Annotated in this window: 54 protein-coding genes and 2 tRNA genes (2 of these 56 only partly in view); 34 read left to right on the plus strand and 22 right to left on the minus strand. The window is 51.7% G+C overall.

The features are described 5' to 3' along the window. From holB to ptsG, 3 genes are all read left to right on the plus strand, one after another. A protein-coding gene (holB, locus tag N7268_RS18315) for a DNA polymerase III subunit delta' (RefSeq protein ID WP_260863979.1) crosses the window boundary here: on the plus strand, positions 1–885 show its 3' portion. 120 nt of this gene lie to the left of the window's left edge; the window shows 885 of its 1005 coding nt (coding positions 121–1005); its start codon lies beyond the left edge, outside the window; its stop codon occupies positions 883–885. Positions 886–895: 10 nt separating this feature from the next. Further along, positions 896–1696, plus strand: coding sequence for a metal-dependent hydrolase (locus N7268_RS18320; RefSeq protein ID WP_260863980.1), 801 nt, complete (start codon positions 896–898; stop codon positions 1694–1696). 289 nt (positions 1697–1985) lie between these two features. Further along, a complete protein-coding gene (ptsG, locus tag N7268_RS18325) occupies positions 1986–3419 on the plus strand; it encodes a PTS glucose transporter subunit IIBC (protein ID WP_260863981.1) in 1434 nt (477 codons plus the stop codon). A gap of 55 nt (positions 3420–3474) precedes the next feature. On the opposite strand, the gene N7268_RS18330 is transcribed toward ptsG, so the two are convergent. The 5 genes from N7268_RS18330 to mtfA form a co-directional block, all read right to left on the minus strand. Further along, the gene (locus tag N7268_RS18330) at positions 3475–5253 is read right to left on the minus strand and encodes an aminopeptidase P family protein (protein WP_260863982.1); all 1779 of its coding nucleotides are present in this window, start codon (positions 5251–5253) and stop codon (positions 3475–3477) included. 15 nt (positions 5254–5268) lie between these two features. Next, positions 5269–6723 carry an AMP nucleosidase gene (locus tag N7268_RS18335; protein WP_198903728.1) on the minus strand — a complete coding sequence of 485 codons (1455 nt, stop codon included), beginning with the start codon at positions 6721–6723 and terminating at the stop codon, positions 5269–5271. Between the two features lie 118 nt (positions 6724–6841). Then, complete coding sequence (shiA, locus tag N7268_RS18340; RefSeq protein WP_260863983.1) at positions 6842–8155, minus strand: shikimate transporter; 1314 nt, start codon at positions 8153–8155, stop codon at positions 6842–6844. Positions 8156–8371: 216 nt separating this feature from the next. After that, positions 8372–8447, minus strand: a tRNA-Asn gene (locus N7268_RS18345). 100 nt (positions 8448–8547) lie between these two features. Next, complete coding sequence (mtfA, locus tag N7268_RS18350) at positions 8548–9345, minus strand: DgsA anti-repressor MtfA (protein WP_198903730.1); 798 nt, start codon at positions 9343–9345, stop codon at positions 8548–8550. A 93-nt stretch (positions 9346–9438) separates the two neighbouring features. On the opposite strand from mtfA, the gene N7268_RS18355 reads away from it, so the two are divergent. The 25 genes from N7268_RS18355 (at position 9439) to N7268_RS18475 (ending at position 39317) form a co-directional block, all read left to right on the plus strand. Then, positions 9439–9528 (plus strand) — tRNA-Ser (locus N7268_RS18355). Positions 9529–10354: 826 nt separating this feature from the next. Continuing rightward, entirely contained in the window at positions 10355–10852 is a 498-nt protein-coding gene (gene tssB / locus N7268_RS18360; protein WP_260864697.1) for a type VI secretion system contractile sheath small subunit, read from the plus strand. Between the two features lie 33 nt (positions 10853–10885). Beyond that, on the plus strand, positions 10886–12433 hold the full coding sequence (gene tssC / locus N7268_RS18365; protein ID WP_198903752.1) for a type VI secretion system contractile sheath large subunit: 1548 nt from the start codon (positions 10886–10888) through the stop codon (positions 12431–12433). An 18-nt stretch (positions 12434–12451) separates the two neighbouring features. Continuing rightward, positions 12452–13789, plus strand: coding sequence for a type VI secretion system baseplate subunit TssK (gene tssK / locus N7268_RS18370; RefSeq protein ID WP_260863984.1), 1338 nt, complete (start codon positions 12452–12454; stop codon positions 13787–13789). Next, on the plus strand, positions 13786–14439 hold the full coding sequence (gene tssL / locus N7268_RS18375; RefSeq protein ID WP_260863985.1) for a type VI secretion system protein TssL, short form: 654 nt from the start codon (positions 13786–13788) through the stop codon (positions 14437–14439). Before tssK ends, tssL begins: the two co-directional genes overlap by 4 nt. A gap of 3 nt (positions 14440–14442) precedes the next feature. Beyond that, entirely contained in the window at positions 14443–16167 is a 1725-nt protein-coding gene (locus N7268_RS18380; RefSeq protein WP_260863986.1) for an OmpA family protein, read from the plus strand. A gap of 4 nt (positions 16168–16171) precedes the next feature. Further along, positions 16172–16663 (plus strand): Hcp family type VI secretion system effector, encoded by a 492-nt coding sequence (gene hcp, locus N7268_RS18385; RefSeq protein ID WP_198903756.1) that lies wholly within the window; start codon positions 16172–16174, stop codon positions 16661–16663. Between the two features lie 170 nt (positions 16664–16833). Beyond that, entirely contained in the window at positions 16834–19479 is a 2646-nt protein-coding gene (gene tssH, locus N7268_RS18390) for a type VI secretion system ATPase TssH (RefSeq protein ID WP_260863987.1), read from the plus strand. Between the two features lie 14 nt (positions 19480–19493). Then, entirely contained in the window at positions 19494–20060 is a 567-nt protein-coding gene (locus N7268_RS18395) for a type IV secretion protein Rhs (RefSeq protein ID WP_260863988.1), read from the plus strand. Next, entirely contained in the window at positions 20054–20518 is a 465-nt protein-coding gene (locus N7268_RS18400; protein WP_260863989.1) for a putative T6SS immunity periplasmic lipoprotein, read from the plus strand. Before N7268_RS18395 ends, N7268_RS18400 begins: the two co-directional genes overlap by 7 nt. A 25-nt stretch (positions 20519–20543) precedes the next feature. Beyond that, positions 20544–20834 (plus strand): hypothetical protein, encoded by a 291-nt coding sequence (locus N7268_RS18405; protein WP_260863990.1) that lies wholly within the window; start codon positions 20544–20546, stop codon positions 20832–20834. Next, positions 20831–23698, plus strand: coding sequence for a type VI secretion system Vgr family protein (locus N7268_RS18410; protein WP_260863991.1), 2868 nt, complete (start codon positions 20831–20833; stop codon positions 23696–23698). The genes N7268_RS18405 and N7268_RS18410 overlap by 4 nt, the downstream gene beginning before the upstream one ends. Continuing rightward, positions 23695–24126, plus strand: a complete 432-nt coding sequence (locus N7268_RS18415) for a hypothetical protein (protein WP_260863992.1) — start codon at positions 23695–23697, stop codon at positions 24124–24126. The genes N7268_RS18410 and N7268_RS18415 overlap by 4 nt, the downstream gene beginning before the upstream one ends. A 31-nt stretch (positions 24127–24157) precedes the next feature. Next, positions 24158–26185: a lipase family protein gene (locus N7268_RS18420; protein ID WP_260863993.1), complete on the plus strand. Its 2028-nt coding sequence runs from the start codon at positions 24158–24160 to the stop codon at positions 26183–26185. Further along, complete coding sequence (locus N7268_RS18425; protein ID WP_260863994.1) at positions 26178–26951, plus strand: hypothetical protein; 774 nt, start codon at positions 26178–26180, stop codon at positions 26949–26951. The genes N7268_RS18420 and N7268_RS18425 overlap by 8 nt, the downstream gene beginning before the upstream one ends. A gap of 2 nt (positions 26952–26953) precedes the next feature. Continuing rightward, entirely contained in the window at positions 26954–27724 is a 771-nt protein-coding gene (locus N7268_RS18430) for a hypothetical protein (RefSeq protein WP_260863995.1), read from the plus strand. A gap of 27 nt (positions 27725–27751) precedes the next feature. Further along, on the plus strand, positions 27752–28018 hold the full coding sequence (locus N7268_RS18435; protein WP_260863996.1) for a PAAR domain-containing protein: 267 nt from the start codon (positions 27752–27754) through the stop codon (positions 28016–28018). 3 nt (positions 28019–28021) lie between these two features. Then, the gene (locus N7268_RS18440; protein WP_260863997.1) at positions 28022–29182 is read left to right on the plus strand and encodes a hypothetical protein; all 1161 of its coding nucleotides are present in this window, start codon (positions 28022–28024) and stop codon (positions 29180–29182) included. After that, positions 29169–32582 (plus strand): ImcF-related family protein, encoded by a 3414-nt coding sequence (locus tag N7268_RS18445; RefSeq protein WP_260863998.1) that lies wholly within the window; start codon positions 29169–29171, stop codon positions 32580–32582. Before N7268_RS18440 ends, N7268_RS18445 begins: the two co-directional genes overlap by 14 nt. Continuing rightward, positions 32582–34177, plus strand: a complete 1596-nt coding sequence (gene tssA / locus N7268_RS18450) for a type VI secretion system protein TssA (RefSeq protein ID WP_260863999.1) — start codon at positions 32582–32584, stop codon at positions 34175–34177. Before N7268_RS18445 ends, tssA begins: the two co-directional genes overlap by 1 nt. A gap of 20 nt (positions 34178–34197) precedes the next feature. Then, positions 34198–35961 (plus strand): type VI secretion system baseplate subunit TssF, encoded by a 1764-nt coding sequence (tssF, locus tag N7268_RS18455; protein ID WP_260864000.1) that lies wholly within the window; start codon positions 34198–34200, stop codon positions 35959–35961. Next, a complete protein-coding gene (gene tssG, locus N7268_RS18460) occupies positions 35916–37019 on the plus strand; it encodes a type VI secretion system baseplate subunit TssG (RefSeq protein ID WP_260864001.1) in 1104 nt (367 codons plus the stop codon). The genes tssF and tssG overlap by 46 nt, the downstream gene beginning before the upstream one ends. Beyond that, entirely contained in the window at positions 37000–37536 is a 537-nt protein-coding gene (gene tssJ / locus N7268_RS18465; protein WP_260864698.1) for a type VI secretion system lipoprotein TssJ, read from the plus strand. Before tssG ends, tssJ begins: the two co-directional genes overlap by 20 nt. 1 nt (position 37537) lies before the next feature. Next, entirely contained in the window at positions 37538–37963 is a 426-nt protein-coding gene (tssE, locus tag N7268_RS18470) for a type VI secretion system baseplate subunit TssE (RefSeq protein WP_260864002.1), read from the plus strand. A 124-nt stretch (positions 37964–38087) separates the two neighbouring features. Then, positions 38088–39317: a VasL domain-containing protein gene (locus N7268_RS18475; RefSeq protein ID WP_260864003.1), complete on the plus strand. Its 1230-nt coding sequence runs from the start codon at positions 38088–38090 to the stop codon at positions 39315–39317. 72 nt (positions 39318–39389) lie between these two features. Here N7268_RS18475 and ompC read toward each other — a convergent pair whose 3' ends face one another. Next, positions 39390–40547: a porin OmpC gene (ompC, locus tag N7268_RS18480; protein ID WP_260864004.1), complete on the minus strand. Its 1158-nt coding sequence runs from the start codon at positions 40545–40547 to the stop codon at positions 39390–39392. Between the two features lie 419 nt (positions 40548–40966). Here ompC and N7268_RS18485 point away from each other — a divergent pair, with 419 nt between their 5' ends. The 3 genes from N7268_RS18485 (at position 40967) to N7268_RS18495 (ending at position 43614) form a co-directional block, all read left to right on the plus strand. Then, positions 40967–41668: a phosphohydrolase gene (locus N7268_RS18485; RefSeq protein WP_260864005.1), complete on the plus strand. Its 702-nt coding sequence runs from the start codon at positions 40967–40969 to the stop codon at positions 41666–41668. Positions 41669–41735: 67 nt separating this feature from the next. Next, positions 41736–43166: a DNA cytosine methyltransferase gene (locus tag N7268_RS18490; RefSeq protein WP_198903773.1), complete on the plus strand. Its 1431-nt coding sequence runs from the start codon at positions 41736–41738 to the stop codon at positions 43164–43166. Next, a complete protein-coding gene (locus N7268_RS18495) occupies positions 43147–43614 on the plus strand; it encodes a very short patch repair endonuclease (RefSeq protein WP_198903774.1) in 468 nt (155 codons plus the stop codon). Before N7268_RS18490 ends, N7268_RS18495 begins: the two co-directional genes overlap by 20 nt. Here the strand turns inward: N7268_RS18495 and yedA are convergent. Then, positions 43606–44526, minus strand: a complete 921-nt coding sequence (yedA, locus tag N7268_RS18500; RefSeq protein WP_260864006.1) for a drug/metabolite exporter YedA — start codon at positions 44524–44526, stop codon at positions 43606–43608. The genes N7268_RS18495 and yedA overlap by 9 nt on opposite strands. Positions 44527–44704: 178 nt before the next feature. Here yedA and N7268_RS18505 point away from each other — a divergent pair, with 178 nt between their 5' ends. Continuing rightward, positions 44705–45616 carry a DUF808 domain-containing protein gene (locus tag N7268_RS18505; protein ID WP_260864007.1) on the plus strand — a complete coding sequence of 304 codons (912 nt, stop codon included), beginning with the start codon at positions 44705–44707 and terminating at the stop codon, positions 45614–45616. A gap of 77 nt (positions 45617–45693) precedes the next feature. After that, positions 45694–45876, plus strand: coding sequence for a YodC family protein (locus tag N7268_RS18510; RefSeq protein ID WP_198903777.1), 183 nt, complete (start codon positions 45694–45696; stop codon positions 45874–45876). Between the two features lie 206 nt (positions 45877–46082). Here the strand turns inward: N7268_RS18510 and yodD are convergent, their stop codons facing one another. Further along, positions 46083–46310 (minus strand): DUF2525 domain-containing protein, encoded by a 228-nt coding sequence (gene yodD / locus N7268_RS18515; protein WP_198903778.1) that lies wholly within the window; start codon positions 46308–46310, stop codon positions 46083–46085. A 163-nt stretch (positions 46311–46473) separates the two neighbouring features. Between yodD and dsrB the strand changes: the two genes are divergently transcribed. Beyond that, on the plus strand, positions 46474–46662 hold the full coding sequence (dsrB, locus tag N7268_RS18520; protein ID WP_198903779.1) for a protein DsrB: 189 nt from the start codon (positions 46474–46476) through the stop codon (positions 46660–46662). Positions 46663–46717: 55 nt separating this feature from the next. Here the strand turns inward: dsrB and rcsA are convergent, their stop codons facing one another. From rcsA to fliF, 14 genes are all read right to left on the minus strand, one after another. Next, entirely contained in the window at positions 46718–47341 is a 624-nt protein-coding gene (gene rcsA / locus N7268_RS18525) for a transcriptional regulator RcsA (RefSeq protein ID WP_198903780.1), read from the minus strand. Positions 47342–47618: 277 nt separating this feature from the next. Further along, positions 47619–48413, minus strand: coding sequence for a flagellar biosynthetic protein FliR (gene fliR / locus N7268_RS18530; RefSeq protein WP_260864008.1), 795 nt, complete (start codon positions 48411–48413; stop codon positions 47619–47621). 8 nt (positions 48414–48421) lie between these two features. After that, complete coding sequence (gene fliQ, locus N7268_RS18535) at positions 48422–48691, minus strand: flagellar biosynthesis protein FliQ (RefSeq protein ID WP_032939600.1); 270 nt, start codon at positions 48689–48691, stop codon at positions 48422–48424. 9 nt (positions 48692–48700) lie between these two features. After that, positions 48701–49438 (minus strand): flagellar type III secretion system pore protein FliP, encoded by a 738-nt coding sequence (fliP, locus tag N7268_RS18540; protein ID WP_260864009.1) that lies wholly within the window; start codon positions 49436–49438, stop codon positions 48701–48703. Beyond that, positions 49438–49812 carry a flagellar biosynthetic protein FliO gene (fliO, locus tag N7268_RS18545; RefSeq protein WP_260864010.1) on the minus strand — a complete coding sequence of 125 codons (375 nt, stop codon included), beginning with the start codon at positions 49810–49812 and terminating at the stop codon, positions 49438–49440. Before fliO ends, fliP begins: the two co-directional genes overlap by 1 nt. A gap of 2 nt (positions 49813–49814) precedes the next feature. Beyond that, the gene (fliN, locus tag N7268_RS18550) at positions 49815–50228 is read right to left on the minus strand and encodes a flagellar motor switch protein FliN (RefSeq protein ID WP_005127761.1); all 414 of its coding nucleotides are present in this window, start codon (positions 50226–50228) and stop codon (positions 49815–49817) included. Beyond that, positions 50225–51229, minus strand: a complete 1005-nt coding sequence (fliM, locus tag N7268_RS18555) for a flagellar motor switch protein FliM (protein ID WP_198903784.1) — start codon at positions 51227–51229, stop codon at positions 50225–50227. The genes fliN and fliM overlap by 4 nt, the downstream gene beginning before the upstream one ends. Before the next feature lie 4 nt (positions 51230–51233). After that, the gene (gene fliL / locus N7268_RS18560) at positions 51234–51701 is read right to left on the minus strand and encodes a flagellar basal body-associated protein FliL (protein ID WP_198903785.1); all 468 of its coding nucleotides are present in this window, start codon (positions 51699–51701) and stop codon (positions 51234–51236) included. A 104-nt stretch (positions 51702–51805) separates the two neighbouring features. Beyond that, positions 51806–53020, minus strand: coding sequence for a flagellar hook length control protein FliK (fliK, locus tag N7268_RS18565; protein WP_260864011.1), 1215 nt, complete (start codon positions 53018–53020; stop codon positions 51806–51808). Beyond that, on the minus strand, positions 53017–53460 hold the full coding sequence (gene fliJ, locus N7268_RS18570) for a flagellar export protein FliJ (protein ID WP_198903787.1): 444 nt from the start codon (positions 53458–53460) through the stop codon (positions 53017–53019). Before fliJ ends, fliK begins: the two co-directional genes overlap by 4 nt. Positions 53461–53481: 21 nt before the next feature. Further along, entirely contained in the window at positions 53482–54852 is a 1371-nt protein-coding gene (gene fliI, locus N7268_RS18575) for a flagellar protein export ATPase FliI (protein WP_260864012.1), read from the minus strand. Next, a complete protein-coding gene (fliH, locus tag N7268_RS18580) occupies positions 54852–55559 on the minus strand; it encodes a flagellar assembly protein FliH (RefSeq protein ID WP_260864013.1) in 708 nt (235 codons plus the stop codon). Before fliH ends, fliI begins: the two co-directional genes overlap by 1 nt. Further along, complete coding sequence (gene fliG / locus N7268_RS18585) at positions 55552–56547, minus strand: flagellar motor switch protein FliG (protein WP_048211311.1); 996 nt, start codon at positions 56545–56547, stop codon at positions 55552–55554. The genes fliH and fliG overlap by 8 nt, the downstream gene beginning before the upstream one ends. Then, positions 56540–57671 carry the 3' portion of a flagellar basal-body MS-ring/collar protein FliF gene (gene fliF / locus N7268_RS18590; RefSeq protein ID WP_260864014.1) on the minus strand. The gene runs 548 nt beyond the window's last position, so 1132 of the gene's 1680 nt are visible here — the last part of the coding sequence; its start codon lies off the right edge, out of view — the gene reads right to left on this strand; its stop codon occupies positions 56540–56542. Before fliF ends, fliG begins: the two co-directional genes overlap by 8 nt.

Consider the following 57671-nt stretch of genomic DNA (forward strand, 5'->3'; position numbering starts at 1 on the left):
ATTTACGCTCTCAGCCGCTATTTGATGTGCCAGCAGCCGGAAGGGCATAAAAGCTGCGGACACTGCCGTGGCTGCCAGCTGATGCAGGCTGGAACGCATCCTGACTATTATTCTCTTCTCCCGGAGAAAGGGAAAAGTACGTTGGGCGTTGATGCCGTACGTGAAGTCAGTGAAAAATTGTACGAACACTCGCGATTGGGCGGTGCAAAGGTGGTGTGGCTGCCTGATGCAGCCCAGTTGACCGATGCCGCTGCCAATGCCTTATTGAAAACGCTGGAAGAACCACCGGCACAGACCTGGTTTTTCCTCGCCTGTACAGAGCCTGCACGTTTATTAGCGACATTACGTAGTCGCTGTCGTTTGCACCATCTGGCACCGCCGGCAGAGTCGTACGCCATTTCCTGGCTTGCCCGTGAAGTGACGGCTTCACAAGATGCCCTGCTTAGCGCATTACGCCTGAGTGCGGGTTCTCCCGGTGCCGCATTAACGTTGCTACAGGCAGAAAGCTGGGCGCACCGTGCCGATTTCTGCACGGCGCTGGCGAACACCGTGCACTCTGGCGACTGGTATAGCATGCTGGCGGCGCTTAACCATGAACAGGCCGCGGTGCGACTACATTGGCTGGCGACACTGTTAACGGATGCGCTTAAACGCCCCTATGGTATTTCCCATTTCACGAATGCTGATGCTCAGGCATTGATATCATCAATCGCTGAACGGTTATCCGTTGCGCAGATTCAGGCAATACTCGGTGATGTTTGTCATTGCCGTCAGCAGTTGCTAAATGTGACGGGTGTAAACCGTGAACTGGTATTAACCGATCTTATCCTCCGTATTGAGCATTACCTGCAACCAGGCATTGCACTGCCTGTTCCCCATCTTTGAGAGAGACATTATGTTTTTAGTCGACTCACACTGCCATCTTGATGGCCTGGATTATCACTCTTTGCATAAGGACGTGGATGACGTGTTGGCGAAAGCCGCCGCCCGTGATGTGAAGTTTTGTCTTGCCGTGGCGACAACCCTGCCCGGGTATCGCAGCATGCGTGAACAGGTCGGTTTGCGCGACAACGTGGTTTTTTCCTGCGGCGTGCATCCATTAAATCAGGATGAACCGTATGAAGTAGAGGATCTGCGTCGCTTTGCCGCAGAAGAGGGCGTTGTGGCGATGGGCGAAACCGGGCTGGACTATTTTTACACGCCGGAAACGAAGGTGCGCCAGCAGGAGTCATTTATCCATCATATTCAGATTGGTCGCGAGTTGCAAAAGCCGGTGATCGTCCATACCCGTGATGCGCGTGCCGATACGCTGTCGATTCTACGCGAAGAAAAAGTGACGGATTGTGGCGGCGTACTACACTGTTTTACAGAGGACAGAGAAACTGCGGGCAAGTTGCTGGATCTTGGTTTTTATATCTCATTTTCTGGCATTGTCACTTTCCGTAACGCTGAACAATTACGTGATGCTGCGCGTTATGTTCCTCTGGATCGCTTACTGGTTGAGACCGATTCTCCCTACCTTGCGCCTGTACCGCATCGTGGTAAAGAGAATCAGCCTGCGATGGTTCGTGATGTCGCAGAGTACATGGCCGTATTGAAAGGTGTTGCCCTTGAAGAACTGGCGCAGGCAACCACTGATAACTTTGCCCGCCTGTTTCACATCGACGCATCTCGCCTGCAATCCGCCGTTAGCTGAGTTTTTTTAAAGCTCGTAATTAATAAATAAAGCGAGTAAAGTTCACCGCCGCAAAATGGGCGGTGAATAACCACTTTGAAACATTCGGATACGCATATTATCGGAATGTGCGAATTTTGCGGCCATTCACAGCTGAACTGTGATAACCGTCAAACAAAAACGAAGTGAATTATTTTACTCTGTGTAATAAATAAAGGGTACTTAGATGCCCTGTCCACGGCGAGGTTCTCCCCCCTCGCCAATGCGTGAGAACGTAGAAAAGCACAAATACTCAGGAGCACTCCTAATTATGTTTAAGAATGCATTTGCTAACCTGCAAAAGGTCGGTAAATCGCTGATGCTGCCGGTATCCGTACTCCCGATTGCAGGTATCCTGCTGGGTGTCGGTTCCGCTAACTTCAGCTGGCTGCCAGCCGTTGTATCGCACGTAATGGCAGAAGCAGGCGGTTCTGTTTTTGCAAACATGCCGCTGATTTTCGCTATTGGTGTTGCGTTAGGCTTCACCAACAACGACGGTGTGTCTGCACTGGCTTCCGTTGTTGCCTACGGCATCATGGTGAAAACCATGTCTGTTGTTGCGCCGCTGGTTCTGCATTTACCTGCTGAAGAGATCGCCGCTAAACACCTGGCAGATACGGGTGTTCTCGGGGGGATTATCTCCGGTGCGATTGCAGCGTACATGTTTAACCGTTTCTACCGCATCAAACTGCCTGAGTATCTGGGCTTCTTTGCGGGTAAGCGCTTCGTTCCTATCATTTCTGGTCTGGCTGCCATATTCACAGGTGTGATCCTGTCCTTCGTTTGGCCGCCGATCGGTACTGCGATTCAGACGTTCTCCCAGTGGGCTGCGTATCAGAACCCGGTAGTGGCATTCGGTATCTACGGCTTTGTTGAACGCTGCCTGGTACCGTTTGGTCTGCACCATATCTGGAACGTTCCATTCCAGATGCAGATCGGTGAATACACCAATGCCGCAGGTCAGGTGTTCCACGGTGATATCCCTCGCTATATGGCGGGTGACCCGACTGCGGGTAAACTGTCTGGTGGCTTCCTGTTCAAAATGTACGGTCTGCCGGCTGCTGCTATCGCAATCTGGCACTCTGCTAAACCGGAAAACCGTGCGAAAGTGGGCGGTATCATGATCTCCGCGGCGCTGACCTCGTTCCTGACGGGGATCACCGAGCCGATCGAGTTCTCCTTCATGTTCGTGGCGCCGATCCTGTACATCATCCACGCGATTCTGGCAGGTCTGGCATTCCCGATCTGTATCCTGCTGGGTATGCGTGACGGTACATCGTTCTCTCACGGCCTGATCGACTTTATCGTTCTGTCCGGTAACAGCAGCAAACTGTGGCTGTTCCCGATTGTCGGTATCGGTTATGCGATCATTTACTACACCATTTTCCGTGTGCTGATCAAAGCGCTGGACCTGAAAACTCCGGGTCGTGAAGACGCTACTGAAGAGAGCAAAGCGGGCGCGACTGGCGAAATGGCTCCGGCTCTGGTTGCAGCGTTCGGTGGTAAAGAGAACATCACTAACCTGGATGCGTGCATTACGCGTCTGCGTGTCAGCGTTGCTGACGTTGCGAAGGTGGATCAGGCTGGCCTGAAGAAACTGGGTGCAGCAGGCGTTGTGGTTGCCGGTTCCGGTGTTCAGGCTATCTTTGGGACGAAGTCCGATAACCTGAAAACTGAAATGGATGAATACATCCGTAACAGTTAAGTCGTAAAGAAGTTGGGGAGAACTAAGGCAGCCTGAGGGCTGCCTTTTTTATTGATTAATGCGTCCGGGTACGAATCGGCGCAGTTGCCGCGAACAGCCACGGACGTGCGTCACTGTCCACACGCGGTGACAATGTCTCTCTGACCTGCTGGTGGTAATCATCAATCCACTGCTTTTCTGTTTCGCTCAGCAGATGTAACTCCACCAGACTTAAATCGATAGGTACCAGCGTTAGCGTTGAGAACCGGCAAAAGCCCGGACGACTGTCGATAATCTCGACCTGATTTTCTATGCGGATCCCATATTGCCCGGCCAGATAATATCCCGGTTCGATGGTAATAATGTTGCCCGCGACCAGCGGCCAGGGATTCACTTTCTTAGCGATTCGATGTGGTTGTTCATGGATAAGCAACTGGTGGCCCACACCATGGCCCGTGCCATGATCGTAATCCAGGCCCAGTTCCCAAAGTGCCCGACGGCTGAAGGCATCCAGTTGATGGCCCTGGCTGCCGCTGGGAAATTGCAGCGTTATCAGGGATAAAAAGCCTTTCAACACGGCGGTGTAGTGCAGGCGGCGCTGTGGATCTTGCGGACCAAAGGCGAGGGTACGCGTCGTATCTGTGGTACCGTTTTGATACTGGCCACCGGAATCATTTAAATACATTGCCTGCGAGGTGATTGGCGTATCGGTCTTTTCGCTGGAATGATAATGACACATCGCTGCATTGCTGGCAGACGCTGAAATCGTACCAAAGCTTTGCTCAATAAAACCGGGCTGCTTCTGGCGAAAAGCCAGTTGCATTGCCTGCGCTTTCAGTTCCGTGACGGGGTTACCTGCGGCCTCACGCAAGGGGACTTCATGCGCCAGCCAGGCCAGAAAATTGACCCAGGCTGCGCCATCCTGCTCATGGCATTCACGATACCCCGCCAGTTCGGTCTCATTTTTACACGCTTTCGTTAGGGTAATGGGATCGGGTGCCCAAACCACTTCACCGCCGTGCTGTTCAATAGCAAAACGCAAAGCGACAGGAGCGTAGTCTTTATCAACCAGAAAACGTTTCCCGTGCGCCAGCTGCTGGCAACGGGGCAGGAAATGCTCTTGCGGTGTCAGGGTTAACGTATTCAGCAGAGATTCAGGTAACTGCTTTGTTTTGTTGGCATCAACAAACCACTCAAGCTCGCCTGTACGATGCAGCAGGGCAAAGGAAAAGGGTACGGGAACCATGTTGAGATCTGAACCGCGGACATTGAGCAGCCAGGCGATGTTGTCCGGGAGCGTGATCGCCAGCGCGTCAGCCTGATGCTGAGCGAGCTTATCGATGATGCGGACACGCTTTTGTGCACTGCTTTCGCCGCTTATCTCAACCGGCATTTCCCGGATGATACCGCAGGGTGCTGCCGGGCGATCCTGCCAGATTGTGTCGAAAGGATCGCGCTCCAGCGCGACCAGTTCACAATGGGTCGCCGACAACGATTCGAACTGGCTGTTGACCATTAACAGCGGTTCAAAACCGATGCGCGCCCCTGATTCGACATGCGCCTGTAAATAATCGGCCAGGGGTTCGTCGTGCAGATGGTGAATTTCAAAATCATCCAGGGAGACTTCATTGCGAACCTGGACCTGATAGCGTCCATCGACAAATATTAACGCGCGGTCGCGAAGGACTAACGCCATACCAGCAGAGCCGCTAAAGCCGGTCAACCAGGCCAGTTTATTGTCGTGTGGGGTACAATCCTCGCTCTGATGAGCATCGGCGCGCGGAACAATCATACCATCCAGCCCCTGGGATATCAGAAGATTGCGCAGAGCGGATAGGGGAGTTGAGTTGTGCATAATTACCTTCAGGCCTTAACGGAACGGCGGTTCGTTGAACGTGCGTAATTTACGGGAGTGTAGCCGGTCGCCTTCAGCGCGAAGACGATCGATAGCCCGGATGCCAATCTGCAGGTGCTCGGAAATAGCACCTTCATAAAATCGGTTAGCCTGCCCAGGCAGTTTAATTTCACCGTGAAGCGGTTTATCAGAAACGCACAGTAGCGTGCCGTAAGGGACACGGAAGCGGTAACCCTGGGCAGCGATAGTGGCGCTTTCCATATCGATAGCCACGGCGCGACTGAGGTTAAAGCGTAGCGCAGAGGCTGAGTAGCGTAATTCCCAGTTGCGATCGTCGGTGGTGACGACCGTACCGGTGCGCAAGCGTTGTTTGACTTCTTCTCCGGGCATACCACTGACGTCTTTAGTGGCGTCATACAGTGCACGCTGCACCTCTGCAATGCTCGGAATAGGGATGTCCGGCGGCAGTACGGCATCCAGCACATGGTCGTCACGCAGATAGGCGTGGGCAAGGACATAATCGCCAATCGCCTGGCTTTCACGCAGGCCGCCGCAATGTCCAATCATCAGCCAGACATCCGGGCGAAGAACGGCCAGGTGATCGCAAATAGTTTTGGCATTAGACGGGCCGACGCCGATGTTGACCAGCGTGATTCCCTGACCGTCAGCGGTGATTAAATGCCAGGCGGGCATCTGGTGCTTTTTCCACGCCAGATCGGAGATAGCTTCTTCCGGGGCTTCGGTTTCAGCGGTGATCCAGATCCCTCCCGCACAGGACAGCGCGATATACGGACTGTCTGGATCGAGGATCTGGCTGCATCCCCAGCGTACGAACTCATCAACATAGCGAGTGTAGTTGGTGAACAGAACAAAAGGCTGGAAATGTTCGACTGGCGTACCCGTATAGTGGCGCAGTCGTGCCAGTGAAAAATCGACCCGTCGGGCGTCGAAGTGCGAGAGTGGTGAGAATTCTGCCGGATGATAAATACCGTCTGCGGTTTCATCGCCAATCTGTGACAGTTCAGTCGTAGGGAAATGGCGCGTTAATCCGGCGCTCATGGAGCGGTCAAGCGTCAGTTCAGAGCCGTCGATGACATAGGGATAGGGGATTTCATGCCGTGATGGTTCAACGGAGATATGCGCATCGTAATCCTGGTATAGCAGGGTGAGCTGTTCTTCAAGATAAGGGCGAAAAAGCGACGGACGGGTAATCGTCGTGGTATAGCATCCTGCATGGGTAAAACGACCGTAGGCGCGCGTTTTCGGGGGATTTGTGGCGCTGCCATCCCAGGTTACCGAAAGTGAAGGGTAAACAAAAAGACCTTTATCTCGGGCGATGACGTCAGGAAGTATCCCGGTTTCAATGTACTTGCCAATGGCGCTACGCAGAGCCTTAACCGACTGCTCATACAATGCGTCCAGTTTATCCAGTGCCTGAGCCGGGGTCAGGCTGGAGCCCTTAGTGTTCATGCTTGTCTCCTTGTTCCACAGATGTGCTGCTCTTCCGATAATATGTCACAGAAATGTGAAACAAAAGTCAGTCGTTGAGGAAGAATAGGCGAAGACCTGACGGTCTTCGCGAAATGACTTAGCCACGCGACTTATCTTTCATGAATATCGCGGTGGCGGCGGAAATGAGACAACCTGCCATCAGGTAAATGGCAACACTGTGCCAGTCGCCGCCGAAGAAGGTGACCAATGCTGCGGCGATAAAAGGGGTAAAGCCGCCGCCAACCACGCTGGCAACCTGATACCCCACACCGGCGCCACTGTATCGATAACTCGCGCCAAACAGTTCTGTAAACATAGGCTGTTGTACGCAGACCACCATGTCGTGTGCGATATTTGCCAACATAATCGCAAAGAACACAATCCAGAAGAGGGATTGCGCTTCGAGTGCCATAAAGAACGGAAACGCGCTGAGGGTCCCAACCAACGCTCCGGTAATATAGACCCGACGGCGACCAAAGCGATCGGCAAGCCAGGCAAAGCATGGGATGGTCAGACAGCTCAATCCGCCGACCAATAGCCCGATATTCAGAAACAGTTCACGGTCCAGGCCCAGATTCTGTGTGGAGTAGTTAAGGGCGAAGGCCGTGACAATATACATCGTCAGTAATTCGCACAGGCGCAGGGCGATAATTTTTAAAAATGCCCCTGGATGGCGGGCTAGCGCCTCAATGACCGGCAGTCGCTTATTCACCTGCGGTTGTTCCTGCTGCTGTTCGAACTCCGCTGACTCCTCCATTCTGTTGCGCATCCATAATGCGCCGAGCACCAATACGATGCTAAACAGGAAGGGGATTCGCCAGCCCCAGCTCAGAAATTGTTCATCGGTTGTTTGCGAACTGATCAGAGAGACTAAGCCCGTCGAGAGCAGCAGTCCGACACCGTAACCGACTTGTACGCCACTGCTGTAGAAGGCTTTTTTATTTTTGGGCGCGCTTTCGACAGAAAGTAACGCTGCGCCTCCCCACTCGCCGCCAACGGCAAATCCCTGAATGGCGCGCAGCGTCACCAGCAGAACGGGAGCCCACCAACCGATAGTGTCAAAAGAGGGGATAATACCAATCAGCGCCGTGGCGATGCCCATCATCCAGACGGTGAGCATCAGCATACGCTTACGACCGAGGCGATCGCCAAAGTGCCCGAAGATTATCCCGCCTAATGGACGAAACAAAAAACCGACGCCAAAGGTAGCAAATGCTGCGAGCGTGCCCATCGCAGGGCTGATTTGTGGGAAAAACTCGCGGTTAAAGACAAGGGCGGCAGTGATGCCATAAAGCAGAAAATCATACCAGTCGACAACGGCACCCGCGAAGCTGCCAAGTGCTGCACGTCGGGCGCGGGTAAGCGAAGATGAGTCCTCCTGAGGACCCGTGGAGATGAGGGTGGAATCCATAACTGTCCTGTCTGTACTGTTTTTTTTAATTATTAGTATCGAAATTAGGTTACGCACATTGCAGTCGATATATTAACGACAGTGATGAGACTACCGCGACAGGCGGAAAGAGAAAACGATTTTATCCCTCACCGGAGGGCAAGATGAAAAATAAGACGATTGGGAAAGCTAAAAAGCAAAAAGCCCGCTCAGTTTCCTGAGCGGGCTTCTTAAATTTGGCTCCTCTGACTGGACTCGAACCAGTGACATACGGATTAACAGTCCGCCGTTCTACCGACTGAACTACAGAGGAATCGTGTGAACGAGGCGCATATTACTGACCTCGCCATATCGTGTCAACAGTAAAATTAGCACGTCATTTCAATTGGTTAATTAATCTGCAAAACTCGATATTAATGCACATTTGATGAGCGATAATCATCATTATCCCGGTTGTCGCGTAATCTCTGCATTGGGTTCTGGCGGTAAAACTGGAAGAAACGTTGCCATAATGCGGGGAAACGTGGGGCAAATAATTCGGGGGCGCTGAAAAAGTACTCGGATAATACCGCGAAACATTCGGCAGGATCGGTTGCTGCGTATGCATCTATACTGCACGCGGTTTCACCGACCAGGTCGATTTCATCCTGAATATTGTTCATTGCGGCATGCAGATCATGCTCCCAGTTAGCAATATCTCGCAGAGGGATCGATGGGATACCGTTGGCGCGATCGCCGTTACGCATATCGAGTTTATGCGCTACTTCGTGAATAATCAGATTGAAACCAGAGGCATCGAAGGAGTCCTGAATATCGAGCCAGTTAAGGATCACCGGACCCTGCTGCCAGCTCTGCCCGGACTGAACCACGCGTTGGTTGTGTACAAGGCCAATATCGTCCTCCCACTCGTCATCCACAACGAACGGGGCAGGGTAAATGAGTACCTCGTGAAAACCATCAAGCCACTCAATACCTAATTCCAGAACAGGTAAACAGAAAAGCAGAGCAATACGCGCGCTTTTAAGTGGATCCAGCTCAAATCCCTGCAGTGCTACCAACCTTTTTTGCTGTAAAAAGCGCTCAGCCAGGGCAATAAGTCTGGCTTGTTCTTGCTCAGTGAGATTCACCAGAAGAGGGATTGCCAGGGCGTCATCCCACGGCCAGTCATCATTTCGGGTCGTTTCTTGCTCTTTCCAGGGCCACTTAATCATCGTTTTGCTCGCAAACTCGTCACTTGAACGAAATTGACGGAACGGGTTCTGTTAAAATGCCAAATTACCTGGCATTATGGCAACCATCAACACGGAGAGATGCCAGAGCGGCTGAATGGACCGGTCTCGAAAACCGGAGTAGGGGCAACTCTACCGGGGGTTCAAATCCCCCTCTCTCCGCCACTACAGCACCTTACCCCACTGAATCACACACCTTTTAGCGTAAATCTCATCTTTCAGTATGCCATTCATCTTGGATTTGCTCAGTATCGTCCTGGGATCTCCTGGACAAACTGACTGCAAAACACGTTATCACTTAGCAGGCATTCAAGGTAGAGCTTTGCCAGCAAGTCATTCATTTTGTGAACTAAGTCGTATTACGTAACCGGTATGCATGCTGCTGCATGAGAACGTGTTCTGGCGACGAAGATAATGCCGAAGAGGTATATGGCTTTGTGCCGTGAGGAAGAGCGGATTCGCTTATTATTGTGATGTGAAATCTGAAAGTCTATTAAGACATTTCTCTATTCTTGACGGATAATTCTTATATATTCCGCTCATCTTTCATCGTTTCATCTGGATTCTATTTAAGATTCTCACCACGCATCTTATCTCTGCCTTGAATCTTTCTTCTGTCTATTTTTCATTTATGAATTTGATAAATTCAGATGGGTTTACTCTTTTCAATTCCTATTTGTGAGATATTTCTTATTTTTTGGTTTTTAAATTATCGGTATTGATTGAAATCAATTTCATATCATTTTCATAACAATATGCCAGTGATTACTGTTCTTGTGAAATATATAACCGATATTTATACGAAAAAGAGTCGCGATGCTCTGGTTTTCAGTATGTTTTCCTGACTTTATCAGAGTAAAATTCTTAGTTTTAGTCCAATAATAGATCTTCGATCTGTCAATTTGATAAATGCATGCATAATGTTCTATCATTGCGTGCCAGTAGTTGTAGTATGAATAATATTCAAAATGACAAACAGAGGGATGAACTGATGGCTGACAGCTTCCAGAGTGAAGTGCCGAAGGCGCGTATAAATTTAAAACTGGATTTGCATACAGGCGGTGCGAGTAAGAAGACAGAGTTGCCACTGAAATTATTGGTTACAGGCGATTTTAGTAACGGTCAGGATGCGTCACCGGTATCAGAAAGAGATAAGATCGATATTAATAAGAATAATTTTAACAGTGTTCTTTCTGAATATTCTCCAAAAATTAATCTCACAGTAGAAAATACTTTAGCGGGAAATGGCAGTGAGGAAAATATCCGTCTGTGCTTTCGGGATATGAATGATTTTACGCCTGAACAGGTGGCCCGTCAGATCCCTCAACTTAAAGCCATGCTGGCTATGCGCAATCTTCTGCGCGATCTGAAAGCGAATCTCCTGGATAACCAGACTTTCCGAAAAGAGCTTGAAAAAATCCTGATTGACCCTGCGTTAAGTGCTGAATTACGCAGTGAATTGTCTGCTCTGGCGCCTGAACAGCCCTGAACACTAGCTATGTATTAACGGATTCATTAAGGAATGCTGATGTCTGTAAAGAATGAAAATGCGAGTGCTGGCGAAAGCATCGTGCTGGAGCACCCGGCTACAGGTGGGGTCTACGCCTCCCTGTTCGAAAAAATCAACTTAAGTCCGGTATCAAAACTGAGTGCCCTTGATATCTGGCAGGATAGTCAGGCGATGTCGGATGCGACAGCAGATGAGCGTCTGACGGCAGGGATGCAAGTTTTTCTGGAATGCCTGAGCAAAGCGGGTTCAACGGTCGATAAACTCGACAAAACACTGATTGATCATCATATCGCCGAACTGGATTACCAGATTAGTCGCCAACTGGATGCTGTTATGCATCACAAAGCGTTTCAGGATGTCGAATCTCTATGGCGTGGCGTGAAATCACTGGTGGATAAAACCGATTTTCGCCAGAACGTGAAAATTGAGCTGCTGGATCTCTCCAAAGAGGATTTACGTCAGGACTTTGAGGATAGCCCGGAGATCGTTCAAAGCGGGCTTTACCTGCAAACGTATGTTGCAGAGTACGACACGCCAGGTGGTGAGCCCATTGGTGCGGTTATCTCTGCATATGAGTTTGACGCATCCGCGCAGGATGTGGCGTTACTGCGTAATATTTCTAAAGTCTCTGCTGCTGCACATATGCCTTTTATTGGTTCCGCGGGACCAAAGTTCTTTCTCAAGGATTCGATGGAAGACGTGGCGGCGATTAAAGACATCGGCAACTACTTTGACCGCGCTGAGTACATCAAATGGAAATCCTTTCGTGAAACAGACGATTCACGCTATATCGGTTTAGTGATGCCGCGGGTGCTTGGGCGTCTGCCTTACGGCCCGGACACCGTGCCAGTACGTAGCTTCAACTATATAGAGGAAGTGAAAGGCCCGGATCACGATAAATATTTGTGGACCAATGCCTCGTTCTCCTTCGCCGCCAATATGGTGCGCAGCTTTATCAATAATGGCTGGTGCGTGCAGATTCGTGGGCCGCAGGCTGGTGGTGCAGTGCAGGATTTACCCATCCATTTGTACGATCTCGGCACAGGTAATCAGGTGAAGATCCCTTCAGAGGTGATGATCCCGGAAACCCGCGAGTTTGAATTTGCCAATCTGGGCTTTATCCCACTGTCATATTACAAAAATCGTGATTATGCCTGCTTCTTCTCTGCAAACTCGACCCAGAAACCTGCGTTGTACGATACGGCGGACGCCACGGCAAACAGTCGTATTAATGCGCGCCTGCCTTATATTTTCCTGCTGTCACGTATTGCGCATTACCTGAAGCTGATTCAGCGTGAAAACATTGGCACCACCAAGGACCGCCGACTGCTAGAACTGGAGCTCAATACCTGGGTACGCAGCCTGGTCACTGAAATGACCGATCCGGGTGATGAGTTGCAGGCATCACATCCGCTGCGTGATGCAAAAGTTACGGTGGAAGACATTGAAGACAACCCCGGTTTCTTCCGCGTGAAGCTGTATGCAATCCCGCATTTCCAGGTCGAGGGTATGGATGTCAATCTGTCACTGGTTTCCCAGATGCCGAAGGCCAAGTCTTAAGGCGAGGGGAAATCAGGGATGAAAATTTTTCGCCCACTTTGGGAGGATGGGGCTGCTCTGGCCCCGCAACAGTTCCAGCAGCAAGCTCGTTGGAACGCACATATTGCCGATACGGTCGCAGGGATGGGGATTTCCCATCCCTGGGGCGTGGTGAATGTTGAATTTGATGATGCCGCACTGGCGTTGTCGCGCCTGAATACCATCCGTCTGGTTGTGCGTTTTCAGGACGGTACGATTGTCGATACGGACCTGGCGGATAACCTTCCGCCGGTTTGCGATTTATCCGCTGCAAACGGCAGCGAGGCCGTTGAGGTCGTTGTGGCATTGCCGCTACTGAGTGCCAGTGGCGGCAATCTGGATAATGGTCAGGACAGTGAGCGCCCGCGTCGCTGGAAAGCCGAACGTATTGTAGTCCAGGATCTGGCAGGCCATGAAAGTGGTGAACTGTCCATATTACGTAATGCCGTCACCCTGCGCTTATCCACGCAGGAAAATACGGCATGGTTGACCTGCCCAGTGGCTCGTCTGGCTCGTAATGCTCAAGGGCATTGGAGTCGAGACTTGTCGTTTATCCCGCCGATGTTATCCGTTGCTGCAAGCCCTGTGTTGGTGGCTGAACTGGGCGATCTGCTGGTTCGTCTGCAAGCTCGCCGCCGGCGTCTGATGGCAATGCGTCGGGAAAGTAACGCGCGTTTGGCCGATTTTGCGGTCGCTGATGTCTCTCTGTTCTGGCTGCTCAATGCTCTGAACAGCGCTGAGCCCGTACTGGCAGAATTGTTGCAGAGCCCGGGGCGCCACCCTGAACTCTTCTATCGTGAACTGACCCGTCTTGCCGGCAGCCTGTTGACGTTTTCGCTGGAGCATGACACCGGGGATATTCCTGCTTATCAGCACGAAGAACCTGAACGCGTGTTTCCACCGTTGCTGGCGTTACTCGATAAGCTGCTGGAAGCCAGTCTGCCATCGCGTGTGATAAGCATTCAGCTTGAGCATCAGGAACAGATGTGGAAAGGCTCGCTGCATGATGCGCGCCTGCGCGAAGGGGCGGATTTCTACCTCTCTGTACGTTCATCCATGCCAAATCACGAACTCCAGACTAAATTTCCGCAACTGTGTAAGGCAGGCAGCTTTGAGGATGTCTCGGATGTTGTAAATGTGGCCCTGAGCGGGATGGTGATCAAACCTCTGTCGCATGTGCCTGTGGCAATCCCTTTACGCCTGGAGAACCAGTATTTCTCACTGGATCTGAGCTCAGATGCGGCCCGGTCAATGCTTGAAATGGCAAGTTGCACCTTCTACACCCCGCGTTCACTGGGGGATGTGAAACTTGAACTCTTTGCGGTGCTGCGTACATGAATAAATCCACTTTCAGACAGATAGAACAGATCTTCTACCCTGGCTGGCTGATGGTCAGCCAGTTGCGGGGTGGGCAGGAAGTCCGGGATGGTGAAGGGCTCTACCGCCGGGCGTGCCGACTGGTTCAGGAAGCACGTACTGCGTTGGCGGATGCAGGCTACAGCGATATCAGCCGTGATCATATGATCTACGCGCTATGTGCCTTGCTTGATGAAAGCGTCCTGAACAGAGGAACTACCGATGATGGTTACCTGATCTGGCGACGCGACCCGCTGCAGGCTCATTTCTTTGGTACGTTGAACGCAGGTGAGGAATTGTGGGAGCGCATCCGCGATTTGCTCAAAGAGACTGCGCCGGACACGGCAGTATTGACCTGTATGTACCGCACTCTTCAACTGGGATTCGTTGGCCAGTACCGGGCTCAGGACGATGAGCGTCGTGAAGACGTGGTACGAGCGCTGAGTGAGCGGGTGCCCGCTTTTACGCTGGCGCAGGATGCCCCGGTTGTTGTAAGCGCCTCTGGTCTGCACAGTGGTCGCCGTCTTTACTGGCTCTCCTGGTTCCTCGGGGCGGCGGTACTGGCTGCGATGTGGTTCTTCCTCTCTTCTTCTCTCACCGAACTGGTGAGCCAGACGGTCAGGCCGGGGTAAACGATGCGCGATGTTTACCAGAGTCTGTTAACCGCCCTCGGCGCTGTTTTGGCGCTGTGGCTTATCCTTGGCTTCTGGCCGCTGTCAGTGGGCAGTCGTGTGGCGTTAAGCCTGCTGGTTACTCTGGTATGTGGAGTAATGCTCTGGCACCAGAATCGGGCATACAGAACAAGAATACAGGCAATTAGAGATATCGAGGACGACAGTCTGCCGCCGGAGGATTTTCACGGAGCAGTCATTCTGGTTTGCGGTGATAACACTGCGCTTTTCGCTAACGGTTCGCGGCATCGCGAGACTCGTCAGGGCTGGTATCTGTGGGTAAAAGATGCAGAACAACTCCCTTTGCTGGTCCAGCATTTATGTCAGGTACGTCCGGCGCTGGTTACGCAGATTTCGACAATGCTTGCTGTGCTGCCAGAATGTCACACATCGAACGATGATTTTACTCAGAGTTTACGGGGCTGGCAGCGAGCAGTGGTGCAGTGTCGCGCTGCGCTTGGCCGACTCCCGCCGCTGTGGACGATAACCTGGGTATCACCTCCTGCAGCCTGCCGGGATGCCGAGCCGGTCTGGTTTAGCACTGTCAGCAACCGTGCGGGTATTGAGGTGTATCGGCCCGGGCAGGGCAACCAGCCACTGACAGACTGGACGCGTGAAACGGAGGCAGGGGAACGGCTGTCCCGACTGAGTCAGGGGCTGTGGCTTGACAGTCTTTTAGCCTGGCAGGCTATTGCAATCAACAGTGTGCTTTCTGTTCGCCAGGGTGAACTGCCGGCCCTGAAACCCTGCGCCCAGGGGGTATGTCTGGTACCGGTCAACGGTGTCGCCAATAACCTCTGGCAACAGCACATTGCCGCCATCACAGCGCTGCAACCTGATATCGCGGTCAGCGCTGAGCCCTTACCGCTGCCCGAACAGCTTTTGCCTGTACTACCACGTCGTCGTGGTGTCAGCCGTCGGATGGTGTTCTGGCGTTACGCTGGGCTGCTGGGAAGTTGTTTTCTTGCGCTGGCGATGCTTGCGTCGTGGGTGAATAACCAGCGTCTTATCCGCAATGTCGGAGACCATCTTGCGTTATACCACCACCTCACAGGCACGCCGACTGCACCTAAACTCCGCGCGCAACAGCGTCTTCGGGCCGACGGCGCACTGCTGGATGACTGGCAGCGTCGAGGTGAACCCGTTCGCTATCGCCTTGGTCTGTATCAGGGGTTGCGTCTGGTGCCTGCGGTGGAAGCTGCCGTGAATAACTGGGCACCACCACCTCCTCCTCCACCGGTGATCAAAAAAATTGTCCAGGGACCACAAACCCTTCGTCTGGACAGTATGTCGCTGTTTAGCTCTGGCAAATATGACCTTAAGCCGGGCTCCACGAAGTTGCTGATCAACTCGCTGGTCGGCATTAAAGCCAGACCTGGCTGGCTGATAGTGGTGGCTGGACATACCGATAACACTGGCAATCCCGGGCTCAATCAGACGCTGTCTTTGAAACGCGCTGAAGCGGTGCGCAACTGGATGCGCGACACCGGTGATGTGCCCGAAAGCTGTTTTGCGGTGCAGGGCTATGGCGAAGGCCGCCCACTCGCAACCAATGACACGCCGGAGGGCCGTGCGCTTAATCGTCGTGTCGAAATCAGTCTGGTGCCACAGGCGAATGCCTGCCAGGTCCCGGACAAAACCCCCGCGTCATCTCAGGATGATGACGCATCACTACATAATGGAGAGTAATTCCATGGCAATTCCAGTTTATCTTTGGTTGAAAGACGATGGTGGCGCGGATATCAAAGGATCTGTGGACGTTCAGGATCGTGAAGGCAGCATCGAAGTGGTTGCTCAGGAACATAACCTGTACATCCCGACAGACAATAATACGGGCAAGCTGACCGGTACCCGTATCCACACTCCGTTCCTGTTTACGAAGGAAATCGATTCCTCAAGCCCCTATCTGTACAAGGCGGTGACTACCGGGCAGACCCTGAAGTCGGCAGAGTTCAAATGGTACAGAATCAACGATGCGGGTCAGGAAGTTGAATATTTCAACACCAAACTTGAGAACGTGAAAGTGGTGAAAGTGGCGCCGAAAATGCACGACATCAAAGATCCGGGCTTCGAGAAGCATAACCACCTTGAGCAGATCGAACTGCGCTACGAAAAAATCACCTGGACCTATAAAGACGGCAACATTATTCATTCCGATTCCTGGAACGAACGCGCTACCGCGTAACGTCGATGCGGACAGGATTTCCTGTCCGCAGTTTTTTGCTGAGCGTCTGTTATTGCGGGCATTCAGCAAAGAATCACATAAATCTGCCTGACCTGATGCGCTTGGGTTCCTTAAAAAGAAGGAAAGCGATGGGCGGTAGCATGTCCAGGAACCGATAAAGAGAGAGACTCATGGAAAATCCAGCCATCCTGCTTCGTCGTCTTAACCCTTACTGTGCCCAGGCACTGGAAGGCGCGGCCTCCTTGTGTCAGACCCGCGCACATGCGGAAATTCTGCCTGAACACTGGCTACTCAAACTACTGGAACAAGGAGAGGGCGACTTGACGGTGCTGGCGCGCCGCTACGAATGGGATATTGATGCGGTATGGCAGGAGATGCTTGCCTGGCTGGATACTCTGCCACGCTCGGTACGTGGTCGCCCACAACTTTCTGACTCTCTTCAGATGCTGATGCAGGAAGCCTGGCTGCTGGCATCACTGGCGGGTGAAGAACATATCCGCAGCGTACACCTGCTGATGGTTCTGGCGAGCAAACCTACGCTGGCGCGCTGTAACGGTCTTTGGCCATTGTTAACGTTGGGGCAAAGCCAGTTGGATCGCCTGCGTCCGCTCCTGGACGCTCAGTCTGAAGAACGCCCAGAGGTACAGTCTGATGTCAGGCTTCAGCAGAACTCAGGAGGAGAGGTGACATTCGTCGGTCGCCCGGTTGGCGTGGTGTCAGAAGGCGAACGTGATCCTGCGCTTCAGAACGCGCTGGATAAATTTACTCTTGATGTGACGGCAAAAGCCAGTGAGGGCTGTATCGACCCGGTGTTTGGGCGTGATACAGAAATTCGGCAGATGGTGGATATTCTCTCTCGTCGGCGTAAAAACAACCCGATTCTGGTAGGCGAACCTGGCGTCGGTAAAACGGCGCTGGTGGAGGGGCTTGCGCTCAGAATCGTAGAAGGTAACGTACCGGAGAGTTTGAAATCCGTCACGCTGCGTACCCTTGATCTGGGTCTGTTACAGGCGGGGGCTGGCGTAAAAGGTGAATTTGAGCAGCGCCTGAAAAATGTTATTGATGCCGTACAGCAATCACCGACACCTGTTCTACTGTTTATCGATGAAGCGCACACCATTATTGGTGCAGGCAATCAGGCGGGGGGCGCAGATGCCGCGAATCTGCTGAAACCTGCGCTGGCACGGGGTGAGTTGCGAACTATCGCTGCCACCACCTGGAGTGAATATAAGCAGTATTTCGAGCGTGATGCGGCGCTTGAGCGCCGTTTTCAGATGGTGAAAGTGGACGAGCCTGATGATGAAACGGCTTGCCTGATGCTCAGAGGACTGAAATCGCGTTACGCCGAACACCACAATGTACATATCACTGATGGTGCGATTCGTGCAGCAGTGACGTTATCGCGACGCTATCTGACGGGGCGGCAGTTACCGGACAAAGCGGTCGATCTGCTCGACACCGCTTCTGCCCGGGTGCGGATGAGTCTCGACACTGTGCCGGAAGAGATCACCCGCCTGAAGACGCAGTTAACGTCGCTCGGTATGGAGATGCAGGATTTACTGGAAGATATCGCTCTTGGCAGCAATCAGCACGGTGAGCGTCTGGGCATTATTGAGCGACAGCGTGCGGAGCTTGAAAATACACTGGAGTGCCAGGAGGCGCGTGTCATTCAGGAACGGGAGGTCGTACAGCAACTGATAGAGTGTCGTCAGGACATCAGTCGCCAGGTCGATATCCACACGTTACAGGTGCAGCTGAAAGAAATTCAGCAGCATGGCGCGCTGATTCAGTTGGATGTGGATACCCGCACTGTTGCCAATGTCATCGCCGACTGGACCGGGGTGCCACTCTCATCATTAATGAAAGACGAACAGACGGAATTGTTGGCGTTGGAAGCTGAAATGGGGAAACGGGTTGTGGGGCAGGACACTGCGTTGACCGCTATTGCCAGACGTCTGCGTGTAGCTAAAACCGGTTTGACATCAGAGAACGGACCTCAAGGCGTGTTCCTGCTGGTTGGCCCGAGCGGGGTGGGCAAAACCGAAACCGCGCTGGCGCTGGCCGATATGCTGTACGGGGGAGAGAAGTCCCTTATCACTATTAATCTGTCGGAATATCAGGAACCGCACACTGTCTCCCAATTGAAAGGTTCGCCTCCGGGCTACGTCGGTTATGGCCAGGGCGGTATCCTGACTGAAGCGGTACGCAAGCGTCCTTACAGTGTGGTGCTGCTCGATGAAGTGGAGAAAGCCCACAGAGATGTGATGAACCTGTTCTACCAGGTCTTCGACCGTGGTTTTATGCGCGACGGCGAAGGGCGTGAAATCGACTTTCGTAACACCGTTATTCTGATGACCTCAAACCTCGGCAGCGATCACCTGATGCAGTTGCTGGAAGAAAAACCGGAAGCCACGGAAGGCGACCTGCACGAACTGCTGCGCCCGATCCTGCGTGACCACTTCCAGCCTGCGCTGCTCGCCCGCTTCCAGACCGTGATTTACCGCCCGCTGGCTGAGAACGCGATGCGTTCTATCGTGGAGATGAAACTTAGCCAGGTCAGCAAGCGTCTGAACCGCCACTACGGCCTGACCACGGATATCGACAAGAGTTTGTATGACGCATTGACCGACGCCTGTCTGTTGCCGGATACCGGTGCGCGAAACATCGATAGTCTGTTGAATCAACAGATTCTGCCGGTGCTAAGCCAGCAGCTTCTGACGTATATGGCGGCGAAACAGAAGCCGACTTCACTGACATTGGGCTGGAGTGAGGAAGAGGGGATTGGGCTTGCATTTTCAGGCGCAGCTGAACGCTAATCCGGGGGCAGGGAATGACCATTCATGATGTTAGCAAGAAAAAAAAGAAGAACGATAAGAAACAAAGCGACGACTCCGTCAGAAAACTGACCTCCGGGGAAGTAGCCTTAGCCAGAACGGTATTCGGCAACCGGATCGATTACGAGAAGGTAAAAATCCATCGCGGTAGCTATCTGCCATTTGGGTTGCAGGATGAACATACCGCCATGACGCCTAATGGTGAAATATATTTCCGGTATTGGTATCGCGATGACTTCTCAAAAAGTTTGCCATTTTTACGTCATTTATTTATTCATGAAATGAGTCATGTCTGGCAGAGAGAGAAGGGAATGAACGTCATTGCCAGAGGATTGATAAGCTGGTTGGTGAGCTATCGGTATGTGCTCGATGGACGACTGTTAAGCGAATATCCAATGGAACAACAAGCTCAAATAATTGCAGATAATTTTGCTTTGCAAAGTGAAGGGTATTACGGCTGGTTAAAATTGAGGATTGACCATAGTATAACGTTAGATGGCGATATTTCTGAGTCTTTCATTAAACAAGGGTATAAAACCGCGTTAAGAGGATTTCCATGGTGATTCCGATAATTTTTCGGGTTCTGCGAACAAGCCTGTTTTTTATTATATGTTTGCAAACCTTAACCGGATGTCCGGGGCCTGGTGACAGACTGGAGCCAGATGAGGAGGGGTATATTATTTTTAATAATGGGAGTGTTTGCTTCTCTGTCAATGGTGGCGATGACTACGTATTAAAGTACATATCTATTAATCCTCGAGGAACAAACTCCAAAGATGAAAAAATAATATTCAGCCCACAGTTGCAGATAAATAATGAATTGCTTTGTATTCCACCATCGTTTTATAAATTCAATAAAGATGGTCAGTATTTCATTCAGGCCAGCTTTGCCTCTTTAAGGCATACAGACCGTCCTCGACGTATTGTTTCAGCGCTGGAGGTGAGTAAAGGCGTGGTTCATAGCATACGACCCAACGATATGGAGATCCTAAGGCCGTATGATGAAATAATTAAGAATTGATGAATAGCAGTATCGGAGGTAAGTAATGAAAGTAATTTACTTTATTGTGCTCGTTATTGCCGTCGTGCTGTTTGTTCTGGATAGCTTTATATTCAAGTCTATTAAGCACGTAATACAGATTAGCGGTGATGGCAAATACAGCATGAATAATTTTGAAATGCTCGTGTTGCTGGTTAAAACCCTTGCCTGCGTCCTCGGGATTGGAGCTGCAATCACTTTTTTTCGTACTCGCAGAGTACCCTTGATTAAACCTGTTACTTGCCTGTTGGCAAGAAAGTCATGGACTGCAAGTTATCCCATGGAGTCAACATCATGAGTCTGACAGATACGCTTAAGAACACCCTGTCTGCGCTAACTGAAGGCGGACTGAACCGCTACCGCCTGGATATTCCGTCCTGCACAGCCTCACTGGATGTGGAAGAGTTTAACGGTAATGAGTTCATGAGCGAGCTTTATACCTATACCATCATATTTACCAGCAGCGATCAGAATATCAGTTCAGCGCAACTGCTGACCAGGCCTGCCACGCTGACCATGGGAACCGGACCACTGTTGGGGCTGACTGGGCAGAAAGTGGTACATGGTGTGGTGACGCATTTTAAGCGTATTTGTGGTTCGCGCGACCAGGCGTCATACCAGATTATTATTGAGCCGTTCCTGTCTTTGCTGCGCAAGCAATTTCGTACCCACCGTTTTTTTGTTAATAAGTCGGTACCGGAAGTGGTTGCAGAGGTGCTCACGGAACATGGCCTTAAAGGCTGGGAGTATGAGTTTACCCTCAAAGCCGACTATCCAAAGCGCGAACAGATTAACCAGTATCAGGAAAACGACCTCGATTTCATTGAGCGTCTGCTGGCCGAGGTGGGGATATTCTACTTCTTCACCCTGCAGCCTGACACGCAGACAGAGGTGGTGCACTTCGCGGACAAGCAGAGCGCCTGGACGTTCGGTAAAACGCTGCCGCTCAACAGCCCGTCGGGAATGAATGACAATGCGGCGGATGCAGTATGGGGTGTCAATGTCCGGCATAATGTGGTGGAGCGTTCGGTCACGGCCAGTGACTATAACCACCGGGCGGCCCAGAATGTCCTGACTTCCGTTCCGGCGGACATGACCCGCAGCGACGGGGAAGGGAACACCTACGGCGATGTGTATCATTACCGCCCGCGTCACCTTGAACGTGGCGACAAAATTACGCCGGCGGCAGAAACCGGTAATTTCTGGGCGCGCCTGGAGCATGAGCGTTTTCTGTCCGGACAGACGACTATCAGCGGATACAGCAATGATGCCCTGCTTTCTCCGGCCCAGGTGCTGACCATCAGTGAACGAGTGGTACCGCCGACACTGCCATCAGAAACGGACAACGGTATTATCATTATCCGCACGGGCTATATAGCCAGTCGTAAAGATGCCCTGATCGTGATGTGGGAGGGGATGCCTTATTACGAGAACCGCTGCTGGCGTCCTGCCGCTAAAAAGCGCCCGGTAGTGAGCGGTACCCTGACGGCCCGTGTTACCAGCGCCAGGGATAACGATATCTATGCCTGGCAAGATGCGTCGGGCATGTACCGGGTGAAATTCGATGCTGACCGCGACGATAAACGCCAGGGCATGGAAAGTATGCCGGTGCGTTTTGCCAAGCCTTACGGCGGGGACAAATACGGCTTTCACTTCCCGCTGATACAGGGCACTGAAGTCGCCATTGCGTTCCATGAGGGCGATCCGGACCGCCCGTATATTGCCCATGCGCTGCACGATTCCCGGCACGTGGACCATGTCACTGAAGCCAACAGCATGCGCAATGTTATCCGTACAGCCGGCCTGAACAAGCTGCGGATGGAGGACAAACGCGGTGAAGAGCACGTCAAGCTCAGTACTGAGTACGGGGGTAAAACGCAGCTCAATTTAGGCCACAACGTCAATGCTTCCAGGGTTCTTCGTGGCGAGGGGGCGGAGTTGCGCACTAACGACTGGGTCAGCGTCCGTGGTGGTAAGGGAGTTCTGCTTACTGCAGATGCTCAGCCTGACGTCGGCAGTAAAATGCTTGAAATGGACAGGGCTGTAGAACAACTGGAGCAGGCACTCACGCTGGCAAGAAGCCTCCAGGCAGCTGCGAAAGGGGCACAGGCAACGGTATGTGATATCGACAGCCAAAAGACGCTTAACAGCTCACTGAAATATCTGAAAATGCCAGGAATGCTGGCCAGTGCACCTGCTGGTATAGGCATTCTCAGTCCTGAGGCTGTCCGGCTTGCTTCAGGCGGGGCAAGTATTGGCCTCATGTCAGGTAAAAACACCGATATCAGCACCGGGCAATCGTTCACTGTAGCGGCAAGCGAGGCTGTAAGTTTGTTTGCACAGGCCGCAGGAATGAAAATGTATGCCGGGGCAGGGAAGGTTGATATTCAGGCACAAGCTGACGCCATGAATGTCTCAGCATTACAGGACATCACTGTCGCCAGTGGTCAGGGGAGCGTGAAGGTAAATGCCAGCAAGGAACTGATTTTAAGTTGCGGTGGTGCTTATATAAAGCTTAGCGGCGGGAATATTGAACTGGGATGTCCGGGGAATATTTTGCTGAAAGCGGCCAATGTTAACCAAACGGGACCAGCAACACTTGATACTCCGCCTCTTACTTTCCCTAAGGGGTATGGTGGAACGTTTACTGTTACCGATCCTGAATCAGGGGATATCAAACCATTCACCAATTATAGAGTAACCTCTCCAGATGGTGAGGTGCTTGAAGGAATATCTGACTCGTCAGGGAAGACTGCACCGTTTTACTCATCGACACCTGGTAATGTAAAAATTGAGTTTCCGCGTGAGCAAAAGGATGAAGGACCTGGGCATTGGGTTACTGTTGATCATGATTATCACGGGTTGAAGAATACTGCAATTATGGCAATCAACCGCTTAACTTCTATGGGAGATGAGGGGCGTGTTTTTGGTTCAGAAGGGAAGGACTATATGAATACGAAAAGAGATAAAATCCAGGAATGGCAGCCTTTGCCATCTGATGCTACAGACGAAATAGCGCAGCAATCAGCTGTACGTCGTTATGGAGAACAGAGAAAAGTAACGCAAACCTTTCTTGAAGGTGACGACGCTTGGGCTGTTACAGGTCAGTCGTGGCATTGGCAACCAGTTATCGCTGATGATGTCTATGAGGGGAACAAATGAAAGTAATCTTAAAACGAAAACATGTACTATATTTTTGGGCTGTTTTTGATCTCTTTTACATTGTCAGATTTATCTGGTTGAACATCTCTCAGGGACGAATTCCTTTAATTGATGATATATTGTCTTTTAGCAATATTTATCCACAGCAAGGTGCATATTCTTTAGTCCTTTTTTTATTTTCATTGCTGCTTAATATATCAATTATTTTTTCTGCTGTAATGTTCTTAAAAAAGTGGAAATATGTAAGTTGGATAGTTCATTTTCAAACGCCATTCAGACTATTTTTCATGAACCCTTCTATTTCAATATTGCCATGGATGTTCAAAACTATGTCAATCAAAGTTGGCGCGATGTTTCTTGCCGCTGTATTCTTATCAGAGATAATTAAGGTTGGGACATTTTATCTTACAAGAGAAAAGAGCTCATGAATTTTTTAAATCTGAATAAAGAGGGATGTTTATGGCAGGAAATTCATTAGTGACATCTGTGACGCATACAGAGGCAAAAGCTACGGCGGGAAGGCAAAAACCTTATTGGGTTGAGTTTCAATTGGTAGATGAGCAGGGTGATCCCGTGGCAAATATGCCATGGACAGTGGAAAGCACTCATCCTGTTTCCGGGCCGGTAGAGGGATTCACTTATTCTGGTCAGAGCGATGCTGACGGATTTATCCATATTGATATGCCGCATGGTCTGGAGCTGAGGCTGACGTTAGATGGCAATCAGCTGGCTACGGAAATGGAAAAACGTGCTTTACGCGTTAGTCGCGATGCGGAAAATGATTCTATTGTGCGTCCTGAAGCTGAAGAAAAAGGGTATATCTGGCATTATGCCGTTATCGGTGAACTTTGTCGAACTTCACCAAACTTAGAATTAAGACCTGGGGAAATGTTACCTGCATACCACTTTCCTGCAAAAACAGCATTTAAGGGATTCAAATTCCTAACGAATGAACTTGAAAAGCGTCATGTAATAGAAATATGCCCTTTCAGAGCCTGGGAACTTGTTCTGCATCATCAAAAGGACTATTCCATTGCGAACGGAATTAATCTTGGGGCAGCAGCAACGCTTGCCTATGCAGATGACAGTACTCTGGATACGGTGTCAATTACGCGCTTTTTTATTAACCAGTGCCAGGATCTATCCCGCTTACCTCAGCTTTATAAAGACGGCTCTGCATGGAATACGTTAGTACAGGATATTCCCTTTAGTGAACGATATCATCCCCCGGTATTTATGGATACCTCACGAGACACGTCACCTAAGGAAGACGAGAAGAACCCACTTGGAACAGCCCAGAGAGAGGATGATACTGCTGCAACAAAGGCAGACGGTGATACGCAGCTTTATTATGTTTATAACGCGGATAAGGTGATTGTTGCCTGGCGTGGAACGGCCAGCTTGTTTGATGTGGGAACGGATCTTGCGTTTAGACCGGTAAATTCAGAATTATGCGATAGAGACAAAACGCAATGTACTCCGTTACTACCTGCTGGGAAAGTGCATACTGGGTTTTGGAGCGGATATAATCGGGTTGAAAAGAAATTTAATAAAGAAATACTAGAATTATTAAAAACCATTGAAAGTAGAATGTTATTTATCTGTGGTCATAGTTTAGGTGGGGCCTTAGCTCTTATTCATGCTGCAAAATTAAAGGGTTATAATCCTTTACTTTACACCTATGGGATGCCGCGAACATTTACCCGCGATGCCGCGGTGCAATTGTCGGAAATTACCCATTTCCGGCATGTTAATGATAATGATCCTATTCCAGCCGTACCTGCGGAAGCCAACCTGGATAATGAGCTATATAAACTCTGGGGATGGCTGGGGGGGACGCTAGGTTTTTTCTGGTCGCTGGGCGAACTCCTGGCTTACCAGATGGTTACTTGGGGAGATTGCTTCTGGCATCACGGCAATACGGTCGCCTTTCTCACGGCCACTCAGAGTCGGGAATGGAAAGAGTGCAAAAGAGAGCTGCCGACTCCGGCGGGGTGTATTACCATCAGAAATACACTTCCCTTTAAAGCTAAACTTTATCTGGTTCCTGCCCTGGCGGAGCAGGAGATGCAGCAGGCTGGTCAGAAGCAGAAAGAGTTTAAAGCGTCATTAACGCAGACAGATATAACTGACTTTTTCCCAAAAGGGAGTAATCCGAACAGAGGCGTTAATTTAAATCTTTTTGAACACTATATGACCTCCTATATGCCCTATATGTATAACAAAGTGTTAGAGTTGATTGATAATGCCGGGATAGTGGAAAAACGTACCTTTACTGAGCATCGGTATAACGTTGATTCATTCAGAGAACAAATGGAAGAAAATAAAAATGATATACCGGAGAGAGAGGTAGCAAGAAATAACATCTTTCTGAATATAGAAGGACTGCTGGATGCATCGCTTTCCCCTACGCTGTCCATGCCGTCTGGCAACGATACGCTTTTGCGGTTTGCTCAATACGGAGAAGAGGTAATAGAAAATGCATAATCAATCAAAAATTATTCTGCTTTCCCTAGTAATGTTGACCGTGTCGGGTTGCAATATGAGCCGGGCCGTAAACAAAACGTTATCCCCACCGGCAGATACAAAATGGGTCAATGTTGAAGTAAAAAATCCGTCTCAGTATACAAAACCCTTCCCGCTTGAGGTCAGATACATATCATATGAATGTCAGAAAAAGAGAGTGAGTGGGTTTGATGGTTCAGTGATCACAGAACCCAGCTATAACGTTATTGGGATCCCCATGCAGCAAGAGAGCGGGGATGTCTGGAAAGCAAAGGTTGCTATGATCGGGGGGGGCTCATGTAAATGGACCTTGAGTGCGGTTAATTTAGGTATAGAGTATATAGACGCTACACATCTTGGCAAAGATCTTGTACCTGGCACTGCGGTAGGGGTATCGCTCGCTTTTGATAATAATTCTTCTAGAAATGGGCAGTTTTATATGGTAACAGGTAATGTCTTAAAATTAGCACCTAATTATTATCCTTTGATTCATACTAACAAAAGGATTCAGAAAAATGATGCATTAGAGCTTTTTGGTAAAAAAGATTTTATACAAAAAAGAATTGTTTTCAATGTCAATAATGATGTTGTTGTCATATTTTCACCAAAACTTGATGAGTCAAAAGTTGTAAAAATGGTTGCGCCAATAGAGTATCGAGTGGGTGCATATTATAAAATAATATATCCTGATGGAACTGTTGTATCTGATGGATCCACTCACCCTGATATAAGTAAAGTAGAAAGATAGGGATGAATAAAAGATCTAAGGCATTGCTCATTTCCTTTTTATTTCTCTCTACGGCTAGTTGCAGTATGAGCCGTGCTGTAAACAAAATGTTATCCCCGCCGGCAGATACAAAATGGGTCAATTTTGAAGTAAAAAATCCGTCTCAGTATACGAAACCGTTTCCGCTTGAGGTCAGATACATATCACATGAGTGTCTGAAAAAAAGAGTTGGTGGCTTTGATGGTTCTGTTATCACAGAACCCAGTTATAACGTTATTGGGATCCCCATGCAGCAAGAGAGCGGGGATATCTGGAAAGCAAAAGTTGCTATGACTGGTGGCGGAACATGCAAATGGACGTTGAGTGCGGTCAATTTAGGTATCGAGTATATAGATGCTACACATCTTGGCAAGGATCTTGTTCCTGGTACGGCGGTAGGTGTGACCCTCGCCTTTGATAATGATGCTTCTCGTAATGGACAATTTACCTTTGTCACTGGAGATGTAGATTTATCTCCTAAATATTATCCTTATATAAGAGAGAAGAAAATGGGGGGGGTAGAGAATAGCTTATCTCTAATTGGTAAGAAAGACTTTCTGTCATTGCGTGTTGGTGAGATTAGTTCTGTGAAGTTTTTCCCTGAAATAGATGAGATGAAAATAACAAGATTTGTCGGGTTAGAGAAAAAAATAAAAGGTAAGTATCCAAAAATCATTTATCCGGACGGAAGTGTTGCTCCTGAAAAAACTCTTTTCCCTGATTTTGATAAGGTCGATAAAATGAATGTTAATTGATTTTTATTTAATGTTCGAGGATTCAACATGACAAAAGGCTTAGTTTTGCTTGGTGACAATACCTCTCACGGCGGAAAAGTGATCTCCGCTTCTTCCAATATTACTGTTGACGGGAAAAAGGCCGCGTTAGTTGGCGATATGGTCAGCTGCCCGGTAGATGGGCATGGAACTAATTCTATCGTGGAAGGATCACCGCACCGGACATTTAACGGTCGCGCTGTTGTTGTCGATGGCTGCAAATGTCAGTGCGGTTGTACAGTAATTTCAAGTGCGCAGAACAGCACAGTAGGATAATCAATGGGCTGGGAAAGGACGAAAGCAACAACAATGGAGTTGCCACCTGAGCCATCTTTTACGGGATGGCTGTTGGCAGGAGGCGTAGCCGCGGTTGTGGGCATTTTGCTGTTTATCCTACATGCGTCAGGCATGGTTAAGGCACTGGCTGCATTTAATATCTGGTGGCTGGCATCCAGCCCGGTTCTTGGCTGGTTTTTCCTGTTTTGTTTACGGGGGTGGCTGTGGGGCAGAACAGTCAATGAACATCAGTTTTTGCAGAAGGAGGCGGAATACGGACAACAACAGTGGGAAGCTTGGGCTGGACGCTATCTGGCCGTTCTTGGAAGCAGCATACTGCTACCTTCCGGAGTGACCTCTGACGCTATTGCTAAATCAGATGCAGCAGATGCGCCGCAATTTCTTTCACTGACCAGCCATTTTGATGCGCAATTGGTTAATTCCACCTCCTTGCTCGAACTGGGCCTGGCCGGTGTACAAAACGCGATCGCGATGTTGCCTTCTACAGTGCCGTTCAACGTCACCATTGTGAGCGACATGATTTCACCGGACTTCGAAATCCGGTTTCGCGAAGTATGGGGAAGAATTTACCCTGGCCATGCGCTAACAGGCTCAGTTTCGTTTTGTAAAACCCTTTCTTTCGTCTGGATCGCAGATCGCCTTAAAAATTCCGTTTTCGATATCGATTTGATCCTGATATTGCAGAATCAGGGGGCTGAACAGTATTCCGACGCACTCGCGACCATGATACTTACCAGCGATGATGTTGCTGATAAATATCAGCTTCCCCATTCTGCCCGCATATTGCGACCAATGCCTCTGGACATGGAAAATTTCGGAGTGGATATGGGATTGTTCCTCGAAACACAAACGTTCGCCTGTCAGACACCAACCGTGTTTTGTGACTACGGGGACTGGAATGATCGGTTTGCTGAGTTGATGACAGCATCCCAGGCATATCAAACACCATGGGTGCCGCAGGAAATTGATGTACTGGAAAAATATAATGGTATTCCAGGGGCAAGCAGTGCGTGGCTTTTAGCCACATTACTGTCCGACATCGTGTCAGTTAACAACAAACCTGTTTTAGGGCTGTTTACCTCAGGTACTGATCGTTTTGTCAGTACTGTTACTTTAGGGAGTGGAAATAATGATGCCGGGTAGATCATGGAGCAGAGGAGGGCTTGCCGGCATAATAGCCTTCATCTCAGCAGTTATAGTGGCCTTGATCCTTCATTTTATCCCCTCGCATGGCCTTGATACCCGACTGAAGCAAGTTCTTGCATTTGCTGTTGTATGGTTAGTTTTGCTTATTGCTTTCTATACGCCGTTAATGTTCCGCTTCATGCAGGAAAAGTATCATCGTTTGCTGGAACAAAAGAACAATGCGTTGCCTTCTGATGAGTCAAGAGTAGCTCGGGCCCCGTCACGCAACGTCACCGTCGACACCATTCGTGAATCCATGCGTAACCTTTATGGTCGTCGCTGGCCCGGCAAGCTCCGCATCCTGCTGATAACCGGCACCGTCTCTGATGTGGAGCAACTGACTCCGGGCCTCACCGCGCAGCTCTGGCAGGAAGACCGCGGCACGCTGTTGTTGTGGGGCGGTGATCTCAACACGCCAGCCGACAGCGCATGGTTAACTGCACTGCGTAAACTGCGTCGCCGCCCGCTGGATGGGCTGGTGTGGGTTACCTCGGTGTTCGACCAGATGTCAGCCCCCGGCCTGGAACAGCCATTGCCGGTGCCTTCAGAAAGCACCATGGATTCTCTTTCTCACGCCATCAGCGAACGTATGGAAACGCTTGGCTGGAAGCTCCCGCTATATGTCTGGTCCTTGCATCCTCGCGCAGGCAAGCAGGAAAGTCGTATTGTTCAGGCGACAGGCTGTCTGCTGCCTGCCGGATGCCGTACTGAAGGATTAGCAGAACAGCTCGCAGCGCTGACGCCGGTACTGATCTCGCAGGGACTGCAGCAGACCTGTAATGATGTGAATCACAACTTTCTGTTGCGACTTGCTGACCAGCTCATTCGCAAGCCGGAGAGCGTGACCGCGCCGCTGTCGGTGATGCTCAATCCATACCGTCCGTTGCCGCTGGCAGGGGTTGTGTTCAGCCAACCTTCTGCCGGTGCTGAGCGCGCGGTTCGGCACCACTGGGGGATGGACAAGCGCTGGGATATTCTTCCTGATTCTGTTCGCGCGCTTCCTGAGACATTGCGTCCGCGCAAACCAGGTATCCCCTGGCGCAACGTGATGGCTTCTGTCGTCGCTCTGGTGATGATGGGGTGGGGCGCGTGGATGGGACTCTCTTACGTGACCAACCGTAACCAGGTGAACGACGCGAATGCCCAGGCTGCGATGGCTGTCCGGCAAAATCAGCCGCTGGAACAGCGCCTGCATGCGTTGTCGGAACTGCAGAAAACACTGGCTCGTTTGCAGTTCCGTTCTGAACATGGGGTACCGTGGTATGAACAGGCCGGGCTGAGCCAGAATAACGCGCTGCTGGTTGCGCTCTGGCCGCGCTACCAGGAGTGTGCATTACCTCTGCTGCGTGATGCGTCAGCGGAACATCTGCAGCTGCAGGTTAGTGCCTTTAATGCACTCCCGCCGGGTAGCCCGCTGCGCGAGCAGATGGCGAAAACCACTTATGATCAACTGAAGATCTACCTGATGCTGACCCGCCCGGAACATATGGATGCCGCCTGGTTCAGCTCTGCACTGCTGCACGACTGGCCGAAGCGTGATGGCGTGAAAGACGGTGTCTGGCAGGGCATGGCTCCGTCATTGCTGTCGTATTATGGCGCACAGCTGCCCTCTCATCCGGAGTGGAAACTCCGCCCTGATGAGAATATGGTCAGCCAGGCGCGCTCCCTGCTGGTTCGCCTGATGGGGGTGCGTAACAGCGAATCGACTCTCTACCAGAAGATGCTATCGCAGGTGGCACACCTGTATGCCGATATGCGTCTCGAAGACATGACGGGTGAGACTGATGCTTCCCGGTTGTTCAGCACCTCTGACATTGTGCCGGGGATGTTTACCCGTCAGGCCTGGGAGCAGTCGGTACAGCCGGCCATCGAGAAGGTGGTGAAGGCGCGCCGGGACGAGCTCGACTGGGTACTTACTGACAGCAAGCGTCAGGCAATGACACAGGATGAAACCTCTCCGGAAGCGCTGAAGAATCGCCTGACAGAACGCTATTTTGCCGACTTTAGTGGCGCCTGGCTGGGGTTTCTCAACAGCCTGCGCTGGAACCAGGCTGCTACGCTGTCGGATTCGATTGACCAGCTGACCCTTATGGCCGACGTACGTCAGTCTCCGTTGGTAGCACTGATGAACACGCTGAACGTACAGGGCCGTACCGGACAGATCGGCGAAGCGATTTCCGATTCTCTGGTGAAATCAGCGAAGAATCTGCTGGGCAACGATACCCGGGATGCCATTGATCAGAGTGTCGATGTTCACGGGCCTTTGGATGCGACTTTCGGCCCGGTACTGGCGTTGATGGACAAAAAACGCACTGATGCGCAGGATCAGAGTCTGCAGTCTTATCTGACTCGGGTGACTCAGGTGCGCTTGCGCTTGCAGCAGGTGACCAATGCTGCTGACCCGCAGGCGATGACCCAGACTATTGTCCAGACGGTATTTCAGGGTAAAGCCGTGGACCTGACCGAAACGCGTGATTACGGCAGTCTGATTGCTGCCGGGCTTGGTCAGGAGTGGAACAGTTTTGGTCGCACCGTGTTTGTGACCCCGATGGAGCAGGCATGGCAGCAGGTATTGACGCCGGCGGCCGCCAGTCTCAATACCCAGTGGCAACAGGCAGTGGTGAATGAGTGGAATAGTGCTTTTGGCGGGCGTTATCCGTTCAACAACTCCAGCAGTGATGCCTCCTTGCCACTGCTTGCGAAGTACCTCAATGCGGATTCCGGACGTATCGCACAGTTCCTGCAGACACGCCTCAAGGGCGTACTCCACCGCGAAGGCAACCACTGGGTGCCGGACAGCATCAATTCGCAAGGGCTGTCCTTTAATCCGGCGTTTCTCAATGCCATCAATACTCTTAGTCACATCTCGGATGTGGCCTTTACCGAAGGCAATGCGGGAATGCATTTTGAACTTCGTCCGGGCACCGCTGATGGCGTGATGCAGACTGACATGATTATTGACAGCCAGAAGCTGACCTATGTCAACCAGCTTCCCACATGGAAACGCTTTAGCTGGCCAGCGGATACCGAAGCTCCTGGCGCGAACCTGAGCTGGATCAGCACTCAGGCCGGGACCCGCCAGTATGCGGATATTTCAGGAGCCTGGGGTTGGATACGCTTGTTAGAGGAGGCGACCGTCAGCGCTTACCCGGCGGTAGGCAGTAGCTACAGTCTCAGTTGGAAAGCTCCGGATGGACGCCCGCTCAACTACACCCTACGAACAGAAGCCGAAGAAGGCCCGTTGGCGCTGCTGAAGCTGCGTCATTTCCGTCTGCCGGAGACCATTTTCAGCACTTCCGGGGAAACACTGACAGGACAGGCCGTCAGTGCAGAAAATGATACAGGGGAGATGTACTGATGAGCACGCTTAATGCCTTACTGATCGCCTGCCAGGCCGAACAGGAGTGGTTGTGTGCAGCCACTCGTGAACGCGTGGCGCAGTGGGATAGCTGGCTGCATCCGTTATCAGAGATGTCTCCTGTTGGAGAAGATCCGGGCTATGACGATGACTACCAGCAGATACGCGAGGAAATTAATAAGCTCTCTGGAGCAAACACAGAGCTTATATGCTTACTTGCTGAAAAGATTTTAACCACCACCGCCAAAGATATCCGGGTGGCGACCTGGTACTGCTGGGCAAAGCTGCACCGTGAAGGCGAGCAGGGGCTGGCCGAAGGTCTTGAACTGCTGGCTGGGCTGATTGCGCGTTTTGGCGCGCAATTGTATCCGCAACGTGATCGTAGCCGCAAGGCCGCACTGGAATGGCTGGCAGGCTCGCGTATGACCGATTCCCTTTCTCTGTACCCGGAGGTGGTCAGGGAAGAGGCGGTGCGAACTACTGGCGCGCTATTGTTGATAGCACAACTTACCGAAAATGAGCCGGAGGAAACCCGTCCTGAGCTTAATGCATTGTATGGCGCACTGGAAAGTCGCCTGCAGAAAGCCGGAGGTGTGGATGCCGTGGTGCCGCAAAATGCCAGCATCAGTGAAACACCTCTTTCGCCCGGCCACACGGATGCTCCGGTAATAGGGCGCATTACTTCAGGTCAGGATTTACTGGCTCAGGCCCGGACGCTCACCGAATACCTGCGTGAACAACCCGACGGTTGGCTGTCAGCACATCACTTGATGAAAAGTTTGCGCCACGACACTCTGCGGGCCATTCCTGCCCCGGATGCACAGGGCCGTACGCGCATCGAACCACCAAGAGCAGATCAGCGTGCGTTGCTCAAGCGCCTCTACCTGCAACAAAACTGGGCTGAAATGCTGGAGACCGCGGACAGTACCTTTTCTCGCGGAGCGAATCATCTGTGGCTGGATTTGCAGTGGTATATCCATCAGGCGCTGACGAAGTCAGGCAAAGAGGCGCTGGCTGACATTATTGCAGCTGACCTGAAGGGGTTGCTGACACGTCTTTCCGGGCTCGAAACCCTGGCGTTCAGTGACGGTACGCCGTTTGCGGATGAAGTTACGTTGAACTGGATCCAGCAGAGTGTGCTGGACGCTACGGGCGGATGGGGGAATAACACGCAGTCAGCACAAATCGCGGCTGGCAACGACGATATCCTGGCACTTGAGCCAGAAGCGGTGGCTGTCGCTGACAGTGATGGACCCGATGCGGCGCTGGGCTGGTTACAGTGCCGTCCTGGTATCACTACTGCGCGCCAGCAGTGGCTGCTGCGTCTGCTGATGGGGCGTATCGCAGAACAGTACGGCAAAAATGAACTGGCAGTGTATCTGTTTACAGAACTGGGCGCGCGGGCCAGTGAAGTGACGCTCATCGACTGGGAACCTGAGCTGTTATTTGAGGTACAGGCCCGTCATCTGAAACTCCTGCGACTGAAAGCCGGTCGCAGTGAAGCTGATAAGGTGCGACTGACGCCAGTGATGGATCAATTACTCGCCGGGTTAGTTGCAGTTGATCCGGCACGTGCGGCCATCCTTTGCGGTTAGATCCACAGGAAAATGAACAAATGGAAGATTTAACCCTGCGTTATTTCGATGCAGAAATGCGCTATCTGCGTGAAGCTGCAAAAGAGTTTGCACAGACCCACCCGGACCGGGCAGCGATGCTGGATCTGGACAAAGCGGGCACACCGGATCCGTATGTTGAACGCCTGTTTGAAGGCTTTGCCTTCTCAATGGGACGATTGCGCGAAAAGATTGACGATGACTTGCCAGAACTGACCGAAGGGCTGGTCAGTATGCTCTGGCCACATTACTTGCGGACCATTCCGTCGCTGTCGGTAGTCGCCCTCACGCCAGCTCTGCATGCGATGAAAATGGCGGAACTCGTACCTGCGGGTCTGGAAGTGTATTCCCGCCCGGTGGGGCCGAAAAACACCGTCTGCCGCTATCGCACCACGCAGAATGTGATGCTTAACCCTCTGAGTATCTCAGGCATTACCATGACCACCGAACCTGATGGTCGCTCACTGTTACGGATGCGGTTTGCCTGCAGCAGTCAGGCGGACTGGTCCCATGCCAATCTCAGCCATTTGAGCCTGTATCTCGGGGCGGATGCACCGGTCAACAGTCAATTACATCTGATGCTGACGAAGCGGCAGGCTGCATTGTATATGCGCCTGCCCGGGCAGACCGACCGTATCCGTCTTGATGGCTATTTCTCACCGGGTGGATTTGGTGAGGAAGACGGTCTGTGGCCAAAAGGCGAAACGGCGTTCAGCGGTTACCAGTTGCTGCTCGAGTACTTTACCTTCCGGGACAAGTTTATGTTTGTCCATCTCAATGGGCTGGACGGTATTACGCCACCGGCCGGGACGGAATATTTCGACATTGAAGTGGTGTTCACTACGCCCTGGTTATCAGATATGCCGGTCACTGATGACGCTATTCGCCTGCACTGCGTACCGGTTATTAATCTTTTTACCCTGGAAGCGGATCCCCTCACCATTACGGGTCTTGAAAGTGAATATCTGCTGCGGCCCAAACGGCTGCAGGACGGGCATACTGAGATTTATGCCGTGGATTCTGTCACCGGCTCAAATCGGATCCATGACGCGGAGTACGTCCCGTTCAGCAGCTTCCGCCACAAAGGCGGGATGATGCGTCGTCATGCACCGCCACGTTACTACCACACCCGTGTGAAACGCGGTGTCACCGGGCTGTATGACACCTGGCTTATTCTGGGTGGTCATCAATGGGAAGATGACCGGCTTGTGGATCGCGAAGCCGTATCGCTACAAATTACGGGCACTAATGGTCAATTACCGCGTCGGGCGCTCCAGAGCACGCTGCTTGACCGCTGTGAACAGATCGTCGATACGCAGCTCTCGGTGCGCAATCTCTGTAAGCCCACGCTGCCGGTCTATCCACCTGCAGAAGACCGTTTTCACTGGCGGGTATTGAGTCACCTCGGCTCAGGCTTCCTGAATATGATGAGCACCGCCGAAGTGCTGCGCGGTACTCTGGCGCTGTATAACTGGCAGGACGATGAACTGAATACCCGGCGTCTGGAGGCAATACAGCATGTGGCGCATCATCGCTTGCAGCGATTCGAGCAGGGCTATCTGCTACGGGGGCTGGATATTGAAGTAACGCTCGACAGTAACGGATTTACTGGCGAAGGCGATATCCATTTATTCGGCGAAATGCTTAACCGTTTTTTTGCGCTCTATGCCGACATGAACCAGTTTAACCAGCTTACCCTTATCGTTCAGCCAGAAGGAAAATGCATCCGGTGGAAAGAGAACCACAGTCCGCGCCTGCCCAACTAATCGCGCAGTTGGGCGACCGGCTGCCGCACCTTAACTTTTACCGTTTTTGCCAGTTACTGGAGCAGAGCCAGCCGGATAAACCCGTGATCGGCAGCACCTGGCAGTTGCGTCATGAACCGGTGCGCTTCCGGCCACATGCAGGGATGGGGTTCCCGGCATCCGAAATCAAAGGGGGTGAACCACCTGAGTCTCCGCACCTGCCACCCACGATACGTATCACCTTTATGGGGCTATACGGCGTCGAGTCCCCGTTGCCTACGCACTATATCGATGACATCACCCAGCGGCGGGAAGGTTACGAGGTGACCGCCGATTTCCTTGATATCTTCAACCACCGACTGATTGCTCAGTATTATCGTATCTGGCGTAAATACTCATACCCGGCGAGTTTTGAAGAGGGCGGTAAAGACAGCATATCGCAGTACCTGTTGGGGCTGGCCGGGCTCGGGATTGACGGCTGTACGGACAGTATCGCAACACCGGCTTCACGTTTTCTGGCGCTGTTGCCGGTCATGCTATTGCCGGGACGTACTGCGGAAGGGATGGCTTCATTGGTACGCCTGCTGGCGCCCAATACGCAGGCCAAAATCTGGCACCATGACAAACGTCGTATACCGCTGAAGAAGCCGCTCACCATGAGCATTAGTCATCCAGTCACCCTGACAAACCGTCCGGTGATGGGAAACTATGTCACCGATGTGAATAGCCAGGTGTTGATGAGGCTGACTACCGCTGATCCAAATGAGGTACAAGAGTGGTTGCCGGGGGGCGCGCTTCATACAGACTTAATGGCGCTGCTGCATGTCTGGCTTGGTTCACGCCTTGATGTACGCCTGCAACTGAGTGTCGAGCGCAGTCTGCTGCCTGACGCCACGATGAGCAGTAAACCCAAAGCAGGTGCGGTACAACTGGGCCGTACAGCGGTGATGCGACCACTGAATTCGGTGCATACGACAAAATACCCAAAAACAATAACCATCAACCTGGGGCGCTATGAGCGAGTTCAGGAAAACATTCACCGCAGGGAGACCGATGAAGATGGCGATTACCGCTGGTAAATTCCCCCAGGCCATGCTGGCCGCGGGCATCACACTGATACTGGCAGGCTGTGGGCTGACCCAGAGCGTCACAGAGGGTACCGTCGCTGTGACCCGGTCAATTTTTTATAAACAGGTGAAAATCCTTCACCTGGACATACGTGCGCGCGAGGCGGTGAATAGCAATGCGGGTGGCGTGGCGCTGTCCACCGTCGTGCGTATTTATCAGTTGAAAGACCGCAAAACCTTCGACAGTACCGACTACCCGTCACTGTTTAAGGCTGACAGTCAGGCCATCAATGCCGATTTGGTGGCAGAGAAGGATATCCGCCTGCAGCCCGGAGGGACGGTGATGGTTGATATGCCAATGGAGGAAAGTGCGCAGTATGTGGCGGTGGCAGGGATGTTTATGTCGCCAGACCAGGAGAAAAACACCTGGCGCGTCGTGTTGAGTCGTGATGATCTTGACCCGGATAACGCCCGCGTCATTGAGGCCGGTAATAACCAGTTAACGCTGGTAGCGGTAAAGGATAAATGAGATGCCACGTCCTTCTCTCTATGAAACCCTCTTTGGTAACTTCACCGGTGGTCTTGATATGTGCCAGGTCAGTGAACAAAACCAGGTGATTTTATCCGTGCTCGATAACATGCAGTGCATTCTTAACTGTCGCGCAGGCTCGCTGGCCCACTTGCCGGACTATGGTCTGCCGGATATGACCAAAATCCTGCAGGGAATGCCAGGAACCGCTCATCAACTGATGAGTACGCTGTCGTCTGTATTGCTGAAGTACGAGCCAAGACTGAAAAATATTACGGTCACATTGCTCGATCAGACTCAGCCGGGTGAACTGTGCTACGCCATTGATGCAGAACTAAAAGGCCTTGGGCTGGTTCGCTATGGAACGGAGTTTATGCCGGAAGGACGCGTCCTGCTTCGTCACCTGAGGCAACAGCAATATCTTTGATTTAACCCCTTATTACACTGGTCTCACCTGCCTGCCGATAGCATCAATGCGGTATACCTGACGGTTCTCTTGCGAGTCACTGAGCAAGACGGATTACGTCAATCTGTCAAATGGATATCTGGTCATGAATGACATTCACTCCCGTAAAATTAATACTGGCGGCGATCCGCGCCCGCTGGCGGATTATGCCGCTTTGCGCGATGAGCTTGCTAAACTTTCCCATCCTGCGCGACCTGATGTTGACTGGGGGCGCGTTGAGCAATTGAGCCTGTCATTGTTTCGCCAGAACGGTGTTGAGCTGCAAACTCTGTGCTGGTATACGCTGGCGCGCACACGAATTACCGGGCTGGCAGGGCTTAATGAAGGCCTGGCGATTCTGGAAGCGTTGCTGACCCATCAATGGGGAACGTTCTGGCCGCAGCCGGTTCACGCCAGAATGGAGATTCTCACCGGATTCAGTCAGCGCCTGCAGGCGGTATTGCGAACGCTAAACCTGAATTATGGTGATTTGCCACAGGTTTACAAAGCGGAAGAGTACCTCAATGCTATACGTGAGCGTCTACAGCGTCTGGAGTTGAAAAACGCCAGCCAGATAGGGGATCTGTGTGCATTTATGCACAATGCGGTTATACGCCTTGAAAATATCGATGCGAGCAACAGTATGCCGGTTACAGTGCCGTTGTCGGCGTCATCCGTTGGCTTAACTGAACCGCTGGTGTACATAGTCCATGAGGCTCCCGTTGTGCCACAGGTCGTGACTGAGTCAGGTGAACCCACTCGCTCGCGGCCGTGGAGAAGCTTTGTGGGTGGGGCGCTGGCCATGCTGGTGTTGGGATCTACGGGATTGTGGGGCTGGCAGAAACTCACCCCTCCACCCAGCAGCCCGTTGCCCGTTGTGGCAAATGAATCATCCCTGGAGGCGTTGTCACAGTTTTCGCCGCTGTGGCTACAGAATTACGGTTTCGTGCTGGCTGCATCCGCAGCACCTTCAGATGCTGAAAAATTGAAAGCTCAGTGGCAGCGTTATATCAGGAGTCATGCCATATCTGATTCATCGCTCGCTGGCTGGCATGCGGGAATGGACGGCCTTCAGGCATTAACGCAGCGTCTGAACGCCCTTGATGAGCGTAAAGGCAAATACCTGACTGGCTCAGAACTGAAGTCGATGGTATTTACCATCACACAAGACTTTAGTCGTGCGACGCCTGTTGAAGAGCAACTTTTCCTACTCAGCCAATTTCCCTCCGGGACGCCACTACCAGACGCTCAAATATTGCAAACGGATATGCATCTTAGCCAGCTCATTAACCGTTATATGCTGATAAAACAGCGAGCAGAAACTTCAACACCGTAAAAGCATCAGGGCTGTTCATATAAAATAAAAAGCCCGCTTCAGATGAAACGGGCCTGTAGGTTTGGCGCAGGATTAGAACTGGTAGACTAAACCAACGGCAACAATGTCATCCGTTGAGATACCATTATTAGCGTAGAAGCTATCGTCTGCATCCAGCAGGTTGATTTTATAATCAACGTAGGTAGACATGTTTTTGTTAAAGTAGTAAGTCGCGCCAATATCCACATATTCCACCAGATCTTTATCGGTGTATTGGTAGACGCCGTTTTTATCTACACTCTGGCCGCCCAGATCCTGGCCTTTAGACAGCAGATAAGAGATAGCAGGGCGCAGACCAAAGTCAAATTGATACTGAGCTGTCACTTCAAAGTTCTGTGTTTTATTGGCGATGCCGTCAGCGTCGCCATACGCGGTCATATTGCGGGTTTCCGCATACATGGCGGCCAGGTAAATATTGTTTGCATCATATTTAGCACCGACGGTCCAGGAATCAGCGGTATCACCGCCTGCAGTGACACTGTTTTTGTCGTGAGAACCGTGCGCGACCTGATTATTGGTACGGTCTGAATGAGAGTAGGCAGCCCCTAAACTTAAGCCAAAATCAAAATCATAAGAGGTAGACATACCGTAACCGTCGCCGTTCTCTTTGGACAATTTACGGCCACCGGTATTACCTGTACCTTCGCCAGAGCCTGGGTTTTCATTGTTACCCTGGTATTGCAGTGCAAAGTTTAAACCGTCAACCTGACCAAAGAAGCCCTTGTTACGATAAGTGGCAACGTTATTAGTACGGCCAGTCATGTAAACATCGGTTTGAGCCCAGGTATCGCCACCAAACTCTGGCAGCATATCTGTCCATGCTTCAACATCGTAAACAACACCGTAATTACGGCCGTAATCAAAGGTACCATTCTCACCGAAGCCCAGACCGGCAAATCCCAGACGCGTCCATGAGTTCCCATGATCTTTTTCAGTTGTATTAGCCTGGATGTTATATTCCCACTGACCAAAGCCAGTCAGCACATCATTGATCTGTGTTTCACCTTTAAAACCCAGACGAACATAGGTCATGTCGCCATCGTCATTCGCGTTATCAGAAAAATAATGCAGGCCATCAACTTTTCCGTAGAGATCAAGTTTATTGCCATCTTTATTATAAATTTCAGCTGCGTTTGCTGCACCAGCGGCTAATAAAGCCGGGACGATAAGTGCCAGTACTTTTCTTTTCATTATGTATTTCCTTATGATAATAAATTTTATGAATATGTAGTGTTATCCTGAAAACTACAGCTGGATACTATTCTATTAAGTTCATTGTTTTTAAAAGGTAACATGTAACAAATATATTTAATATATTTCAAAGTGTTTCAATTGGCTTTATTATAATTAAATGTGAATGTGTTTTGTATGTGTTATTTCTTGTTTTTATTGTTTATTACTGCGTGGCTATTGTTTATCTTTAAATATAATTGATATGAATATTCATTAATGAATGTGTTCTGGTTTTTTAATAAAAACAAATAATGAAAAAAGATATTGGATTAATTTTACATATATATGTTTTATTCTAAATTAGAAGTATTCATTTACCGTGTGGTTTGACAGGCGTGTTTTTGATAAGGTCATCTTCTTTTGTGGAGAGCGACAGCATGGATTTACAACATTGGCAGCGGCAGTTTGAAACCTGGTTACGCAGACATCATGTTGACCAGGATGCCGCTCATGACCTTTTTCATTTTCGTCGGGTGTGGATAACAGCACAAACGTTGGGTGACGGTGTTGAGGTTGACTGGCTGGTGGTTCTGACAGCGTGTTATTTCCATGACCTGATCAGCTTGCCGAAAAATCATCCTGACCGACATCGTTCATCGGTGCTGGCCGCGCAGGAAACCTGCCGTGTGTTGACGCGAGACTTTCCTGATTTTCCCGTGGATCGTTTACCTGCTGTCAGTCATGCCATTGAAGCGCACAGTTTTAGTGCCAAAATCACACCCGAGAGCATTGAAGCAAAAATTGTGCAGGATGCAGACAGACTTGAAGCACTTGGCGCAATTGGTCTGGCTCGCGTATTTGCGGTTTCCGGTTCCCTCGGTGTCGCGCTGTTTGATGCAGAAGATCCCTTTGCACAACATCGGGAGCTTAACGATAAGCAGTATGCGCTCGATCATTTCCAGACCAAGCTGTTAACGTTGCCGCTGACAATGCAAACCGAGCACGGTCGGCATTTGGCGCAACATAATGCAGACTTTTTGTTGACGTACATGGCGAAATTAAGCGCGGAGCTGAAAGGGGACTATGAGATGTTGGATCTTGCCGCGATTCAGCCTCTTAACGCGCGCCAGCAGCGATAATAGCCGAAACGTAAACCCCTCTTTTTTATGTTAACCTGTGGGTAATTCATTTCGGGCGGTTAAATGTATGCAGGATAATTTTTCAGTAGCAGGCTCCATAAACCTGATGACAGACGATAACGGGGTCGCCGTACAGGTGATTTTGGCTAAGTTGCTTGAAATATATGACGTAAAAACGCTGGTTGCCCATCTTAATGGCATCGGCGAGAACCGCTGGAGTCCGGCAATCTTCAAGCGCGTGGTCGCGAATGAAACATGGCATCGCCTTAGCGAACGTGAGCTTGCCCACCTGCATACCTTGCTACCAACGCCGCCGGCGCATCATCCACATTATGCTTTTCGATTTATCGATCTTTTTGCCGGTATTGGCGGCATACGCCGTGGCTTTGAGGCGATAGGCGGGCAGTGCGTATTGACCAGCGAATGGAACAAGCATGCGGTGCGTACCTACAAAGCGAACAACTATTGTGACCCGCATCAGCATCACTTTAATGAAGACATTCGTGATATCACTCTCAGCCATCATGATGGCGTAAGCGACCAGCAGGCAGCTGAACATATTTGCCAGCATGTCCCTGAGCATGACGTACTGCTAGCCGGTTTTCCCTGTCAGCCGTTCTCTCTGGCGGGTGTATCAAAGAAAAATGCGCTAGGACGTGCACACGGCTTTGCCTGTGATACGCAAGGCACGCTCTTTTTTGACGTGGTGCGCATCCTTGATGCACGTCGTCCGGCAATATTTGTGCTCGAAAACGTCAAAAACCTGAAGAGCCATGACCAGGGAAAAACGTTTCGCATTATTATGCAAACGCTGGATGAGCTGGGTTATGACGTGGCAGATGCTGCGGATAACGGGCCGGACGATCCTAAAATTATTGATGGCCAACACTTTTTGCCTCAGCACCGCGAACGTATTGTCCTTGTGGGGTTCCGCCGCGATCTGAATTTGAAAACAGACTTTACCCTGCGCAATATTGTTACCCGTTATCCACAGCGGCGGGTGACGCTGGCTGAACTCCTTGAACCCACGGTTGATGCGAAATACATATTGACCCCGGTCTTGTGGAAATACCTTTATCGCTATGCGAAAAAGCATCAGGCGCGGGGGAACGGGTTTGGCTACGGCATGGTCTATCCCGGTAATCCCGATAGCGTAACGCGTACATTATCTGCGCGTTATTACAAAGACGGCGCAGAAATCCTGATCGACCGTGGCTGGGACATGGCGTTGGGTGAGCAGGATTTTGACGATCCGCAGAACCAACGGCATCGCCCGCGCAGGTTAACGCCAAGAGAGTGCGCACGTCTGATGGGCTTTGAATCCCCACAAGGCTACCAGTTCCGTATTCCGGTCTCAGATACCCAGGCCTACCGCCAGTTTGGCAATTCGGTCGTAGTACCTGCATTCGCGGCGGTTGCCAAACTGCTGGAGCCGAAAATTAAACAGGCCGTTGCGCTGCGTGAAAAAGAGACTCTGCATGGCAGACGTTCACGATAAGGCAACGCGCAGCAAAAATATGCGGGCGATAGCGACCCGCGATACGGCTATCGAAAAACGGCTTGCCAGCCTACTCACAGAGCAGGGTGTCTCATTTCGCGTGCAGGATGCGGCGTTGCCCGGCCGCCCTGATTTTGTCGTTGATGAGTATCAGTGTGTCATTTTCACCCATGGCTGTTTCTGGCATCGCCATACCTGTTATTTATTTAAAACGCCCGCCACCCGAACGGACTTCTGGCTGGATAAGATCGGTAAAAATGTTGTGCGCGATGAACGGGACCGGGAGAAACTGCAGGTGCTCGGGTGGCGTGTACTGATTGTCTGGGAGTGCGCCTTGCGTGGGCGTGAAAAACTGGATAATGAAGCGCTATCTGAACGTGTCATTGAGTGGATCTGCGGCGGTGGTGCCAGCGCGCAGATCGACACTCAGGGTATTCATTTACTGTAACGATTTCTCTGACGGGGTGACGACGGCGTCTGATTTAACGGGGAACAGGTATTTACCCAGCGTCACCAGAATCACCGCGAAAACAATCACGCCCAGCGCCAGCCACTCAATGAGCGCCAGACTTTCTCCGCCCAGACCGGTGCCTAATAACACCGCCACTACCGGGTTGACGTAGGCATAACTGGTAGCCAGAGCAGGGCTTACATTGCGAATCAGATACATATAAGCATTAATGGCGATAATCGAGCCAAACAGGGCCAGGTAACCTACCGCCATAAAACCGGAAAATGACGGCATGGTGGTCAATTTTTCGCCGGAGAGAAACGATGCGCACATCAGCACAATGCCGGCGGCTAACATTTCAATGGCGCCTGCCATCATGCCAACGGGTAACGTTATACGCGAACCGTACACAGAGCCAAACGCCCAGCTCATTGAGCCAATCAGGATCAACACCGCTCCCCACGGATTGCCACTCAAGTTTCCACCGCTATTGAGCATGATGATCCCGGCAAGACCGATCGCAATCCCAAGCCATTCCAGCTTGCGTGTTTTGATACCAAAAAAATAGCTAAAGCACAGTGTAAATAGCGGTACCGTCGCGACGACAACCGCAGCGATGCCGGAAGGAACGTTTTGATGTTCCGCAACAGTCACCAGGCCGTTACCCTCCGCCAGCAGTAGAATACCGATCAGTGCTGCATTGAGCAGGGGACGTAAAGGCGGAAGTTTGTGACCGCGAATAAGTAAGAATGCGGTTAACAGTATTCCCGCAGCGAGAAATCGTACGCCTGCCATCATGAGCGGTGGCCAGCTTTCAACACCGATGCGAATAACGAAGTACGTGGAACCCCAAATGATGTACAGCGCGAAAAGCGCGCTGAAAAGTGGTAACAATTGCCTGAAACGCATAATCCCTCACGGTGGAAATAAAAAGGTGCAACATAGTAAACGTCAAAACTATCATGCTGGCGAGATTTATAATTGCCTGCTGTTGTTAAATATTTGTTGACCAGAGAGGTCGGTTTCAGCATTCCGTGTTTTACTTCATACTAATGACTGCAAAAGAAGAATATTGAGGGTAAAAATTTTGGCAGGAAGTAGCTTACTCACTTTACTTGATGATATCGCCACGCTTCTCGACGATATCTCCATGATGGGAAAACTGGCCGCGAAAAAGACGGCGGGGGTGTTGGGGGACGACCTGTCTCTAAATGCGCAGCAGGTCTCAGGGGTACGGGCAAATCGCGAACTCCCGGTTGTCTGGAGCGTGGCAAAAGGATCTTTCGTCAACAAAGTTATCCTCGTGCCGCTGGCGTTACTGATCAGCGCTTTTCTTCCCTGGGCTATTACGCCGTTATTAATGATCGGCGGGGCGTTTCTCTGTTTTGAAGGTGTGGAAAAAGTGCTGCATACGCTGGAAGCGCGTAAGCATAAAGAAACCCCGGAAGAGCGCCAGCTGCGCCTGGCGTCCCTTGCGGCCCAGGACCCGATGACGTTTGAGAAAGATAAAATCAAAGGTGCCGTGCGGACTGATTTTATTCTCTCGGCTGAGATCGTTGCGATTACGCTCGGTATTGTGGCTGAAGCGCCACTGTTAAATCAGGTGCTGGTCCTGTCCGGTATTGCTTTAGCGGTGACCATTGGCGTGTACGGTCTGGTGGGGATCATCGTTAAACTCGATGATATCGGATACTGGTTGGTAGAAAAGACCAGCGCACTTGCGCAGGTGTTTGGAAAAGGACTGCTGGTGGTCGCTCCCTGGCTGATGAAAACGCTGTCCGTTGTGGGTACGCTGGCGATGTTTTTGGTCGGTGGCGGCATTGTCGTGCACGGAATTGCGCCGTTGCATCATGCGATTGAACATTTTGCCCAGCAACAGAATACATTCATGGAAATTATGCTTCCAACCCTGCTGAACCTCGTACTCGGGTTTATTATTGGGGGGATTGTCGTACTGCTGGTGAAAGCGATAGCAAAAATGCGAGGCGTTTCGCACTAATTGTCACGCTGTAAATTATGCAAAAAAGCGGGTTGTCGTCTAAGGTGAAAAGGTTTCTCTTGATACAGGAGGCAGGTATGGTCTTTTCTGTCAGTGAGGAAGTCACCGTGAAAGACGGGGGCCCACGGATGATCGTCACCGGATATGCCAGTGGTATGGTGGAGTGTCGTTGGTACGACGGTTTTGGCGTCAAGCGTGAGGCATTCCGTGAAGATGAGCTTGTGCCGGGTGAGCGAAGGCAGCGCCAACAAGATGTCTGAATTTGACACTCATCCGTAACCCGGTGATCTCCCAAGTATTAGTTATATTTATCATTCTGGTGAGAATTATTTACTTGTCAGGCAAAAAAATTGCAGATAAGGTGAGTTTCACATCAGATTTCCTGGTGTAACGAATTTTCAAGTGCTTCTTGCATAAGCAAGTTTGATCCCGACCCGATAAGGGCCGGGATTTTTTTCGCCCTCAGTCAGCGATTGATTTCCGACACGCTAAAATCGTGGATATCAAGCTCGAACGCTTCAGCCAGTTCATGCCATGTGTGGTAATCACGACCGTCAACGCTGACGCGTTCCGGGTCATCGTGGCTTCGATGAATTTCGCTCTCGCAGATTTCGTTGATTGCCTTCAGCAGAGCGTCCACATCGACGCTAACTTCGCGTTTGGCCGTATCGCTGTACTCTTTCGCGGTTTTCATCCTCATACCTCTCAACCGTTACGGATACCGGGCGCGCGCAGCAAAATCTCTGATGCGCACCCTCTAAGTATAGACTGTCGAGAAAACCCGCAATCGCGCGTGCCGGGCGCTGCCAGAAAAGGGAATTTGTTCTACACTGGCACAAAGCCACAGGAGGAAAACGATGAAGGTGAATGATCGGGTTACAGTCAAAACGGACGGCGGTCCTCGTCGGCCGGGTGTGGTGCTGGCCATCGAAGAGTTTAATGAAGGCACAATGTACCTGGTTTCGCTTGAAGACTACCCGCTCGGTATCTGGTTCTTTAATGAGTCAGGTCACCCGGATGGTATCTTTGTGGAAAAACTGGAGTGAAGTAACACGTTTCCCGTTTATCCTGACTGGTGGCATGCCCACCAGTCAGAACGTTCTACCGCATATTCACAAAGATACCGTTGGTGACATTATCCGTAAGCCGGACAACGTGGTAGATAACCTGTTTATTATGCGTCTTGATCTTTCGTTTTATATTCCCCTTATGGGATGACACCGTTTTGGCTTTGATATTCATTTGGTCTGATATCTGTATTGTTCCCTGACCGTCCATCCACATTCGTAACATGCTGGACTCGGTCCGACTTAATGACAGAGTCGGCAGGTTCACATCCACAACAATATCCACTTCCTTTTTCAGAATATCGCCAAGAAGCTCATCCAGTGAATCAGGTTTAATCGATTTAGAACTGATCAGTAAATTTTTTCTTACTAAGAGATATTCATCAAAATGTACGTTGGCAATGGCCATAAATACAATAAATAATGTACTGGGATGTTGATTAATGATTTGCTTTATTTGCTGACTGTTAGCGGGATCGTGGATGAAACAGTCCTCATTAATAAACACCACAGCGGGTTGAAGCGAGCCACAGGCGATGCTGAGTTCATCAACGGTTGAAATGTTGTTGATTTCCCTTTTTTTCACTCCCCGACTTACCAAATACCCGGTCAGCCCTAGCCGGGTGTAACTGCATAAATCCATAATAATCGTTGACATGGCATACCCTCACTCAATGCGTAACGATAATTCCCCTTACCTGATTATTGCATCACAACTAAACGGAATAATAACGACCCAAGATGACGCTTTCGCTGTTTTCAGGCGAATTTACTATCCCGTAAAGTTGCGTATAATTTGCCAGGAAACATCTTAAAGTAAAGTAAATGTTGCATTATGTGAGTGAGCGAAAAGCAAATAACCCACGAGAGGGTTATCCTGGTGAATGTTGTTGCTTTTTTAATTTAAGACAATCCTTAGTAAAACAGGATAAACATTAAGGACTATTATTTAATGGCATTTCGCTGACAATATCAGCCAGCAAATTAAAAATTTCGCTGAATAAACGCTCACAGAATGGCGCAATTAATGGCATGAGGGCCGCCATTAATGAAATACCCACAGTCAGGGTAAGTGGAAAGCCAATCACAAATACAGACAGCTGAGGCGCCATTCGATTTAGCAACCCGAGCGCGAGGTTGAGGGTGAGTAACAGCGTCATCACCGGCAGAGCGAGCATAAGCCCGTTGAGGAAAATTAAGCCACCTGCCCGGGCGAGGGCCAGGAACGCATTGCTGTTAACCGGATTACCGCCGATGGGGAGCGTATGAAACGTATCCACCAGCAGGGAAATCAGCCATAAATGCCCGTTGAAGGTCAAAAACAGCAGCATCGCCAGCATATCCATCAGGCGGGCGAGTACGGGCATATTCAGGCGGCTGCCGGGATCGAAGAATGTCGCAAAGGAGAGACCCATTTGCAGGCCGATGAGTTCCCCGGCGGTACGGACTGCCGCAAACGCAAACTGCATGGTGAAACCTAATGCAATGCCGATCAGGATCTGTTGCAGGGCCAGCCATAATGCGCCGACGGAAAAGATCGGCACATCAACAGCGGGAAGCGATGGGGCGATAACGATGGTGATCATCAGCCCCAGTCCCAGTTTTACCCGTTTGGGAATGGCGCGCTCACTGAGAATTGGCGCGGTAGAGATCAGGGCGAGTATGCGCAGCAAAGGCCAGAAATAAAGGTTCAGCCAGTGGAGCCATTCAAGGCTGGTTACCTGCAGCATCGCGTCATCTACCCGATGATATAGGGTAAATTGCTGAACAGCGTACGCACGTAGTCCAGTAACAGGTTAAGCATCCACGGACCGGCAACGATGATGGCAATAAAGACGGCGACAATTTTGGGAATGAAGGATAGCGTCATTTCGTTAATCTGGGTCGCGGCCTGCAGGATACTGATAATCAGGCCGGTGACGAGAGCCACCAACAACAAAGGCGCGGCGAGGGCAAGGGCGACTTTCATCGCCTCTGTGCCCATCATCATGACCGATTCAGGTGTCATTTTGCGTCCCTAACTGTAAAAGCTTTGCGCAAGCGAGCCGACAAGCAACTGCCAGCCGTCAACCAGCACAAACAGCATCAGCTTAAACGGTAACGCAATGGTGGCGGGCGGCACCATCATCATCCCGAGTGCCATCAGCACGCTGGCGATGACCAGATCGATGATCAAAAAAGGAATGAAAATCGTAAATCCAATCTGAAAGGCCGTTTTCAGTTCGCTGGTGACATAAGCAGGCAGCAAAATGCGCATCGGTACCGCTTCCGGTCCCTGCAACGGACCGCTGTTTGCCAGGCGAGCAAACAGTGCCAGGTCAGCCTCACGGGTCTGACGGAGCATAAACTCACGCAATGGCTGAGCACCTTTCTCCATGGCTTCCTGCATGGTGATCTTTTCTTCGCTGAAGGGCTGATAAGCATCGACATAGATTTTGTCGATCACCGGCGACATGATGAAAAAGGTCAAAAACAGCGCCAGACCGAGCAACACCTGGTTCGGCGGTGCAGACGGGGTACCCAGCGCATTACGCAACAGCCCGAAAACAATGATGATGCGGGTGAAGCTGGTCATCATCAGCAAAATGGCGGGCAGGAACGTCAGCGACGTGATAAAGACCAGCGTCTGTACAGGCAACGACCAGCTTTGCCCACCGCCGGGAAGCGGCTGGCTTACTAAACCGGGGAGCTGGGCGAAGGCCGCAGGGCTTATCAACAGCAAACCTGACAGCGTAAGGGATAACAAACGGCGCATCAGGATCTCCCGGAACGCTTGAGCAAACTCTTCATCATGGCCTGGAAATCCGCAGGGGAGGCCGGTTCTTCTTCTGCAACGGCGGGTGCCGGGGGAAGGGTGTGCAGTACGTTAATCTGCGATGCTGTAACGCCAAGAACCAGACGAGCATCCTCGACCTCAACAATCACCACGCGCTCACGCGGGCCTAATGACGTGCTGGCAGCCACTTTAAGCCCGCGCGTACGGGGGCCTCTGGGAGCAAATCCCAGACGTTTAATCACCCAGGCTGCCGCCAGGATCAACACAATGATCCCAAGCAGCGCACCGCTGACCTGCACCAATGGCGATCCGGGGAGAGCGGCTGGCTGAGAGACTGTGGCCTGGGTTTTCATCGTTAACGGCTCAGACGGCGCATACGTTCTGACGGCGTAATAATGTCAGTAATACGTACGCCGTATTTATCCGCGACCACCACGACTTCACCCTGGGCAATCAGATAGCCGTTGATCAGAATATCCAACGGTTCTCCCGCCAGACCGTCTAACGCAACAACCGAACCCTGCGTCAGGCGCAGCAGCTCTTTAATGGTCATCCGCGTGCGACCCAGTTCGACGGTCAGTTTGACCGGAATGTCCATGATCAGGTCGATATCCTGCAATGCGCCGCTGACATCGCCGCCGCCTAACTGCTGGAATACCGCATCGGCCGCACTTTTGGTGGTCGTCGTTTTTTGCTCATTTAATGCGTCAGCCCACAGATCGTCCAATGCGCCAGTGTTCTCATCGGACGGATTATTCATGTCACTCATTTGGGCTGTTCCTCATTCAGCGAATTCAAAATCGGGTTTATCAAATGTTCTACGCGTAACGCGTACTGACCGTTCACGGTGCCGTATTGGCTGGTCAGCACAGGCACGCCGTCCACATGAGCAATAATGCGGTCGGGTTTTTCAATTGGCAGTACATCGCCGGGTTTCAGCTTTAAAATTTGAGAAAGTCGCAGCGGAATGTCGGCAAAATTCGCCACCAGTTCCAGCTCTGAATGCTGAACCTGACGCACCAGGTTATTGCGCCAGTTCTGATCTTCATTACGTGAGTTTTCCAGCGGTGGGTTAACCAGCAGTTCACGCAGAGGCTCAATCATGCTGAAGGGCAGGCAGATGTTAAATTCACCGGTCAGGTTGCCAATTTCGACATGGAACGGTGTGTTCACCACGATATCGTTAGGCGATGTCGTGATATTGGTAAACTTCACCTGCATTTCAGAACGCACGTACTCCACTTCCAGCGGGTTGATCGCTTTCCAGGCATCGCTGTAGCTTTCCAGCGCCAGCTTCAGCATGCGGTTGATCACGCGCTGTTCAGTATGGGTAAATTCACGGCCTTCCACTTTGGTCGGGAAGCGACCATCACCACCGAAAAGGTTATCGACGGCGATAAACACCAGACTTGGCGAGAACACCACCAGACCTGTCCCGCGTAGTGGTTTCAGGTGGATTAAGTTCAGGTTGGTCGGAACCGGCAAATTTCGTGCAAATTCGTGGTACGGCTGAATACGGATCGCACCCACGGTAATATCCGGGCTGCGGCGTAACAGGTTAAACAACCCCATTCGGAACTGGCGCGCGAAGCGCTCGTTAATGATCTCCAGCGCCTGTAAACGCTCACGTACCACGCGGCGCTGTGTATTGGGATCATAAGGACGAATGTCGCTTTCGCTTGCAATGCCGGAAACGGGTTCGTCTTTCGTTTCGCTATCGCCGTTAAGCAATGCGTCGATTTCAGCCTGAGAAAGAATACTGTCGCCCATGTCTTTACCGCAGAATAAAAGCTGTATAAAGAACGTCGGTGACAACCTGTTTCGGCTGACCAACAACGAGCGGCGTCGCGAGTGTCTCTTTGATGGCGGCAATCAGTTGTTGCTTGCCGTCTTCTGTCGCGAGTGTGGCGGCGTTCTGTCGGGAGAACAGCAGCAGCAAACGGCTGCGGACTTCGGGCAGGTATTCATTAAGACGCGCGCGCGTCGCTTCGTCTTTCATGCGTAGTGTGATGCCGATATACAGTACGCGATCCGCATCACCCAGATTGACGGTAAACGTATCCAGTGCAAAGAAGACCGGGGCCGGCGGTGGGGCAGGTTCCGCTTTGACGCTGGCGGATGGCTGCTGCTGCATGCGCCAGTAGCTATAACCCGCTGTTGCGCAGGCGGCGAGGGTAATTAATACCAGCAGAGGGATCCAAATTGCGCGTTTACTCTTTTTGTTCATCGCGGAGTCAGTCATCAGATACGGGCTTCCTGTTTCGGTACAGCTTATGGCCTGATTATCCCGTGTCCTGACCACAACAAAGCGTGGAAAAGACGCGGATAATCATGCTACCTCTGGCGTTAGGCGAAGATGTCTACCGCGCCATCACCGCGTGCCGCAGCGTGCAATGAGGCCGGTGTTGCCATCACGGCGTCATCTTCAGCGGCAAAAATATCGTGTCCCTGACTACGGCCAGTCTGTTGTTGTTGCGCAGAAGACTGCTGTTGACCCGCGAAACTTTCGCTGCTGATGCTGCTTTGCCCCAACTGAATCCCACTTTCAGCCAACTGAGTGCGCAGCATCGGTAACGCGGCTTCCAACGCGGCACGAACGTGGCTGTGCGGCGACACCATTTGTAACTGCGCCAGGTTGTCATCCAGTTTGAGTGAAATCTGTACCTGACCCAGATCCTGCGGATGCAGTCGCAGTTCAGCACTTTGCTGACCCTGACGCGTGAATAAGGTGACGTGCTGGCTCAGCGATTGCTGCCATTCATGGCTTCCCAGCGGCGCGCTCAACACGGGAGCGGCTGTCGGCAGAGGCTGTGCGTGTGGCGAACTGCCAGCCAGCGGAGCGACTGCGATACCCGCAGTGGTAGGGGAAGGGGTGCTTTCAATCTCACTTCTGGCCGCAGCGGCCGCTGTCAACGGGGTGATTGTTGGATTGCCGGACGGATCTGCGCTACTGGTGTGCAGTGCAGCCTCGGTTTTGCCTTTTTTCACATCGCCTGGCGCGAGTTCGACGGCATTATCCGCAGCACCGCCGTGCGCCGTACCGCGTAAAAGCGCGGTCAATGCGCTATCCGCCGGTGCTGATGGGGTTTCTGCAACAGGTGTCACGATCTGCTGTCCTGGCAGCATGGCAAACAGCGCGCTCAGGCTGGCGAGATCCTCGTCGCTCAGAGTGGTGGTGTTTTCATCCTGTTGGGCGGTTTTGCCCAATGCTGTCAGCGCATTAAGCTTCGTCGATGGCGTCAGTGTTGACAGCAGTTGCTGTGCATCCGTCAGATCGGTCAGTGAGGCATCTGTCTGTGCCGCTTTTTGTGTCAGAAGGTCGGCTAATGTCGTGGCGTGTGCTGTATCGCCATTTTTTTGCAGCAACCCTTTTTGCAGTTTGCTGCCTGCCGCCTGTAAATCAGCCAGCGACAGCGGGGCATCTTTACTCTGAGCATCGCCCGCGCCTAATGCGCCAGCCAGTAGAGCCAAAAAATTCTCGGGTGAATCTACCGCTTTTCCTGACTGAAGACCTGCGGCTACGTCGGTGTCGGGGGTAATCAGTTGGGGCAAAGTAATCATTCGGGTTTCCTCATAGCTGCGCGCTGAGCAAATTCATCCATTTTCTTCTGATCCAGGCGGTTTTCAGCCAGTAAAGCCGCCGTCGTTTGTCTGTCCTGCAGGGTCTGCCACGCCTGAAGCCGTTGCTTTTTATCGCGCCAGCTGCTCAGCGCCTGGTCAACTTTCTGCGTCCACTGGTTAAGCTGTTGGCGGTGCTGCTCAATGGCTTTTTCCAGCGTCTGAATAAATTGCTGGTAGTTAAGCCAGCGGTTACTGGTAATTCCCTGACCCATATCGCTGTTGAGATTGGTGCGGTACTCATGCTGATAGTCGATCAGCATCTTTAACTGTTCTTCTGCCTGCTGACAGCCACGACGCATTTCTCCCAACAGAATCGCGGCGTCATCGACCTCTTTTTCCGCCAGATCTTTCAGTGTGGCCAGCGCACCATGTTGTGCCATGACTTATGCTCTCCTGCTTTATCACGCCCCAGGGAAAATCAGCTCCAACGCCTGCAGAGAGTCTTCCCAGTCAGCGCGCTCAAAGATGCCTTGCTGCAAAAAGGCTTCCAGTTGCGGCCACAACGCGATGGCTTTATCCAGCATCGGGTCACTGCCTTTGGCATATGCTCCCACGCTGACTAAGTCACGGTTACGCTGGAAACTGGACAGCAGCTGTTTAAAATTACGCACCCGCGTGTAGTGCTTTTCACTGATAAGCGACGTCATTGCGCGGCTGATGGATGCTTCAATATCAATGGCCGGATAGTGGCCAGCTTCGGCGAGATGACGTGACAGCACGATGTGTCCGTCCAGAATCGCACGGGCAGAGTCCGCGATCGGATCCTGCTGATCATCACCCTCGGTCAGTACGGTATAAAACGCGGTCACTGACCCGCCGCCATGAATCCCGTTCCCGGCGCGTTCGACCAGCGCGGGTAATTTGGCAAACACTGACGGTGGATAACCTTTGGTTGCAGGCGGTTCACCGATAGCGAGAGCAATTTCGCGCTGTGCCATCGCGTAGCGGGTGAGGGAATCCATAATCAACAGGACGTGTTGCCCGCGATCGCGAAAATCTTCGGCAATGCGTGTGGCATAGGCCGCTCCCTGCATACGTAACAGCGGTGAGACATCAGCCGGAGCGGCAATCACCACGGAACGTGCGCGACCCTCGGTGCCGAGAATGTTTTCGATAAAGTCTTTCACTTCACGACCACGTTCGCCGATCAGTCCGACGACGATGACATCGGCCTGGGTGTAACGCGCCATCATGCCGAGCAGGACGCTTTTACCGACGCCTGAACCGGCGAAAAGCCCCATACGCTGGCCACGACCAACGGTGAGCAGCGCATTGATCGGGCGTACCCCGGTATCCAGCACGTGCTCAATGGCGGTTCGTTGCAAGGGGTTAAACGGCGGCGTAATTAACGCCCCGGTTTCGGTGGTATCGGGGGCGGGCAGACCGTCGAGCGGTTTACCGCTGCCGTCGAGCACGCGTCCAAGCAGGGCCGGACCCAGCGGTAATTGTTTCCCGCTTTGCAGACCTTCTCCGGCCATGTTTTTGGCGTAAACGCGCGCGCCGGGCAGCACGCCTTCAACTTCTTCGAGCGGCATCAGAAACAGGCGTTGACCGTTAAAGCCCACCACTTCACTTTCGACTTCCTGGGTTTCGTTACCTTCCTGGCGTTCAATCACGCAGGTTGCGCCCAACGGCAGTTGTAAGCCGGTCGCTTCCAGTACCAGCCCCGTTGCGCGGGTCAGGCGTCCGTAGCGGCGGACTGACGGAAGCAGCGACATTTTCTCTTCGAAGTTATCCAGCGTGTTGAGCCAGCGAGTCAGGCGAGTGGTCATTACACAACTCCTGGTGCGGCCAGGCGGCAGAGCTCTTGCCAGCGCGTTGCTACGCTGGCATCCAGATCGCCTTCGTCAGCCGAGACTTTACACCCGCCGTGATGCAGCGTGGGATCGCCGCGCAACCGCCAGCCGTGCAGACTCAGAGTCGCCCCCAGCATTTCTTCGACACGCTGAAGATCGTCCGGGTGCACGCGCAACTGCGGCTTACCGCTAAACAGCGGCTCCTGTTGTAACAACTGTTGGATTTGCTTAATCAGCGCAGCGTTATCCACGATAGGCGTCTGACCGATCACCTGACGCGCGGCTTCCAGCGCCATTTGCATCAGACGCGAGGCGATCACGCTGTCGAGGGCATCCAGCGTATTTTGAAATTCGCTCACCAGTTGCTGCATGCGCGCGTGAATGGGCGCATGCTGCGCGCGCGCCTGGCTCTGACCCTGTTCCAGGCCCTGTGCCAAACCCTCCTGATAACCTTGGTCATGTCCTTTTTGACGACCTTCCGCCAGACCCGCGTTATAGCCTTGTTCGTGCGCCTGGAGCTGCAACTGCGCAAGTTGTTGTTCAAGTTGTTGTTCTGCAGACAGTTGCGGTTCTTCTGCGTCGTCGGTTAACGGCGTTGTGCTGTCATCGGCCAGAACGAACTCTGCCATGGGTGGCGCGAGGTCGTCCGGCGTCCAGACTTTCCACGGCAGTTCGTTAGACATAGGTATCCTCGCCGCTGCCGATTACCATCTCGCCGGTTTCGGCCAGACGACGCACAATAAGCAGGATCGCTTTCTGTTCGTTTTCCACCTGAGACAAACGCACCGGGCCACGGTTGGCGAGGTCGTCGCGCAGGATATCGGCGGCACGCTGCGACATGTTGCGCAGGAACTTCTCGCGCAGCGGTTGTTCTGCGCCTTTCAGGGCAATCAGCAACGATTCGGAATCCACTTCCTGCAGCAGACGCTGGATGCTGCGGTCGTCGACGTCCACCAGATTTTCGAAAAGGAACATCTCGTCGATAATTTTCTGCGCCAGTTCGCCGTCAAATTCGCGCACGGCGGTAATAACCGCTTCTTCCTGCTGGGTTTTCATCAGGTTGATGATTTCTGCTGCGGTTCTCACGCCGCCCATTTTGCTGCGTTTGAGATTCTGACCGTCGAGCAGGCCATTCAACACTTCGGTCAATTCCGCCAGTGCGGCTGGCTGCACGCCGCCAAAGGTGGCAATACGCAGCATCACATCGTGGCGTAAACGTTCGTCGAACAGCGCCAGAATATCGGCGGCCTGGCCACGCTTGAGGTGTACCAGAATGGTGGCAATAATCTGCGGGTGTTCGTCGCGGATAAGGTCGGCGGCGCTTTGCGGCTCCATAAAGTTGAGCGTTTCAATGCCGCTGGTGGTATCACGGGTTTCCAGAATATCTTCCAGCAGGCTGGAGGCGCGTTCTTCGCCCAGCGCTTTCACCAGTACGGAGCGCAGGTATTCGTTGGCGTTGATGTTCAGCGCCGCAAACTGCTCGGCTTCCTGCTCAAATTCGGCCAGCACCTCCGTTAACTGCTTATTGGAGATCTGCCTGACGTTGGCCATCGCCGTGCTGAGTGCCTGCACTTCGCGCGTGGAAAGGTGCTTAAACACCTCCGCCGCGCGATCTTCGCCAATGGTCATCAACAAAATGACGCTTTTATCGGTGCCGCTAAGATTACTCATGTTCGTTATTTATCCACTGGCGGATGACCAGCGCCACGACGCGCGGATCGTTGTCTGACATTTCACGAATACGCTGGCTCATGACTTCTGCACCCAGACGCTGATTCGTACGACGTTGCTGAGTCTGCTCGTCTTTGCTGAGGCGAACTTCTACCGCTTCTTCGGTTTCCTGACGGATACGCGTTTGTTCTTGCGCAATTTTCGCTTCTTCGCTGCGACGTGCCAGCTGAGGACGTACGGCTTTACGCCACAGGATCCAGGCGACTAACAGAACCAGCAACCAACGTCCGGCGGTCATCAGCTGTTCAATAAAGGACTGCTGCTGCCAGAAGGGGAGCTCTCCACCGCTGTCGTCGGTCGCCGTGAAGGGAGAATTCACCACATTCAGGGTATCGCCACGCTTGTCGGAGAAGCCCATTGCTTCACGGGTCAGATCTTCAATTTGTTTCATCTGATCGGCGGTTAACGGCAGCGGTTTACCATCCGGCAACGTTTTATAGTTGACGACCACCGCCACCGACAGGCGTTGCACATCGCCTACGTTCATCCTGGTGTGACGAATGGTGCGGTCAACTTCATAGTTGCTGGTTTCATTGCGCTGGGTATTACGTGGACCGGCGTTGGTGTTATTCGCCGTTTGCGTCGTTTGTGTGTTCTGCGCATTTTGTTGATTCGCCGGTGGCGTAGCGATTGGCGCGGTATTTGCCGGGGCCGGTTGATTCGATAAGGCGCCTGGCACGCCGCCTGGGTATCCGCTACCTATCTGTTCACTGACGTTAAGCTGACGGGAACGTAGTACAGCCTGCGAGTCATCACCGTTCGGGCGGTACTGCTCTTCGGTTTGCTCTTTGTTGGCAAAATCCAGCTGTGCGGTGACCTGCGCATGTACGTTACCGTTACCGACGATAGGAGAGAGGATCGATTCGATACGACGCTGAACGCGACCTTCTACGTCACTGGCGTATTTTAACTGTGCATCGTTCAGATCGCGGCTACTGGTATTCGACTGGGTTAACAGATGACCGGCCTGATCGACCAGGGTGACGTTGCCCGGCGGTAACCCTGCAACAGCGCTGGAAACCAGATGGGTGACAGCGCTAATTTGTCCTTCGTCCAGCGCCCGA

The sequence above is a fragment of the Citrobacter sp. Marseille-Q6884 genome (assembly GCF_945906775.1).
Taxonomy (GTDB): Bacteria; Pseudomonadota; Gammaproteobacteria; order Enterobacterales; family Enterobacteriaceae; genus Citrobacter.

Excerpts from the sequence above, each read along its gene's own strand:
- N7268_RS18320 (WP_260863980.1), top strand. The coding sequence starts at position 896 with ATGTTTTTAGTCGACTCACACTGCCATCTTGATGGCCTGGATTATCAC.
- ptsG (WP_260863981.1), top strand. The coding sequence starts at position 1,986 with ATGTTTAAGAATGCATTTGCTAACCTGCAAAAGGTCGGTAAATCGCTG.
- N7268_RS18330 (WP_260863982.1), bottom strand. The coding sequence starts at position 5,253 with ATGCACAACTCAACTCCCCTATCCGCTCTGCGCAATCTTCTGATATCC.
- N7268_RS18335 (WP_198903728.1), bottom strand. The coding sequence starts at position 6,723 with ATGAACACTAAGGGCTCCAGCCTGACCCCGGCTCAGGCACTGGATAAA.
- shiA (WP_260863983.1), bottom strand. The coding sequence starts at position 8,155 with ATGGATTCCACCCTCATCTCCACGGGTCCTCAGGAGGACTCATCTTCG.
- mtfA (WP_198903730.1), bottom strand. The coding sequence starts at position 9,345 with ATGATTAAGTGGCCCTGGAAAGAGCAAGAAACGACCCGAAATGATGAC.
- tssB (WP_260864697.1), top strand. The coding sequence starts at position 10,355 with ATGGCTGACAGCTTCCAGAGTGAAGTGCCGAAGGCGCGTATAAATTTA.
- tssC (WP_198903752.1), top strand. The coding sequence starts at position 10,886 with ATGCTGATGTCTGTAAAGAATGAAAATGCGAGTGCTGGCGAAAGCATC.
- tssK (WP_260863984.1), top strand. The coding sequence starts at position 12,452 with ATGAAAATTTTTCGCCCACTTTGGGAGGATGGGGCTGCTCTGGCCCCG.
- tssL (WP_260863985.1), top strand. The coding sequence starts at position 13,786 with ATGAATAAATCCACTTTCAGACAGATAGAACAGATCTTCTACCCTGGC.
- N7268_RS18380 (WP_260863986.1), top strand. The coding sequence starts at position 14,443 with ATGCGCGATGTTTACCAGAGTCTGTTAACCGCCCTCGGCGCTGTTTTG.
- hcp (WP_198903756.1), top strand. The coding sequence starts at position 16,172 with ATGGCAATTCCAGTTTATCTTTGGTTGAAAGACGATGGTGGCGCGGAT.
- tssH (WP_260863987.1), top strand. The coding sequence starts at position 16,834 with ATGGAAAATCCAGCCATCCTGCTTCGTCGTCTTAACCCTTACTGTGCC.
- N7268_RS18395 (WP_260863988.1), top strand. The coding sequence starts at position 19,494 with ATGACCATTCATGATGTTAGCAAGAAAAAAAAGAAGAACGATAAGAAA.
- N7268_RS18400 (WP_260863989.1), top strand. The coding sequence starts at position 20,054 with ATGGTGATTCCGATAATTTTTCGGGTTCTGCGAACAAGCCTGTTTTTT.
- N7268_RS18405 (WP_260863990.1), top strand. The coding sequence starts at position 20,544 with ATGAAAGTAATTTACTTTATTGTGCTCGTTATTGCCGTCGTGCTGTTT.
- N7268_RS18410 (WP_260863991.1), top strand. The coding sequence starts at position 20,831 with ATGAGTCTGACAGATACGCTTAAGAACACCCTGTCTGCGCTAACTGAA.
- N7268_RS18415 (WP_260863992.1), top strand. The coding sequence starts at position 23,695 with ATGAAAGTAATCTTAAAACGAAAACATGTACTATATTTTTGGGCTGTT.
- N7268_RS18420 (WP_260863993.1), top strand. The coding sequence starts at position 24,158 with ATGGCAGGAAATTCATTAGTGACATCTGTGACGCATACAGAGGCAAAA.
- N7268_RS18425 (WP_260863994.1), top strand. The coding sequence starts at position 26,178 with ATGCATAATCAATCAAAAATTATTCTGCTTTCCCTAGTAATGTTGACC.
- N7268_RS18430 (WP_260863995.1), top strand. The coding sequence starts at position 26,954 with ATGAATAAAAGATCTAAGGCATTGCTCATTTCCTTTTTATTTCTCTCT.
- N7268_RS18435 (WP_260863996.1), top strand. The coding sequence starts at position 27,752 with ATGACAAAAGGCTTAGTTTTGCTTGGTGACAATACCTCTCACGGCGGA.
- N7268_RS18440 (WP_260863997.1), top strand. The coding sequence starts at position 28,022 with ATGGGCTGGGAAAGGACGAAAGCAACAACAATGGAGTTGCCACCTGAG.
- N7268_RS18445 (WP_260863998.1), top strand. The coding sequence starts at position 29,169 with ATGATGCCGGGTAGATCATGGAGCAGAGGAGGGCTTGCCGGCATAATA.
- tssA (WP_260863999.1), top strand. The coding sequence starts at position 32,582 with ATGAGCACGCTTAATGCCTTACTGATCGCCTGCCAGGCCGAACAGGAG.
- tssF (WP_260864000.1), top strand. The coding sequence starts at position 34,198 with ATGGAAGATTTAACCCTGCGTTATTTCGATGCAGAAATGCGCTATCTG.
- tssG (WP_260864001.1), top strand. The coding sequence starts at position 35,916 with ATGCATCCGGTGGAAAGAGAACCACAGTCCGCGCCTGCCCAACTAATC.
- tssJ (WP_260864698.1), top strand. The coding sequence starts at position 37,000 with ATGGCGATTACCGCTGGTAAATTCCCCCAGGCCATGCTGGCCGCGGGC.
- tssE (WP_260864002.1), top strand. The coding sequence starts at position 37,538 with ATGCCACGTCCTTCTCTCTATGAAACCCTCTTTGGTAACTTCACCGGT.
- N7268_RS18475 (WP_260864003.1), top strand. The coding sequence starts at position 38,088 with ATGAATGACATTCACTCCCGTAAAATTAATACTGGCGGCGATCCGCGC.
- ompC (WP_260864004.1), bottom strand. The coding sequence starts at position 40,547 with ATGAAAAGAAAAGTACTGGCACTTATCGTCCCGGCTTTATTAGCCGCT.
- N7268_RS18485 (WP_260864005.1), top strand. The coding sequence starts at position 40,967 with ATGGATTTACAACATTGGCAGCGGCAGTTTGAAACCTGGTTACGCAGA.
- N7268_RS18490 (WP_198903773.1), top strand. The coding sequence starts at position 41,736 with ATGCAGGATAATTTTTCAGTAGCAGGCTCCATAAACCTGATGACAGAC.
- N7268_RS18495 (WP_198903774.1), top strand. The coding sequence starts at position 43,147 with ATGGCAGACGTTCACGATAAGGCAACGCGCAGCAAAAATATGCGGGCG.
- yedA (WP_260864006.1), bottom strand. The coding sequence starts at position 44,526 with ATGCGTTTCAGGCAATTGTTACCACTTTTCAGCGCGCTTTTCGCGCTG.
- N7268_RS18510 (WP_198903777.1), top strand. The coding sequence starts at position 45,694 with ATGGTCTTTTCTGTCAGTGAGGAAGTCACCGTGAAAGACGGGGGCCCA.
- yodD (WP_198903778.1), bottom strand. The coding sequence starts at position 46,310 with ATGAAAACCGCGAAAGAGTACAGCGATACGGCCAAACGCGAAGTTAGC.
- dsrB (WP_198903779.1), top strand. The coding sequence starts at position 46,474 with ATGAAGGTGAATGATCGGGTTACAGTCAAAACGGACGGCGGTCCTCGT.
- rcsA (WP_198903780.1), bottom strand. The coding sequence starts at position 47,341 with ATGTCAACGATTATTATGGATTTATGCAGTTACACCCGGCTAGGGCTG.
- fliR (WP_260864008.1), bottom strand. The coding sequence starts at position 48,413 with ATGCTGCAGGTAACCAGCCTTGAATGGCTCCACTGGCTGAACCTTTAT.
- fliQ (WP_032939600.1), bottom strand. The coding sequence starts at position 48,691 with ATGACACCTGAATCGGTCATGATGATGGGCACAGAGGCGATGAAAGTC.
- fliP (WP_260864009.1), bottom strand. The coding sequence starts at position 49,438 with ATGCGCCGTTTGTTATCCCTTACGCTGTCAGGTTTGCTGTTGATAAGC.
- fliO (WP_260864010.1), bottom strand. The coding sequence starts at position 49,812 with ATGAAAACCCAGGCCACAGTCTCTCAGCCAGCCGCTCTCCCCGGATCG.
- fliN (WP_005127761.1), bottom strand. The coding sequence starts at position 50,228 with ATGAGTGACATGAATAATCCGTCCGATGAGAACACTGGCGCATTGGAC.
- fliM (WP_198903784.1), bottom strand. The coding sequence starts at position 51,229 with ATGGGCGACAGTATTCTTTCTCAGGCTGAAATCGACGCATTGCTTAAC.
- fliL (WP_198903785.1), bottom strand. The coding sequence starts at position 51,701 with ATGACTGACTCCGCGATGAACAAAAAGAGTAAACGCGCAATTTGGATC.
- fliK (WP_260864011.1), bottom strand. The coding sequence starts at position 53,020 with ATGATTACTTTGCCCCAACTGATTACCCCCGACACCGACGTAGCCGCA.
- fliJ (WP_198903787.1), bottom strand. The coding sequence starts at position 53,460 with ATGGCACAACATGGTGCGCTGGCCACACTGAAAGATCTGGCGGAAAAA.
- fliI (WP_260864012.1), bottom strand. The coding sequence starts at position 54,852 with ATGACCACTCGCCTGACTCGCTGGCTCAACACGCTGGATAACTTCGAA.
- fliH (WP_260864013.1), bottom strand. The coding sequence starts at position 55,559 with ATGTCTAACGAACTGCCGTGGAAAGTCTGGACGCCGGACGACCTCGCG.
- fliG (WP_048211311.1), bottom strand. The coding sequence starts at position 56,547 with ATGAGTAATCTTAGCGGCACCGATAAAAGCGTCATTTTGTTGATGACC.